General features: G+C 69.7%; 59 protein-coding genes and 1 tRNA gene (2 of these 60 running past the window's edge). 26 read left to right on the forward strand and 34 right to left on the reverse strand.

Annotated features, from left to right (window positions below; translation table 11 throughout):
• Window positions 1-156 carry the end of a 50S ribosomal protein L17 gene (rplQ, locus tag A9977_RS29270; protein ID WP_183028322.1) on the forward strand. 243 nt of this gene lie to the left of the window's left edge, so only the last 156 of its 399 coding nucleotides appear in the window; its start codon lies beyond the left edge, outside the window; its stop codon occupies window positions 154-156.
• 18 nt (window positions 157-174) lie between these two features.
• A tRNA-Met gene (locus A9977_RS29275) sits at window positions 175-251 on the forward strand.
• Window positions 252-402: 151 nt separating this feature from the next.
• Here the strand turns inward: A9977_RS29275 and A9977_RS29280 are convergent.
• Genes A9977_RS29280 through flgB form a run of 12 tightly spaced genes read right to left on the reverse strand, consistent with a single transcriptional unit; the run spans window position 403 to window position 11823 of the window.
• Window positions 403-1632, reverse strand: coding sequence for an HDOD domain-containing protein (locus A9977_RS29280; RefSeq protein ID WP_183028323.1), 1230 nt, complete (start codon window positions 1630-1632; stop codon window positions 403-405).
• A gap of 23 nt (window positions 1633-1655) precedes the next feature.
• Window positions 1656-2852 carry a flagellar hook-associated protein FlgL gene (flgL, locus tag A9977_RS29285; protein WP_183028324.1) on the reverse strand — a complete coding sequence of 399 codons (1197 nt, stop codon included), beginning with the start codon at window positions 2850-2852 and terminating at the stop codon, window positions 1656-1658.
• Window positions 2853-2890: 38 nt separating this feature from the next.
• On the reverse strand, window positions 2891-4777 hold the full coding sequence (gene flgK / locus A9977_RS29290) for a flagellar hook-associated protein FlgK (protein WP_183028325.1): 1887 nt from the start codon (window positions 4775-4777) through the stop codon (window positions 2891-2893).
• Window positions 4778-4792: 15 nt separating this feature from the next.
• Complete coding sequence (gene flgJ / locus A9977_RS29295; protein WP_183028326.1) at window positions 4793-5653, reverse strand: flagellar assembly peptidoglycan hydrolase FlgJ; 861 nt, start codon at window positions 5651-5653, stop codon at window positions 4793-4795.
• A gap of 4 nt (window positions 5654-5657) precedes the next feature.
• Window positions 5658-6776: a flagellar basal body P-ring protein FlgI gene (locus A9977_RS29300; protein WP_310936223.1), complete on the reverse strand. Its 1119-nt coding sequence runs from the start codon at window positions 6774-6776 to the stop codon at window positions 5658-5660.
• 2 nt (window positions 6777-6778) lie between these two features.
• Complete coding sequence (locus A9977_RS29305; protein ID WP_183028327.1) at window positions 6779-7471, reverse strand: flagellar basal body L-ring protein FlgH; 693 nt, start codon at window positions 7469-7471, stop codon at window positions 6779-6781.
• Complete coding sequence (flgG, locus tag A9977_RS29310) at window positions 7471-8253, reverse strand: flagellar basal-body rod protein FlgG (RefSeq protein WP_183028328.1); 783 nt, start codon at window positions 8251-8253, stop codon at window positions 7471-7473. The genes A9977_RS29305 and flgG overlap by 1 nt, the downstream gene beginning before the upstream one ends.
• Before the next feature lie 28 nt (window positions 8254-8281).
• Window positions 8282-9019, reverse strand: coding sequence for a flagellar basal-body rod protein FlgF (flgF, locus tag A9977_RS29315; protein ID WP_183028329.1), 738 nt, complete (start codon window positions 9017-9019; stop codon window positions 8282-8284).
• A 25-nt stretch (window positions 9020-9044) separates the two neighbouring features.
• Complete coding sequence (flgE, locus tag A9977_RS29320) at window positions 9045-10262, reverse strand: flagellar hook protein FlgE (protein ID WP_183028330.1); 1218 nt, start codon at window positions 10260-10262, stop codon at window positions 9045-9047.
• A 31-nt stretch (window positions 10263-10293) separates the two neighbouring features.
• Window positions 10294-10971, reverse strand: a complete 678-nt coding sequence (locus A9977_RS29325) for a flagellar hook assembly protein FlgD (protein WP_183028331.1) — start codon at window positions 10969-10971, stop codon at window positions 10294-10296.
• Between the two features lie 7 nt (window positions 10972-10978).
• Complete coding sequence (flgC, locus tag A9977_RS29330) at window positions 10979-11383, reverse strand: flagellar basal body rod protein FlgC (RefSeq protein ID WP_183028332.1); 405 nt, start codon at window positions 11381-11383, stop codon at window positions 10979-10981.
• Between the two features lie 2 nt (window positions 11384-11385).
• Window positions 11386-11823 carry a flagellar basal body rod protein FlgB gene (gene flgB / locus A9977_RS29335; protein ID WP_183028333.1) on the reverse strand — a complete coding sequence of 146 codons (438 nt, stop codon included), beginning with the start codon at window positions 11821-11823 and terminating at the stop codon, window positions 11386-11388.
• A gap of 210 nt (window positions 11824-12033) precedes the next feature.
• On the opposite strand from flgB, the gene flgA reads away from it, so the two are divergent.
• From flgA to A9977_RS29350, 3 genes are all read left to right on the forward strand, one after another.
• Window positions 12034-12795 (forward strand): flagellar basal body P-ring formation chaperone FlgA, encoded by a 762-nt coding sequence (gene flgA / locus A9977_RS29340; protein ID WP_183028334.1) that lies wholly within the window; start codon window positions 12034-12036, stop codon window positions 12793-12795.
• A 102-nt stretch (window positions 12796-12897) separates the two neighbouring features.
• Window positions 12898-13197 (forward strand): flagellar biosynthesis anti-sigma factor FlgM, encoded by a 300-nt coding sequence (flgM, locus tag A9977_RS29345; protein ID WP_183028335.1) that lies wholly within the window; start codon window positions 12898-12900, stop codon window positions 13195-13197.
• Window positions 13198-13199: 2 nt separating this feature from the next.
• Window positions 13200-13556, forward strand: coding sequence for a hypothetical protein (locus A9977_RS29350; protein ID WP_183028336.1), 357 nt, complete (start codon window positions 13200-13202; stop codon window positions 13554-13556).
• 50 nt (window positions 13557-13606) lie between these two features.
• Here the strand turns inward: A9977_RS29350 and A9977_RS29355 are convergent, their stop codons facing one another.
• The 8 genes from A9977_RS29355 to flhD all read right to left on the reverse strand — a co-directional run bounded on the left by A9977_RS29355 (window position 13607) and on the right by flhD (window position 22009).
• Window positions 13607-14332, reverse strand: a complete 726-nt coding sequence (locus A9977_RS29355) for an RNA polymerase sigma factor FliA (RefSeq protein ID WP_183028382.1) — start codon at window positions 14330-14332, stop codon at window positions 13607-13609.
• 54 nt (window positions 14333-14386) lie between these two features.
• Entirely contained in the window at window positions 14387-15772 is a 1386-nt protein-coding gene (gene flhF, locus A9977_RS29360; RefSeq protein WP_183028383.1) for a flagellar biosynthesis protein FlhF, read from the reverse strand.
• A 95-nt stretch (window positions 15773-15867) separates the two neighbouring features.
• Window positions 15868-17949: a flagellar biosynthesis protein FlhA gene (flhA, locus tag A9977_RS29365; RefSeq protein WP_183028337.1), complete on the reverse strand. Its 2082-nt coding sequence runs from the start codon at window positions 17947-17949 to the stop codon at window positions 15868-15870.
• Entirely contained in the window at window positions 17946-19094 is a 1149-nt protein-coding gene (locus A9977_RS29370) for a flagellar biosynthesis protein FlhB (RefSeq protein ID WP_183028338.1), read from the reverse strand. Before A9977_RS29370 ends, flhA begins: the two co-directional genes overlap by 4 nt.
• An 83-nt stretch (window positions 19095-19177) precedes the next feature.
• Window positions 19178-20134: a flagellar motor protein MotB gene (motB, locus tag A9977_RS29375; RefSeq protein WP_183028339.1), complete on the reverse strand. Its 957-nt coding sequence runs from the start codon at window positions 20132-20134 to the stop codon at window positions 19178-19180.
• Between the two features lie 9 nt (window positions 20135-20143).
• Entirely contained in the window at window positions 20144-21001 is an 858-nt protein-coding gene (gene motA / locus A9977_RS29380) for a flagellar motor stator protein MotA (RefSeq protein WP_183028340.1), read from the reverse strand.
• Window positions 21002-21105: 104 nt separating this feature from the next.
• The gene (flhC, locus tag A9977_RS29385) at window positions 21106-21645 is read right to left on the reverse strand and encodes a flagellar transcriptional regulator FlhC (protein ID WP_183028341.1); all 540 of its coding nucleotides are present in this window, start codon (window positions 21643-21645) and stop codon (window positions 21106-21108) included.
• Between the two features lie 31 nt (window positions 21646-21676).
• Window positions 21677-22009, reverse strand: coding sequence for a flagellar transcriptional regulator FlhD (flhD, locus tag A9977_RS29390; RefSeq protein ID WP_183028342.1), 333 nt, complete (start codon window positions 22007-22009; stop codon window positions 21677-21679).
• 559 nt (window positions 22010-22568) lie between these two features.
• Between flhD and A9977_RS29395 the strand changes: the two genes are divergently transcribed.
• From A9977_RS29395 to A9977_RS29410, 4 genes are all read left to right on the forward strand, one after another.
• Window positions 22569-23729: a flagellin gene (locus tag A9977_RS29395; protein WP_183028343.1), complete on the forward strand. Its 1161-nt coding sequence runs from the start codon at window positions 22569-22571 to the stop codon at window positions 23727-23729.
• A gap of 119 nt (window positions 23730-23848) precedes the next feature.
• The gene (gene fliD, locus A9977_RS29400) at window positions 23849-25279 is read left to right on the forward strand and encodes a flagellar filament capping protein FliD (RefSeq protein ID WP_183028344.1); all 1431 of its coding nucleotides are present in this window, start codon (window positions 23849-23851) and stop codon (window positions 25277-25279) included.
• A gap of 83 nt (window positions 25280-25362) precedes the next feature.
• A complete protein-coding gene (gene fliS / locus A9977_RS29405) occupies window positions 25363-25776 on the forward strand; it encodes a flagellar export chaperone FliS (RefSeq protein ID WP_183028345.1) in 414 nt (137 codons plus the stop codon).
• Between the two features lie 32 nt (window positions 25777-25808).
• Window positions 25809-26108, forward strand: a complete 300-nt coding sequence (locus A9977_RS29410; protein ID WP_183028346.1) for a flagellar protein FliT — start codon at window positions 25809-25811, stop codon at window positions 26106-26108.
• 160 nt (window positions 26109-26268) lie between these two features.
• On the opposite strand, the gene fliE is transcribed toward A9977_RS29410, so the two are convergent.
• Window positions 26269-26574 carry a flagellar hook-basal body complex protein FliE gene (gene fliE / locus A9977_RS29415; protein ID WP_183028347.1) on the reverse strand — a complete coding sequence of 102 codons (306 nt, stop codon included), beginning with the start codon at window positions 26572-26574 and terminating at the stop codon, window positions 26269-26271.
• A 150-nt stretch (window positions 26575-26724) separates the two neighbouring features.
• Between fliE and fliF the strand changes: the two genes are divergently transcribed.
• The 13 genes from fliF to fliR all read left to right on the forward strand — a co-directional run bounded on the left by fliF (window position 26725) and on the right by fliR (window position 37422).
• On the forward strand, window positions 26725-28470 hold the full coding sequence (fliF, locus tag A9977_RS29420) for a flagellar basal-body MS-ring/collar protein FliF (protein ID WP_183028348.1): 1746 nt from the start codon (window positions 26725-26727) through the stop codon (window positions 28468-28470).
• A gap of 9 nt (window positions 28471-28479) precedes the next feature.
• Window positions 28480-29475, forward strand: a complete 996-nt coding sequence (fliG, locus tag A9977_RS29425) for a flagellar motor switch protein FliG (RefSeq protein WP_183028349.1) — start codon at window positions 28480-28482, stop codon at window positions 29473-29475.
• Between the two features lie 12 nt (window positions 29476-29487).
• Entirely contained in the window at window positions 29488-30156 is a 669-nt protein-coding gene (locus A9977_RS29430; RefSeq protein ID WP_183028350.1) for a FliH/SctL family protein, read from the forward strand.
• Window positions 30146-31537 carry a flagellar protein export ATPase FliI gene (gene fliI, locus A9977_RS29435; protein ID WP_183028351.1) on the forward strand — a complete coding sequence of 464 codons (1392 nt, stop codon included), beginning with the start codon at window positions 30146-30148 and terminating at the stop codon, window positions 31535-31537. Before A9977_RS29430 ends, fliI begins: the two co-directional genes overlap by 11 nt.
• 34 nt (window positions 31538-31571) lie before the next feature.
• Entirely contained in the window at window positions 31572-32033 is a 462-nt protein-coding gene (locus tag A9977_RS29440) for a flagellar export protein FliJ (RefSeq protein ID WP_183028352.1), read from the forward strand.
• The gene (locus tag A9977_RS29445; RefSeq protein WP_183028353.1) at window positions 32033-33253 is read left to right on the forward strand and encodes a flagellar hook-length control protein FliK; all 1221 of its coding nucleotides are present in this window, start codon (window positions 32033-32035) and stop codon (window positions 33251-33253) included. Before A9977_RS29440 ends, A9977_RS29445 begins: the two co-directional genes overlap by 1 nt.
• Before the next feature lie 152 nt (window positions 33254-33405).
• A complete protein-coding gene (gene fliL / locus A9977_RS29450) occupies window positions 33406-33972 on the forward strand; it encodes a flagellar basal body-associated FliL family protein (protein WP_183028354.1) in 567 nt (188 codons plus the stop codon).
• Window positions 33969-34952, forward strand: coding sequence for a flagellar motor switch protein FliM (fliM, locus tag A9977_RS29455; protein ID WP_183028355.1), 984 nt, complete (start codon window positions 33969-33971; stop codon window positions 34950-34952). The genes fliL and fliM overlap by 4 nt, the downstream gene beginning before the upstream one ends.
• Window positions 34942-35316, forward strand: a complete 375-nt coding sequence (gene fliN, locus A9977_RS29460; protein WP_183028356.1) for a flagellar motor switch protein FliN — start codon at window positions 34942-34944, stop codon at window positions 35314-35316. Before fliM ends, fliN begins: the two co-directional genes overlap by 11 nt.
• Window positions 35317-35332: 16 nt before the next feature.
• Window positions 35333-35617 (forward strand): flagellar biosynthetic protein FliO, encoded by a 285-nt coding sequence (locus A9977_RS29465; protein WP_183028357.1) that lies wholly within the window; start codon window positions 35333-35335, stop codon window positions 35615-35617.
• The gene (fliP, locus tag A9977_RS29470) at window positions 35610-36353 is read left to right on the forward strand and encodes a flagellar type III secretion system pore protein FliP (protein ID WP_183028358.1); all 744 of its coding nucleotides are present in this window, start codon (window positions 35610-35612) and stop codon (window positions 36351-36353) included. Before A9977_RS29465 ends, fliP begins: the two co-directional genes overlap by 8 nt.
• 13 nt (window positions 36354-36366) lie before the next feature.
• The gene (gene fliQ, locus A9977_RS29475) at window positions 36367-36636 is read left to right on the forward strand and encodes a flagellar biosynthesis protein FliQ (protein WP_183028359.1); all 270 of its coding nucleotides are present in this window, start codon (window positions 36367-36369) and stop codon (window positions 36634-36636) included.
• Between the two features lie 15 nt (window positions 36637-36651).
• Window positions 36652-37422 carry a flagellar biosynthetic protein FliR gene (gene fliR, locus A9977_RS29480; protein WP_183028360.1) on the forward strand — a complete coding sequence of 257 codons (771 nt, stop codon included), beginning with the start codon at window positions 36652-36654 and terminating at the stop codon, window positions 37420-37422.
• 6 nt (window positions 37423-37428) lie between these two features.
• Here fliR and A9977_RS29485 read toward each other — a convergent pair whose 3' ends face one another.
• The 3 genes from A9977_RS29485 to A9977_RS29495 all read right to left on the reverse strand — a co-directional run bounded on the left by A9977_RS29485 (window position 37429) and on the right by A9977_RS29495 (window position 39534).
• The gene (locus tag A9977_RS29485; RefSeq protein ID WP_183028361.1) at window positions 37429-38067 is read right to left on the reverse strand and encodes a response regulator transcription factor; all 639 of its coding nucleotides are present in this window, start codon (window positions 38065-38067) and stop codon (window positions 37429-37431) included.
• Entirely contained in the window at window positions 38064-38771 is a 708-nt protein-coding gene (locus A9977_RS29490; RefSeq protein ID WP_183028362.1) for a sensor histidine kinase, read from the reverse strand. The genes A9977_RS29485 and A9977_RS29490 overlap by 4 nt, the downstream gene beginning before the upstream one ends.
• A gap of 115 nt (window positions 38772-38886) precedes the next feature.
• Window positions 38887-39534 (reverse strand): HD domain-containing protein, encoded by a 648-nt coding sequence (locus A9977_RS29495; RefSeq protein ID WP_183028363.1) that lies wholly within the window; start codon window positions 39532-39534, stop codon window positions 38887-38889.
• 108 nt (window positions 39535-39642) lie between these two features.
• On the opposite strand from A9977_RS29495, the gene A9977_RS29500 reads away from it, so the two are divergent.
• Window positions 39643-40623: a helix-turn-helix domain-containing protein gene (locus A9977_RS29500; protein ID WP_183028364.1), complete on the forward strand. Its 981-nt coding sequence runs from the start codon at window positions 39643-39645 to the stop codon at window positions 40621-40623.
• A gap of 4 nt (window positions 40624-40627) precedes the next feature.
• Here A9977_RS29500 and A9977_RS29505 read toward each other — a convergent pair whose 3' ends face one another.
• Genes A9977_RS29505 through A9977_RS29530 form a run of 6 tightly spaced genes read right to left on the reverse strand, consistent with a single transcriptional unit; the run spans window position 40628 to window position 47518 of the window.
• Window positions 40628-41026, reverse strand: coding sequence for a RidA family protein (locus tag A9977_RS29505; RefSeq protein ID WP_183028365.1), 399 nt, complete (start codon window positions 41024-41026; stop codon window positions 40628-40630).
• Window positions 41023-42633 carry an AMP-binding protein gene (locus A9977_RS29510; RefSeq protein ID WP_183028366.1) on the reverse strand — a complete coding sequence of 537 codons (1611 nt, stop codon included), beginning with the start codon at window positions 42631-42633 and terminating at the stop codon, window positions 41023-41025. The genes A9977_RS29505 and A9977_RS29510 overlap by 4 nt, the downstream gene beginning before the upstream one ends.
• 5 nt (window positions 42634-42638) lie before the next feature.
• On the reverse strand, window positions 42639-43826 hold the full coding sequence (locus A9977_RS29515; RefSeq protein ID WP_183028367.1) for an acyl-CoA dehydrogenase family protein: 1188 nt from the start codon (window positions 43824-43826) through the stop codon (window positions 42639-42641).
• A 3-nt stretch (window positions 43827-43829) separates the two neighbouring features.
• On the reverse strand, window positions 43830-44684 hold the full coding sequence (locus A9977_RS29520; protein WP_183028368.1) for an enoyl-CoA hydratase family protein: 855 nt from the start codon (window positions 44682-44684) through the stop codon (window positions 43830-43832).
• Complete coding sequence (locus A9977_RS29525; protein ID WP_183028369.1) at window positions 44681-45166, reverse strand: MarR family winged helix-turn-helix transcriptional regulator; 486 nt, start codon at window positions 45164-45166, stop codon at window positions 44681-44683. The genes A9977_RS29520 and A9977_RS29525 overlap by 4 nt, the downstream gene beginning before the upstream one ends.
• Complete coding sequence (locus A9977_RS29530; protein WP_183028370.1) at window positions 45167-47518, reverse strand: bifunctional salicylyl-CoA 5-hydroxylase/oxidoreductase; 2352 nt, start codon at window positions 47516-47518, stop codon at window positions 45167-45169. It lies immediately after the preceding gene.
• A gap of 100 nt (window positions 47519-47618) precedes the next feature.
• On the opposite strand from A9977_RS29530, the gene A9977_RS29535 reads away from it, so the two are divergent.
• On the forward strand, window positions 47619-48884 hold the full coding sequence (locus tag A9977_RS29535) for a class I SAM-dependent methyltransferase (RefSeq protein WP_183028371.1): 1266 nt from the start codon (window positions 47619-47621) through the stop codon (window positions 48882-48884).
• A gap of 5 nt (window positions 48885-48889) precedes the next feature.
• Window positions 48890-49216 carry a DUF1840 domain-containing protein gene (locus A9977_RS29540; protein WP_183028372.1) on the forward strand — a complete coding sequence of 109 codons (327 nt, stop codon included), beginning with the start codon at window positions 48890-48892 and terminating at the stop codon, window positions 49214-49216.
• 122 nt (window positions 49217-49338) lie between these two features.
• Here A9977_RS29540 and A9977_RS29545 read toward each other — a convergent pair whose 3' ends face one another.
• Complete coding sequence (locus A9977_RS29545; protein WP_183028373.1) at window positions 49339-50355, reverse strand: tripartite tricarboxylate transporter substrate binding protein; 1017 nt, start codon at window positions 50353-50355, stop codon at window positions 49339-49341.
• 61 nt (window positions 50356-50416) lie between these two features.
• Window positions 50417-51346 (reverse strand): LysR family transcriptional regulator, encoded by a 930-nt coding sequence (locus A9977_RS29550; RefSeq protein WP_183028374.1) that lies wholly within the window; start codon window positions 51344-51346, stop codon window positions 50417-50419.
• Between the two features lie 136 nt (window positions 51347-51482).
• Between A9977_RS29550 and A9977_RS29555 the strand changes: the two genes are divergently transcribed.
• Complete coding sequence (locus A9977_RS29555) at window positions 51483-52250, forward strand: SDR family oxidoreductase (RefSeq protein WP_183028375.1); 768 nt, start codon at window positions 51483-51485, stop codon at window positions 52248-52250.
• 3 nt (window positions 52251-52253) lie between these two features.
• Here A9977_RS29555 and A9977_RS29560 read toward each other — a convergent pair whose 3' ends face one another.
• On the reverse strand, window positions 52254-53231 hold the full coding sequence (locus A9977_RS29560) for an alpha-ketoacid dehydrogenase subunit beta (RefSeq protein ID WP_183028376.1): 978 nt from the start codon (window positions 53229-53231) through the stop codon (window positions 52254-52256).
• Window positions 53222-53604, reverse strand: partial view of a thiamine pyrophosphate-dependent dehydrogenase E1 component subunit alpha gene (locus A9977_RS29565; protein WP_259652209.1) — the 3' end only. The gene runs 640 nt beyond the window's last position; the window shows 383 of its 1023 coding nt (coding positions 641-1023); its start codon lies beyond the right edge, outside the window — the gene reads right to left on this strand; it ends in the stop codon at window positions 53222-53224. Before A9977_RS29565 ends, A9977_RS29560 begins: the two co-directional genes overlap by 10 nt.

The following is a 53604-nucleotide window of genomic DNA, read 5'->3' on the forward strand; positions in this document are numbered from 1 at the left end:
GATCTGGGCCCGCGTTTCGCGGCACGTCCGGGCGGCTACACGCGCATCCTGAAGATGGGTTTCCGCGTGGGCGACAACGCGCCGATGGCACTGGTCGAACTGGTCGACCGTCCCGAAATTAAAGAAGCTTCTGACGAGCAAAGCGCCGCAGAATAAGGTATACTTCTAGCTTGCCGCGCGATGGAGCAGCCTGGTAGCTCGTTGGGCTCATAACCCAAAGGTCGCAAGTTCAAATCTTGCTCGCGCAACCAACATATCAGCCTACCAGCTGATACCCAAAACACCCACTTCTCAGTGGGTGTTTTGCTTTGTGCGTTCGATGTTGGCGAGGCATCGGACGTGGCCTCGACAGGCGAAAAAAAGCCAGGTCCGCGCCTGGCCCTGGGTGGTTGGTGCGGCGCTTCAGCGAGGCAATGCCGCCAGCGTGCGCAGCAGCGCCCGGTTGATCTCCTCCGTTCCCATCTCGTAGGCCTGTCGCAGCGCGCGCAGCGGCTGCGGATCCTCCGATTCGAGCGCGAACGCGACCTGCAGCGAGGGCGCATAGGGACCGGTGCCCGAGATCGCCGCGGTCACGATGCGGTCGGCCAGCGGGATGCGCGCGAAGCTCGCGCGCAAGGGTTCGTCGAGCACCAGGTCGAGCTGCGCGAACAGGCCGCACAGGTAGACCTCGCGCCGCAGGTCGTCCTCGATGCCGGCGTCCATCAGGTGCTCCATCAGATGGCCGCGCATCACCATGGTCGCGTTCACGGGACGCAGGTTGGGGTCTTCGCTGGCGTGCGGCAGCTGCTCGGCCAGCCAAGTGTTGAGCGCGCGGAAACCCAGCATCATGAAGCCGTGGCGCAGCGAGGACACGCCGTTGCGCAGCCCCAGTCCGGCCGAGTTGAGGTACAGGAACAGCCGGTAGGCCAGGCTGGGTTCCTGCCCAAAGGCCTGTTCGATGCGGTCGAGCGACTGCTCGCTGTCCAGCGCGTTCATCGCCTGCACGATGGTGCGGCGCGTGGGCGGCAGCGGCTGGCCGGCGTAGCGGTGCAGCACGTCCTCGGTGGGCCAGCCGGCCACGGCCCAGGCGCCCTGCTGGTCCAGCGCATGCTCGGCCAGCGCGCGGCTGGCCACGCCCTCGACCAGCGCGTTGGCCTGGACCGGGCTGTCGGCCGCGCGGCCCAGCATGCGGCCGGCGGCACCGGCCTGGCGTGATTTCAGGGCGGCCTGCAGCGCGCCGGCGGCGTCGGCCGGGGCCAGGCGCAGGGCGCGCTGCTTGGCCCAGCGCTCCGCGCCGGCATCGGCCAGCGCGGCCGGTGCACCGCTGGCGAGCAGGTGCACGCCGCGTTGATGGGCCAGCCGCAGCGCATCGCGCACGCCGCCGCGGTCGAGCCAGGCCTGGGGCACCACGATCGCCGGGCCGCCGGCTGTGGCATGGGCCAGCAGGCCGGCGAGCAGGTCGGGGGCGCTGGGCGACAGCAGCAGCAGCGGCGACTCGGCCGACCATTGCTCGGCCAGCGTGCGCAGCAGGTGCTGCCCGTCGATGCCCTGGTCGTCGGCATGCACGAAGAGTTGCACGCCGGCGAGCGCGCGGGCCTTGTTCCAGAGAGGGCGATAGCCGAGGGTGAGACTGCCGAGAACCGATTGCGCCATGGAAGAGGGGAGAGGTGCGGCCGTCAGCCGAGGAAGTTGAACAGGGACAGTTTCTGGATCTGCGCGTACGAGCCCAGCGCGGCCGAGTACGCGGTTTCCTTGGCCTTGAATTCCGACAGCGCCTTGACCACGTCCAGGTCTTCCGCGCGCGAGCGGTCGGCTTCGAGCAGCAGGCTGCGGGTGGCCTGCCGGTCGGTGATGTTGTCGACCCGGTTGAGCAGGTCGCCCGCGCGGCCGCGCGTGGCCGACAGCCGCGCGCTGGCCGCATCGATCTGCGACAGCGCCTGGGCCACGGTCTGCGCGACGGCGCTGCTGCTGGTGGCGTCGCGCAGGCCCGCGATCGCCTGGTCGAGCACGCCGAACAGGCTGGTGCGGGTGCTGGGTGCGATCTCGAGCGAATCGCCCGCGGCCGGCGTGCCGCTGGCCACCAGCGACAGGCCGTCGAAGCCGATCGCCTGGCCGCTCTTGTAGGGCTGGGCGGACTGCACGGCGGTGTTGGTCGTGGTGTCGATCACGTCGTAATGGGTCACGCCCGCGTTCACGCTGAATTCGATCCGGTAGCCGTGGCCGGTGAGCGCCGTGGGGTCGGTGACCTTGCCGGCATCGCTCGACACCTTGGAGGTGCCCGCGCCCAGCGCGACGGTGAACACGCCGTTGCCGGTCGGCACGTCCATCCAGGTCGCGTGGCCGTCGAGCGAGGCCGGCACCGCCAGCTCGCCCGCGGCGGCCTGGCCCGCGATGCCCTGGTAGCTCACGCCCGCGGCGCCGCCGTCGACGAAGGGCGCGTCGGTGCTGCCCAGGCCGCCGAACAGGGGCTGGCCGTTGCTGTCCTTGGTGTTCGCATAGCCCAGCAACTGGTCACGCAGGGTGCTCAGCTGCTGCGCGATGCTGGCGCGGTCGGTGGCCGAGAGGCCGGGGTTGCCGGCCTGCACGACCAGCGTGCGGAAGCTCTGCACCGCCGTGACCGCATCGCCCAGCGTGGATTCGGCCGTGGCCACCGCGTTGCGCTGCACCTCGAGCGCGCGCTGGTCGGCGGCCACGCGGGCCATGCGGGTCTGGGCGCGCTCGGCCTGCGCCGCGCCGGTCGGGTCGTCGCTCGGGCGCAGCACCCGCTTGCTCGCGGTCATCTGCTCCTGCAGGCGCGAGAGCTGCGATTGCCGCGTCATCAGCTGGTTGAGCGCGTTGTCGTAGGTGTTGCCGGTCGCGAGGCGTGTGCTCATGGCGTTCTTTTCCAGGGTGCGGGAGGTGGGGCGCGGCCTCAGGCCATGCCATGCAGCAGCGAGTCGAAGACGGTCTGCGCGATCTGGATCATCTTGGCCGAGGCCTGGTAGGCCTGCTGGTACTGCAGCAGCTTGGCGGCCTCTTCGTCGAGGTTCACGCCGGCGCCGTTGGCGCGCTCGGTCTCGAGGTTGGCGGCGATGCTGCCCGACACGTCGGCCGCGTACTGCGCGCTCTGCGAGCGCACGCCGATCTGCGCCATCAGCCCGGCGTAGCCGTCGACCATCGAGGCGCCGTCGAACATCGCCTTGTCGCGCAGCCCGGCCAGCGCACCCGCGTTGCCCGCGCCGAGCTTGCTGTAGCCCGGCGTCGCGGCCTGCACGGTGATTACGTCGCCGGCCTTGGGCGTGCCGCTCAGGGTCAGCGACCAGCCGTTGAAGGCGATCGGCTGGCCGGCCACGTAGGGCTGGCCCGTCGGGTTGCCGGTGCCCGTGCCCGACACGCTGTAGCTGCCGTCGGCCGCGAAGGTCAGGGTCACGGTGGCGCCCTGGTTGGCGTGGTTCGACGTCGCGGCCAGCGAGGCCACGCTCACGCTGCCGGTGTTGGCCGCGGCGGGCCGGGCCTCGACCGGGCTGGCGGCCGCGATCTCGCGCGGCGAGGTCATCGCCATCGCCATGCTGCCCGCGGCGTTGGCATAGGGCTTGATCACGAAGCTGTCGCCGGCCGCGGGCGTGCCCGCGTTGAGCTCGAAGGTCAGGCCGTCGATCTGCAGCGGCAGCGGGCCGCTGAAGCTGCTGCGCTTGCCGTCGGACAGGCGCGTCACCTCGATCGCGCCGGCGCTGCCGAAGCTCACCTGGTAGGACGAGGGCACCAGCGCGCTGGCGTTGCTCACGCTCGCGCCGAGCGTCGCGTTGCCGGTGTTGGCCGTGCTGGCCGATGCATCGGGAATGGCGATGGCGCGGAAGATGGCCGCGCCGGCATGGCCGTCGAGGTCCAGCCCGAGCTGGTTCTGTGCGTTGAGCTCGCTGCTGATCGCCAGCGCCATGCGCCCGAGGCTGTCACGCGCGGCCACCAGGTCCGAATTCTGGAAGCGCAGCAGGCCCGCCACTTCGCCGCCGCCCAGCGTGGCCTCGTCCAGCGGCGTGGTGAGCGTGCCGCGCGTCATCGCCAGCTGGCGCGTGCCGTTGTCGCCGATGGTGAGCGACATCGTGGCGGCCGTGGTGCCCAGCACCAGCGCCTGGCTGCCGACGAACACGCTGAGCGTGCCGTCGCCGGCATCGACGGTCGTCACCTGCACCTGCTGGCCGAGCTGGCGCATCAGCTGGTCGCGCTGGTCGAGCAGGTCGTTGGGGCTCTGGCCGCCGCCGGTGGTGCGCGCGATCTGCAGGTTCAGCGCGGCCACGCGCTGGGCCATGCTGTTGATCGAGGTCACGGCGTCGCCCAGCTGGGCGTTCACGCCGCGCTGCAGGTCGTCGAGCTGCGACTGGGCGTTGCGGAAGCGCGAGGCCATCTCGTCGGCGCGCGTCAGCACCACGTTGCGGGCGCTGATATCGCCGGGCGCGCTCGCCACGTCGGTGAAGGCGTTGAGCATGTCGCTGACCGAGGCGCCGAGGCCGCTGGCACCGCCCTTGAAGATGTCCTCCAGCGCGGCCAGGCGGTCGGCGCGCGTGCTGTCCATGGCCGACACCGACTGGGCGAGCCCGGCCTGGCGCGTGAGGAACTCGTTGTGCGCGCGCTCGATGGTGCTCACCGTCACGCCGCTGCCGATGTAGCCGCCGCCGGTGTACTGGCCCGGGACCTGCTGCAGCACCGCGCTCTGGCGCGAGTAGCCGACCGTGTTGGCGTTGGCTACGTTGTGGCCGGTGGTGGACAGCGCGACCTGGTTGGCGAGCAGGGCCCGCGTGCCGATGTTGAGCAGGGAACTCATGGGAAGGGATGGGCCTCAGGCCTGTTGGGAGCGCTGGATCAGCAGTGTCGAATTGATGGCGCGGCTCAACTTGGCCGCATAGGCCGGGTCGGTCGCATAGCCCGCGCGCTGCAGCTCGGTCGCGTAGGCCGCGGCCGAGCCGGTGCTGGCGCGCGCCTGCGCATAGCGCGGGCTCTCGCCGATCAGCCGCGCGTAGTCGCGAAACGACGCCTCGTAGGAGTCGTAGGCGCGGAACTTCGCCGACACCTTGCGCGGCTCGCCGTCGATGTACTCGGTGGTGGTGATGGTCGCCACCTTGCCGGTCCAGCCCGGGCCGGCCTTGATGCCGAAGAGGTTGAAGGAGTTGCTGCCGTCGGCGTTGCGGATCTCGCTGCGGCCCCAGCCGGTCTCGTGCCCGGCCTGGCCGATCATGAAGCTCGACGGGATGCCCGTGGCCTGCGCCACGCGCTCGGCCGCGGCGCCGTGTTGCGACACGAAGCCGCTCTGCGAGGCCGTCGGATTGATGCGCGTCGCGGCGGGAGGCAGCGACACGGTCGGCACATTGCCGCGCGCGTTGCCCGTCATCTGCTGCGTGAGCTGGCGCGCGATCGCGTCGCTCAGCCCGCCGGGCATGCCCGACAGCTGCACCGCGAACTGCTGGTCGAGCAGGTCGGTGCCCAGCTTCTCGCCGTCGCTGTCCATCAGGCCCGACTTCATCGTCGCTTCGCGCATGCTCTTGAGCAGCTCGCGCATGAACAGCGACTCGAACTGCTTGGCCGCTTCCTTGATCGCCTTGGGATCGTTGGCGCCCGCGGCGAGCTTGAGCGAATCCAGCGAACGTGCGTCGGCCGCGAGGCTGTTGCTGTTCATCGCCGGGATCGAGTTCGAGATCGCCATGGCTTCAAATGACTTCGAGTTCGGCGTTCATCGCGCCCGAGGCCTTGATGGCCTGCAGGATCGCCAGCAGGTCCTGCGGCGTCGCGCCCAGCGCGTTCAATGCGCGCACCACGTCCGACAGCTGCGGCGAGTTCGGCACCTGGATCAGGATGCCCGGCTCCTGCTTGATCTGGATGCTGGCCTGCTCGGCCACCACCGTGCGGCCGCCCGACAGCGGCGCGGGCTGGCTGATCACCGGCGTCGAACTGATCGTGACCGACAGGTTGCCGTGCGCGATCGCGCAGGGGCCCAGGGTCACGGCCTGGTTCAGCACGATCGAGCCGGTGCGGGCGTTGATCACCACCTTGGCGGCCGGCGCGGCCTGCTCCAGCGTGATCTCCTCGAGTTCGGCGATGAAGTTCACGCGGGCGTTGGCTTCGGTGGGGGCGCGCACCTCGACCGAGCGGCCGTCCAGGGCGCGTGCGGTGCCCAGGCCCATCCTGCGGTCGATGGCCTGCGCCACGCGGCGCGCGGTCTGGAAGTCGGCCGCGTTGAGGCCCAGCGTCACGCTGTCGCCCTCGTGCAGCGGCGAGGGCACGCTGCGCTCCACCTGCGCGCCGTTGGGCACGCGGCCCGCGCTCAGGTGGTTGATCTGCACCTTGCTGCCGCCGGCCGACGCGCCCGCGCCGCCGACCACCAGGTTGCCCTGCGCCAGCGCGTAGATCTCGCCGTCGGCACCGCGCAGCGGCGTCGCCACCAGCATGCCGCCCTTGAGCGACTTGGCATTGCCCATCGAGGAGACGTTGATGTCCAGGGTCTGGCCGGGCTGCGCGAAGGCCGGCAGTTGCGCGGTCACGATCACCGCCGCCACGTTCTTCAGTTGCAGCTGCGCCGCGCGGTTGTCGGGCAGCGTGATGCCCAGCTGCTGCAGGTAGTTGGCCACGCTCTGCGTGGTGTAGGGCATCTGCGTGGTCTGGTCGCCGGTGCCGTCCAACCCCACCACCAGGCCGTAGCCGGTCAGCTGGTTGCTTCGCACGCCCTGCACGGCGGCCAGTTCCTTGATGCGCACCGCGTGGGCGGCGGGCAGCAGCAGCACGATCAGTGCGAGCGACGCCAGCAGCCGGCGAAGAAGAAGGCTGTGCATGGTCAAAACGGCAGCACGTTCATGAAGAAGCGGCCGAGCCAGGGCATGACCTGCGACTCCTGCTGCGCGCCGCGCCCGCGCGATTCGATGCGCACGTTGGCCACCTGCAGCGAGTTCACCACGCTGCCGGCCTGGATCGAGCGCGGGTCGACCGTGCCCGAGAAGCGCAGCACGTCCACGTTCTGGTTCACGCCGATCTGCTTCTCGCCCGTCACCACCAGGTGGCCGTTGGGCTGCACGTCGACCACCGTGGCGGTGATCGAACCCTGGAAGGTGTTGGCGCTCTCGGTGCCGCCCTTGCCGGCGAAGTTGTTGGCCGAGTCGGCGTTCACGCTGGCGCGCTTGAAGGAGTTGGCCGAGAGCAGCGGGAAGGCGCTGATGCCCGCGTCGATGCCGCTCTTCTTGTCGATGGTCGAGGTCGACTTCTGGCTCGCGCTGACGTTCTCGACGATCAGGATCGTCACCGTGTCGCCCTGCATGCGCGCGCGGCGGTCCTCGAACAGCGGGCGGTAGCGCACCGACTGGAACAGGCTGCCGGTGGGCGCGCGGCTCACGGCCGCGGCCGGCGCCTGCGGCGCGAGTGCGGGCGCGACGGTCGGCGGCATGTCGACCTGCGGCGTCTGGGCCAGCGTGGAGCAGCCGGCGACGAAGGCGCAGGCCAGCGCGGTCGATGCGAGGCGGAGAAGGGCCGACATCAGAGCTGCCCTAATTTCTGCAGCATCTGGTCGCTGGTCTGGATCGCCTTCGAGTTCATCTCGTAGGCGCGCTGGGTCTGGATCATCGACACCAGCTCCTGCACCACGTTCACGTTCGAGGTCTCGAGGAAGCCCTGCATGATCGTGCCCAGGCCGTTGGTGCCGGCCGTGCCGCCGTTGGGCTGGCCCGAGGCCGCGGTCTCGGCGTAGAGGTTCTCGCCGCGCGGCTCCAGTCCGGCCGGATTCACGAAGTTGGCCAGCGCCAGCGTGCCGATGTTCTGCGGCGCCGCGCTGCCCGAGAGCGTGGCCGAGACCGTGCCGTCGTTGGCGATGCTCACGCTGACCGCGTTGGGCGGCACCGTGATGCCGTTGGCCACCGGCAGGCCGGACGAGGTGACCAGCCGGCCCTGCGCATCGACCTGGAACGAGCCGTCGCGCGTGTAGCCGATGGTGCCGTCGGGCTGCGTGACCTGGAAGAAGCCGTTGCCCTTGACCGCCACGTCGAGCTGGTTGTTGGTCTGCTGCATGCTGCCCTGCGTGAACGAGCGGCTGGTGGCCACCGTGCGCACGCCCAGGCCCAGCTGCAGGCCGGTGGGCAGCTGCGACTGCTCGGTGCTGTTGGCGCCGACCTGGCGCAGGTTCTGGTACATCAGGTCCTCGAACACCGCATTGGCGCGCTTGAAGCCGGTGGTCGAGACGTTGGCCAGGTTGTGCGAGATGACGTCCAGCTGGGTCTGCTGGGCTTCCATGCCGGTCTTGGAGATCCAGAGCGAATTGATCATGGCGTAGGGGTCCTGGGTGCGCGGGCGGTCAGCCCACGTTGAGCAATTGGGCGGCCGACTTGTCGGAGGTCTCGGCGGTCTGCAGCAGGCGCATCTGCTGCTCGAACTGGCGGGCCGCGGCGATCATCCCGACCATGGTCTCGATCGGGTTCACGTTCGAGCCCTCGAGCGCGCCGGTCTCCAGGCGCGCGGTGGCGTCGGTGGCCAGCGGGTTGAGCGAGGCGGTGCGGAACAGGCCGTCCTCGCTGCGCACGAGCCGGTCTTCGGCGGTGGCGCTGGCGAGCTTGATGCGGCCGATGGTGGAGGAGGGCGTGCCCGGCGTCTGCGCGCTCACCGTGCCGTCGCTGCCCACCGAGATGTCGGCGCCCGGCGGCACGTCGATCGGCGCGCCGCCGTCGGACAGCACCATCAGGCCGCCGGTGGTGGTCAGCGTGCCCTCGGGCGAGATCTGGAAGGCGCCGGCGCGGGTGTAGGCCTCGGTGCCGTCGAGGCCCTGCACCGCGAACCAGGCGCTGCCCTGCGCCGCCATGTCGAGCGTGCGGCCGGTGCGCTGGATGGCGCCGGGCTTCTCGTCGTGGCCCGAGGTGGCTTCCAGCGCGAACACGCGCGTGGTCGCGCCGTCGCCGCGCAGCGGCACCGCGCGGAAGGTCGACAGCTCCGCGCGGAAACCCTGGGTCGATGCGTTCGCCAGGTTGTTGGCGAGCACGCTCTGCCGCTGGGCGGCCGCGCTGGCGCCGCTCATGGCGGTGTAGATCAGGTGGTCCATCGCGCGCTGTCCGTCTCGGCTGTGCTCAGCGCAGGTTCACCAGCGTGGACATCACCTGGTCCTGGGTCTTGATGGTCTGGGCGTTGGCCTGGTAGGCGCGCTGCGTGGTCATCATGTTGACCAGTTCGGCGGTGAGGTCGACGTTCGACTCTTCCAGCGCGCCGGAGCGCAGGTGGCCGAAGGTGCCTTCGCCCGGCGCGCCGCGCACCGGCTGGCCCGAGGCGAAGGTCTCGCTCCAGTAGCCCGAGCCCGTGGGCGCCAGGCCCTGGTCGTTGCGGAAGTTCACCAGCGCGAGCTGGCCGGCGGCCTGCGTCTGGCCGTTGGAGTAGGTGGCGGTGACGACGCCGTTGTCCTCGATCTTCATGCCCACCAGCTGGCCCGCGGTGTAGCCGTTCTGCTGCAGGTCGGCCACCGAGAAGCGCGCGTTCACCTGCGTCATCTTGCTCAGGTCGAGCGAAGCGGTGAAGGTCTGCGACGGGTCGTTGGGCGAGACCAGCGTGAGGTTGGGGATGGTCGAGTTCGCGAGGTCCAGGCTGCCATCGGTCTTGAACTTGAGCTGGAAGGGCGTCGATGCCGAAGGCGCGCTGCCGTTGATGCTGGTGTAGACGTTCCACTCGTTGTTGGCCGTCTTCTGGAAGTACAGGCCCACCGGCACTTCCAGGCCTTGCGAATCGAAGGCCGTGAGCGAGGTGCCGTAGGTGGTGAGCGGCGTCGGCGGCGTGGCGGTGGAGGCGACCACGGCCGCGGCGTCGAGCGTGATCTCGGCCATCATCGAACTCGTCTGCTTGGCCGGGATCGGCGTGCCGGTGGGCAGGCGTAGCGGCTGCACGTCGAAGCTCTGGCGCACGCCGTTGGCGTTGGTCGGGTAGCCCATCAGCGCGGCGCCGCTGTTGGTGATGATGTTGCCTTCCTTGTCCAGCTTGAAGTTGCCGGCGCGGGTATAGGCGGTGGTGCCGTCGTTGTTGCGCACCTGGAAGAAGCCGCCGCCGTTGATGGCCACGTCGAGGTCGTTGCCCGTGATGCTCAGAGTGCCCTGCGAGAACTGCTGCGTCACCGCGCCCACCGACACGCCGAGGCCGACGTTGGTGCCGCCCAGGCTGCCGGCCGAGCTCGCGTAGATCTCGGAGAACTCGGCGCGCGAGGACTTCATGCCCGTGGTGCCGGCGTTGGCGATGTTGTGCCCGATCACGTCGAGGCTGCGGCTGGCCGCGTTCAGACCGGAAAGCGCTTGCTGAAAGCTCATGAGGAATGCTCCTGGAAATGAAGGGGCGCGTTCAGAGGACCGAACGCACGCTGGCGTACGGCTTGACGCCAGCCGCGAGCAGGGTGAGGGTGAGGCCGTCGGTGCCGCTGCCGACCGCGACCACCTTGTCGTGCATCAGCGGGGTGGCCTCGACGGTGGCCGAGCCGTTGGTGGCCACGACCTTGAAGTTGAGCTCGGTGTCTTCGGGGTACTTGCTGGCATCGACGCTGAAGCCGTGCTGGCCGGCCTCGAGCGCGCCCAGCGAGAGCGTGTCGATCACCTTGCCGCCCGGCGTGAGCACCTGCACCTCGACCTTGCTGGCCTTGCCCGCGAGTTCGATGGCGCCGATGCCGGTCTTGCCTTCGCTGTCGAAGGCCAGCTTGTTGCCTTCGATGAGCACGCCGTGGCCGACCAGGTTGCCGGCCTGCAGCACCTGCATCGCGCCCATCTGCGTGGACATGCTCTTCATCGTGTCGTTGAGCTGCTGAATGCCGGTGACCGTGTTGATCTGCGCGATCTGCGAGGTCATCTGCGCGTTGTCCATCGGGTTCATCGGGTCCTGGTTGCTCAGCTGCGCGACCAGCAGCTTGAGGAAACGGTCCTGGGCCTCGGTCGAGCCGGTGGTGGTCAGCGACGAACCGTCGGCGCTGCTCGTGGGCTTGTAGGTGGCGGTGCCGGCGAGGCCGGAAGTGGCGGTGGTGGCGGTCATGGGGTGCTCACTGGCCGATCTGCAGCGTCTTGAGCAGCAGCGTCTTCGCCGTGTTCATGACTTCGACGTTGTTCTGGTACGAGCGCGAGGCGGAGATCATGTTGACCATCTCCTCCACCGCGTTCACGTTGGAGTGCGTCACGTAGCCCTGGGCATCGGCCATCGGATTGACCGGGTCGTGCACCTTGCGCCCCGGGGCCTGGTTCTCGGTGACCGCGTCGACGCGCACGCCGGGGGCGTTGTCCGCGCCCATGGCCACGGTCTGGAACACCACCTGGCGCGCCTTGTAGGGCTGGCCGTCGGGGCCGGCCACCGCATCGGCGTTGGCCAGGTTGCTGGCCACCACGTTGAGGCGCTGCGATTGCGCGCTCACCGCGCTGCCCGAAATTCCGAAGATGGAGAACATCGACATGGTCATTGGCCCTGGATGGCCGCGAGCATCGTCTTGCCGTGGCCGTTGATGAAGCGCAGCGTGGCTTCGTAGCGCACCGCGTTGTCGGCGAAGGCGGCGCGTTCGCGGTCGAGGTCCACGCTGTTGCCGTCCATCGTGGGCTGGGTCTGCACCGTGTAGTCGCGCGGCAGGCTGCTGCCGCCGAGCGCGGCGCTGCTGCCCGGGTTGGCGCCCAGCGGGATGTGGCGCGCGTCGCTGCGGCCGCTGGCCAGGGCCGGGCCGGCCACACCGGCCGTGCTGCCGGTGGCGTCCTTGAGCGCATCCGCAAAGGCGAAGTCGCGTGCCGCGTAGCCGGGCGTGTCGGCGTTGGCGATGTTGCCGGCGATGGCACGCTGGCGTTCGGCGCGCAGCACCAGGGCCTTCGAATGGAAGTCCAGCGTGTTCGTCAGTTTGTCCAGCATGTGTGGGTCCTCGCAATCGCACAGGGCCCAGTCCGGGCCGTGCGGAAATTGTGAAAGCGCGGGCCGTGCGGGAAGGGCCGAGAAAAGGGGGGATTCGCGGCCTGTTCCCGGCTTAGTCCGGCGCCGCTCTGCCTACAGTTGCCTGCACCTTCGATCCACCGTTGCCTGTCCATCGTCTTCCCTGACGACGGCCGTGCCGGGAGCCCTTCCATGCCTTTGTCCTCGCCTTCCATTTCCTCGCTGCGCGCGCGCGTGCAGTGCGGCCTGCTGGCGGCCGCGCTGTGCATCGCGCTGCCCGCCGCGGCCCAGCAGGCGCCCTCGGACGGCGCGCTCGTCGGCCCCGAGTTCGTGGCCAGCACCCAGCACTGGCTGGACGAGGCCGTGGCCAAGGCGCAGGCCGGCAACCCTGCGCCGCTGCGCATGGAAGTGAGCATTGGCTCGCTCGATTCACGGCTGCGGCTCGCGCCGTGCTCGCGCGTCGAGCCCTATGTGCCGGTGGGCGTGCGGCTCTGGGGCCGCGGCCGGTTGGGCCTGCGCTGCGTCGAGGGCGGCGGCCGCTGGAACGTGTTCCTGCCGCTGACCGTCAAGGCCTTCGGCCCGGCCTGGGTGCTGCGCGACAACGTGCTGGCCGGCGCGGTGCTGACCGAGGCCGATGCCGTCGAGGAGGAAGTCGACTGGGCCGCCGAGCTCTCGCCCGTGGTGGCCGATCCGGCCCAGTGGGTCGGCACGGTCGCCAGCCGCGCGCTGGTCGCGGGCCAGCCGATCCGCCAGTCGATGGTCAAGGCCGCGCAGGCCTTCCAGGCCGGCTCCCAGGTGCGGGTGGTGGCGCAGGGGCCCGGTTTCGAGATCAGTTCCGACGCCCAGGCGCTGGCCGCCGGCGTGGTCGGCCAGCCGGTGCGCGTGCGCATGGAGAATGGCCGCATCACGCAGGGCGTGGTGCTGGACACGCGCACCGTGCGGCTGGCCATGTAGGGCCATCTTTACAAAAGACCGCCGCAAAAAGAATTCAAGTTTCCATCCGCCCCGCCGAAACCCATGGAACGACCCCGACGAATGGGGTCACTGGAGTCAGCGATGAAGATCAATCCACTGAACGATGCCGCGCTGGCGGCAGCCGCCCTCGGCGCCGCCCGGCCCGAGCGCTCGGCCGCAGGCGTGGGCACCCAGGGCGCCACCGGCGCGGGCGTGCCCGTCACCGTGTCGGCCGCCGCGCGTTCGCTGGAAGTGACTTCCGCCGGCAGCGGGATCGACGAAGCCAAGGTGGCGGCCGTCAAGGCGGCCATCGCCAACGGCAGCTTCACCGTGAACCCCGGTGCCATCGCCGACAAGCTCCTGGCCAATGCCCAGGAAGTCCTGAGCCGCACCCGGAACTGAACATGCCCGACACCCGTGAATCCGTGGAACTGCTGCTGAGCGACGTCGAGCAGCAGCTCGACGCCGTCGATGCCGCGCTGCTCGACAGCGATCCTTCGCGCATGGGCGAGCTCTGCGCCGGCGTGCGCCGCGCGGCGATCGCCTTCTCGGGCGCGCTGCAGGCCGCGCTCTCGGCCGAGGCCTTCGACACCGGCTTCCGCGGCCGCATCGAGGCCGTGGCCCGCCGCCTGGCGCTGCAGCGCGAGGGCCTGGCCCGGCGCAGCGCGTCGGTCGATCGCCTGTTGGCCTCGCTGGTGCGTCCGGCGCCCAGCCCCACCTATTCGATGCCCAACGCGCGAGGCATGGCACTGGGCCACTGAACGCAGCGACGATCTTCCGATCGTCGTCCGAAGGCCTCGCCCCAGTGCTTTCAGTGTGATCGCATCTTGGCGCGCAGCCGTGCGATCGACTGGCTGTGCAGCTGGCACACGCGTGATTCGGTCACGCCCAGCACCGCCGCGATCTCCTTGAGGTTCATGTCCTGCTCGTAGTACATGCCCATGATGAAGCGCTCGCGCTCGGGCAGGGCCTCGATGGCCGCCACCAGCGCGGCGCGCAGGCGCTGGTCCTTGAGCAGGCTCAGCGGATCGGCCTCGGCGTCGGCCACGTTGGCGTGGCGTTCGAGAAAGCCTTCGTCGTCGCCGTCGGTGCCGCCGCCCATGTCCTCCAGGTACACCAGCTGCGTGCCGCGCACCCGCCCCAGCAGCGACTGGTAGTCGGCCAGCGGCATCTTGAGTTCGGCCGCGATCTCGGACTCGACCGGCGCGCGGCCCAGCCGGTGTTCGAGCCGGTGCACCGCCTTCTCGATGTCCTTCTGGCTCTTGCGCGAGCCGCGTGAGAGCCAGTCGCCTTCGCGCAGCTCATCGAGCATCGCACCGCGGATACGCTGCGTGGCGAAGGTCTCGAACTGCACGCCCTGGCTGGCCTCGTAGCGCGAGAGCGCATCGGCCAGCCCGATCATGCCGACCTGGATCAGGTCGTCGACCTCCACGTTGGGTGGCAGCTTGGCGATCATGTGATGCGCCAGCCGCTGCACCAGCGGCACGTATTGCTTGATCAGCGCATCCCGGTCGAGATGGCCGCGTGGTGTGTACATCTGTGCAGAGAAAGTGGCTGCATGCATGGTCGGTTCAGCTCCGGGCCGCGGGCCTCACACGGCGCATGCGGCAGGCGAGAAGAAGAAGTCCATGTCGGCGGTGCGCGGGTCGAAGGGCGAGCGCTGCGCCGCGCGCATCGAGCTGCGCACCAGCGCCTCGGCGTCGGGCGCCTGCCAGTCCTCGGGAATGCGCTGGCCGTCGCCCACGCCGCGCAGCTGGAACTGGTGGCGGATCAGCACGTCGAGTGCCGGGCCGAGCTTGGAGGCCTCGTCGATCTTGGTCAGCACGGCCTGCTGCGTGCCGCCCGGCTTGAAGGCGGTCGCGATGTCGTCGAGCGTGTCGCCGTGCGCGCCGGCGTTGAGCACCAGCACGCGCTGGATCGCGGGCAGGTCCAGCAGGTCGAGCAGCTCGCGGCGGCGCAGGTCGCGCGGCGCGATGCCGGCCGTGTCGATCAGCACCAGGCGCTTGCCCGACAACAGGCCCAGCATCTCCTGCAGTGCGGCGCGGTCGTGCGCGAGGTGCGCCACCACGCCCAGGCCGCGGCCATAGGCGCGCAACTGTTCGTGCGCGCCGGCGCGGTGGGTGTCGAGCGTGATCAGGCCCACGCTGCTGGTGCCGTGCTGGCGTGCGCACTGCGCCGCCAGCTTGGCGATGGTGGTGGTCTTGCCGACGCCGGTGGCGCCGATCAGCGCGAACACGCCGCCTTCCTCGGGAATCGTCGGCGCATCGGCCACGATGGGCAGCATGCGCTGCAGCGCGTCCATCACCGCGCGCACCGTGTCGCCGACGTCGATGCCGCAGGCAATGGGCTCGAGCACCGAGCGGGCGAGCGTGGGCGAGTAGCCCGCGCGCACCAGCTTGAGCATCAGGTTGGAGTGGATCGGGTCCTGCCGCGCCTGGCCCAGCCAGGCCAGCGTATTGAAGCGCTCCTCCATCAGACGCTTGAGGCTGTCGAGCTCGTCGAGCACGACACGCGACGTGTCGGGGGCCGCCGGTGCGGCGACGGGCGCGGCGGGCGCTTCGATCGGTGCCGGCACCGCAACGGCCAGCGGCGCGGCGACGGCGGCACGCGGCGCGGGCAAGGGCCTGTCTTCGCGCGGCACGGCGGCCGGCGCCGGCTGGCCGTGCTGGCGGCGCAGCATGCGCTCGCGCACATAGTCCTGGAAGGACAGCGTGCTCATCGCCAGCTGTTCGACGTCGGCCTGCACGCCGTCTTCCGCCACCGGCGTCGGCGCGGCCTCGGCCGTGGCCGCGGCTTCGGCCACCGGGGCCTCGATGGGCGTCTCCAGCGGTGCCAGCGCCTCTTCGGTCGCGGCCATCACCTCGACGCCGGTCGGCACCTGGCGGTTCGACAGGATCAGCGTCGCGTCGCCGAAGGCGGCGCGTGCCAGGGCCAGGGCCTCGCGGGCGGTCGGGGCGTGGAAGCGCTGGATGTTCATGCGGCTCATGGATGGGTCCTCCGTGCGGCGTGTTGCGGCGCCAGCGGTCTGCAAAGGTGGGGTGTCGGTGCGATCGGGTGTGGTGTCCATGGCGGTCATGCGCCAGCGCCACGCAGGATCGGCCCGATGCGGATCGTGTGGGTTTCAGGGATCTCGCTGTGCGCCAGCACCTGCAGCCGCGGCGCCGCGCGCTTGACCAGGCGCGCGATGGTGCTGCGGATCGCGTCGGGCACCAGCAGGCAGGCGGGCACGCCTTTCTCTTCCTGCTTGAGCGCGACCTCGGCCGCGGTGCGCGTGAAGACCTCGGCCACGCCCGGGTCGAGCGAGGGCGCCTGCGCATTGCCCAGTGCCTGCATCAGCAGTCGTTCGAAGCCGGGTTCGATGGCGATCACGTCGAGCTCCTTCACCGGGCCGTATATCTGCTGCACGATGGCCGGCGCCAGCGCGGTGCGCACGCGGCGCGCGAGTTCCTGCGGGTCGGTGGTGCTGCCTGCGTGCTCGGCCAGCGTCTCGACGATGGTGCGGATGTCGCGGATGTTCACGGATTCGTCCAGCAGCAGCTGCAGCACCTTCTGGAAGGTGGCGATCGGCACCAGCTTGGGCACGACTTCCTCGATCAGTTTGGGCGCCAGCTTGCTCACGTGTTCCACCAGTTGTTGTGTCTCGGTGCGGCTCAGCAGTTTTGCGGCCTGCACCTGCATCAAATGTGACAGGTGGGTCGCCATCACGGTCTCCGAATCAACGACCGTGAAACCGCCCATTTGTGCGGCTTCCTTCTGGCGTTCCTCGATCCAGTGCGCGGGCAGGCCGAAGGCCGGGTCGGTGGTCGGCGTGCCGATCAGCGGCGTGGTCAGGCCACCCGGATTGATCGCCAGGTACATGCCCGGAAAGGCCTCGCCCTCGGCCACCACCACGCCGCGCAGGGTCACGCGGTAGCCGCTGGGCTTGAGCTCGAGGTTGTCGCGCACGTGCACGGCCGGAGGCAGGAAGCCCACCTCTTGCGCGAACTTGCGGCGCACGCCCTTGATGCGCGTGAGCAGGTCGCCCTGGCGGTTCTTGTCGACCAGCGCGATCAGGCGGTAGCCCAGCTCCAGGCCCAGCAGGTCGACCGGCTGCAGGTCGTCCCAGGTGGCTTCGGCATCGGGCGCGGGGGCCGCGTGGACCGCCGCGGCCTCGACCGGCGCGGGCCGCCGGTGGATGCTCCAGGCGCCATAGCCCAGCAGCGCGGCCATGCCCAGGAACACCACGTGCGGCATGCCCGGCACGATGCCCAGCAGGCCGAGGATGCCGGCCGTCAGGCCCAGCACGCGCGGCGAGGTCAGCAGCTGCTGCACGATCTGCTTGCCCACGTCCTCCTCGCGGCCCACGCGCGAGATCACCATCGCCGCGGCCACCGAGATCAGCAGCCCGGGGATCTGCGCCACCAGGGCATCGCCCACGGCCAGCAGCACGTAGGTGTCGGCGGCCTTGCCGGGCGACAGGCCGTGCTGCAGCACGCCGATGGCGAAGCCGCCCACGATGCTGATGACCAGGATCAGGATGCCGGCGATGGCGTCGCCGCGCACGAACTTCGAGGCGCCGTCCATCGAGCCGAAGAAGTTGGCTTCTTCCGCGACTTCGGCGCGCCGGCGGCGGGCTTCCTTCTCGTCGATGTTGCCCGAGTTGAGGTCGGCATCGACCGCCATCTGCTTGCCCGGCATCGCGTCGAGCGTGAAGCGCGCCGACACTTCGGCGATGCGCTCCGAGCCCTTGGTCACGACCACGAAGTTGATCACCACCAGGATCGCGAACACGATCAGGCCCACCGCGAAGTTGCCGCCGATCAGGAAGTGGCCGAAGGCCTCGATCACCGCGCCGGCCGCGCCCGGGCCGGTGTGGCCCTCGAGCAGCACCACGCGGGTGGAGGCCACGTTGAGCGACAGCCGCATCAGCGTGGTCAGCAGCAGCACGCTGGGGAAGGCGGCGAAGTCCAGCGGCCGCACCATGTAGGCCGCGACCATCATCACCATCAGCGCGACCGCGATGTTGAGCGTGAAGAAGCCGTCGAGCAGCCAGGGCGGAATCGGCAGCACCATCAGCGCCAGGATCGCGATCACCAGCAGCGGTGCGGCGGCGCGCTGGAACACGCCGCCGTTCGTGCCCAGCCAGTGGCGGGCGGAGGCGAGGGTCGGGGTCATGGGGCGGGCTTCTTCTTGTTCAGCGGATCGAGTTCGGGCGGCACCTCGGGATCGGGCACGGCCTTGGGCATCGGGCCTTCACCGCGCAGCGCGGCCTTGAGGCGGTAGACATAGGCCAGCACCTGCGCCACCGCGGTGAACAGGCTGGCCGGAATGGCCTGGTCGATCTCGGCATGCGCGTACAGCGCGCGCGCCAGCATGGGCGACTGCACCACCGGGATCCTGTGTTCGTTGGCGATCTCGCGGATCTTCATGGCCAGCACGTCGGCGCCCTTGGAGATCACCTGCGGCGCGCTCATCGTCGCCTCGTCGTAGCGCAGCGCCACCGCGAAGTGGGTCGGGTTCATCAGGATGAAGTCGGCGCGCGGCACGGCCGTGATGCTGGCGCGCTGCGAGATCTCGCGCGCGGTGCTGCGCTGGCGGCCCTTGGTGTGCGGGTCGCCGTCGGATTCCTTGTGCTCCTGCTTGATCTCCTGGTGCGACATCTTGAGCTTGGCGCGGTGGAAGAAGGCCTGCAGCGGCACGTCGACCACGGCGGTCGCGAACACCACTAGCAGCACCAGGCTCAGGCCCGAGACCAGCCAGTCGCCCAGCGCGCGCAGCGCCGAGGGCGAGGGCTGCAGCACCAGCCGCGCGATGGTGTCGAGCGAGTGGCTGATGAACAGCCAGCCCACGAAGGCCATCAGCGCCGAAAGAAACACCAGCTTGGCGACGTTGAACAGCTGCTGCTTGGTGAACAGGTTGGACAGGCCCGAGAGCGGATTCAGCCGGTTGAAGTCCGGCGTGATCGATTTGGTGCTGGCCACCCAGCCGCCCGCGGCGATCGCGCTCACCACCGCGGCCGTGACCACGATGGCCGCGAAGGCGGTGCACAGCAGCAGGCCCAGGCCGGCGAAGCTGCCCAGGCGCTGGAGCATCGCGCCGGGCTCGGTCAGCGTCGCGTGGTCGAACACCAGCGCCAGCGCCAGCGCCGCGCGCAGCTGCTCGAAGCCCGTGGGCGCCAGCAGCAGCAGGGCCACCGCGCCGGTGCCCACCACCGCCAGGTGCGAGAGGTCGCGCGAGCGCGCGGCCTCGCCGTCCTTGCGCGCCTGGTCCAGCTTGCGCTGGGTGGCGGGGAGTTGGCGGTCCTGGCTGCTGGATTCCATGGCGGTGCGTCGTGCGTTGCCAAGGATTGTCCGCAGCGCAGGCGGAATCTAAAGCGCGATAAGGCGGGGGAAAGCGGCGTGTTTCACTGCGCCGCGGGCGTCTTCGCGTCGCGCGCGATCTGTTCCTGGATCGCCTTCACCGCGTCGTTGCCTTCGATGCGCCCGCCGCCGAACAGCCGCGACTCGGCCTCGCGCGTGAGCACCGTCACGCTGATGCGGCGGTTGATGGGCGCGAGCCTGTTGTCCTTGTCGAGCAGGTCGCTGGCCGCGAGGCCGACCACGCGCACCAGCTTGTCGTCGGGCATGCCCGCGCCCACCAGCTCGCGCCGCGAGGCGTTGGCGCGGTCGGCCGAGAGCTCCCAGTTGCCGTAGCCGCGGTCGCCGTTGCCGTAGGGCGCGGCGTCGGTGTGGCCGGCCAGGCTCACGCGGTTCTCGATGCCGTTGAGCGCGGTGCCGATCTCGTGGAGGATGTCGCGCATGTAGGGCTTCACCAGCGCGCTGCCGCTGTCGAACATCGGGCGGTTCTGCTCGTCGACGATCTGGATCTCCAGCCCGTCGACCGTGACCTGCAGCCGGATCTGCGAGCGGTAGTCGCGCAGCTTGGGGTTGGCCTCGATCAGCGCCTCGATCTTGGCGCGCAGCGCCGACATGCGGCGCGCGTCCTGGCGCGCCTGCTCGATCTTCTGGCTGTCCTGCGCCAGGGTGGAGGTCTGCTTGCCCGGCGCGTCCGACTGCTTGACCTGGCCGTTGGTGCGCGTCAGGTCCTTGCCGCCGCCGGTCACGATGCTCGCGCTGCTGCCCGAACCGGGACCGCCCGCCATCTCGACCTTGAGCGGCGAATGGAAGTACGAGGCGATGCCCTGCAGGTCGCCCTTGGCGGTCGAGCCCAGCAGCCACATCAGCAGGAAGAAGGCCATCATGGCCGTCACGAAGTCCGCGTACGCGATCTTCCAGGCGCCGCCATGGTGGCCGTGCGAGACCTTCTTGACCCGCTTGATGATGATGGGCTGCAGCTTCTTGCTGCCTTGCGACGTCGCCATGTCAGGTCATCACTTCTTTTTGACGTACGTTTCCAGCTCGGTGAAGCTGGGGCGCTCCGTCGTGAACAGCACCTTGCGCCCGAACTCGATCGCGGTCGTCGGGTTGTAGCCCTGCATGCTCGCGAGCAGCGTGCTCTTGATGCACTGCAGTTCCTTGGTGCCGTCCTCGGCCTTCTGCTCGAGCAGGCCGCCCAGCGGCTCGACGATGCCGTAGGCCAGCAGGATGCCCAGGAAGGTGCCGACCAGCGCCGAGCCGATCATCGCGCCCAGCACCGCGGGCGGCTGGCCCACCGAACCCATGGTGTTGACCACGCCCAGCACGGCCGCCACGATGCCGAAGGCCGGCAGGCCGCCGGCCAGGCGCGCGATGGCGGCCACCGGCGCATGCGATTCGGCGTGGTGGGTCTCGATCTCGCTTTCCATCAGCGACTCGATCTCGTGCGCGTTGAGGTTGCCCGACACCATCATGCGCAGGTAGTCGGTCATGAACTCGACGATGTGGTGGTCGCTGCCCAGCTTCGGGTACTTCTGGAACAGCGGCGATTCGGCCGGCGACTCGACGTCCTTCTCGATCGACATCAGGCCGTCCTTGCGCGCCTTCTGCAGGATGTCGTAGAGCAGCGCCATCAGCTCGAGGTAGCGCGCCTTGGTGTACTTCGAACCCTTGAAGGCCTGCGGCAGCATCTTCAGCGTGCCCTTGAGCACCTTGGGCTGGTTGTTCACCACGAAGGCGCCGAGGGCGCCGCCGCCGATCACCATCAGCTCGATCGGCAGGGCGTGCAGCACCACGTCGATGTTGCCCCCGTGGATGATGTATCCACCGAAGATGCAGCCGAGGGCGACGAGGTAACCGATGATGACGAACATGGCGCGGTCTGGGATTCAATGGCCCCCATTGGGCCTGGGGAAGCGGGTGGACGGTCCATGAATAAGGGCCCTCGAAGGGCCCTTATTCCTTTCTTAGCGGCGCCTCACTGAAGCGGCGCGCTGGCGGCGGCGGCGCCCTTGCCGGCGCGTGCCGGCGGCTCGCACAGGCCGCACACGAAGTGGCGCGTGTTCTCGTAGGGCTCGGTCACGAAATGGCCGCCGCACTTGGAGCAGGGCGTCATCGCGAGCATCTTGTTCTCCATGAAGCGGACCAGGCGCCAGGCGCGCGTGATCGACAACTGCGGTTCGAGCCCGCAGGTCTGGATCTGCTCGGTGTAGAGCTGGAAGGCCTTGATCAGCGCGTCGATGGGCTCGAGCGGGCTGGTCTTCATCAGGTGCGTGTAGATGTTCTGGAACAGCGAGGCATGGATGTTCGGCTGCCAGGTCAGGAACCAGTCGGTCGAGAAGGGCAGCTGGCCCTTCGACGGCGACTTGCCCGCGACTTCCTTGTAGAGGCGCAGCAGGCGTTCGTAGGAAAGCTCGGTCTCGCTTTCCAGCACCTGCAGGCGGGCGCCCATCTCGATCAGGCTGACGGCGCGCTCGATCTGGCGCGACTCGTTGCGAATGCTTTTTTGCGTGGCCATGTGCGCGGCGTCTTGCTTTCGGTGGCGGTGGTCAGAACGCCGTCTCGGCGAAGCGGCTCGACATCAGGATGCTGGCGTGCAGCCGCGTGGTCGATTCGTTGACCGTGCGCGTGGCCACGGTCTGGTTGGTGAGCAGGTTCCACACCATGTCGTCGCCGGCGCGGAAGCGGCACAGCAGCATGGTGTCGGAGGCCAGCTTCATGACCTGCGCCGGCGACAGCATCTCGATCAGCTCGGCGGATTCTTCCGAGATGCCGAGCCGGAACAGGGCCTGGGCCTTGTCCTGCCGGATCAGGTTCTGCGCCAGCATCAGGTAGGTGAGGTTGGCTTCCTTGATCTCCGCCAGCATCTGTTCGCTCGTCATCTGCATCCCTTTTCAGGCCCGGGGCCCAGTCATTCGATGGGCTCGATTCTGGAGGGAGTAACAAAATCTTTAATAGGTAAATTTCTGTAAACAGATGTTTTTTCGCTGACAGCCTTGCAAGGGAAATTCCTACGTCAGAAGTATGCATTTCAGTCTTTTAAACGCTAAAGAACTACTTTTTCTTCGGCGATGAAAAAGTGAAAGCAATCCTAGGTATTCACTATTTTCCGGGTCGACAGGGCATGCCTGCGAGGCTGTAGGGCGGCGATCCCTGCGTTGCGAGGTCGGTTTTCGTGACTTTGTTACAGCCCTGTCGCAGCCTGTTGCGAGCCGCCAACGCGCACGACCCGGCGGCGAGCCGATGACGTTGAGCGCCCCCGATACCGCACCGCCGATTTCTTGAGGGTGGAATGCAAAAAATAAAAGCCTCAAGCGCAGGCCTCAAGCACCCGAAAACCACCCATCGGGCCACACAACGCGGTTCGACCGGCGGCCAGTGTCATCGACTGGCATTGGCAGCGATGCCGCAACTCAACGTTCTTCTTCAGGAGTTTCCATCATGGCTTCGATCATCAACACCAACATCAGCTCCCTCAACGCCCAGCGCAACCTGATGAGCAGCCAGAACTCGCTGGCCACCTCGATGCAGCGCCTGTCGTCGGGCCTGCGCATCAACAGCGCCAAGGACGACGCCGCCGGCCTCGCCATCTCGGAACGCATGACCGCGCAGATCAAGGGCCTGACCCAGGCCGGCCGCAATGCCAACGACGGCATCTCGCTGGCGCAGACCGCTGAAGGCGCACTGGGCACCATCGGCAACAACCTGCAGCGCATCCGCGAACTGGCGGTGCAGTCGCGCAATGCCACGAACTCGACCGACGACCGGGCCGCGCTGCAGAAGGAAGTGATCCAGCTCAAGAGCGAAATCGACCGCGTGGCAACGCAAACCTCGTTCAACGGCACCAAGCTGCTGGATGGCAGCTTCACGGCACAGAGCTTCCAGGTCGGCGCGAACCAGGGCGAGACCATTTCCATCGCCGGCATCGCCAACTCGACCACGGCCAGCCTCGGCAGCTGGACCTCGGGTGCCACAACCACCTATACGCAAACCACTGCTTCGGCGGTCGCCACCGCGCCTGGCAGCTCGTTCTCGATGTCGATCAACGGCGTGAACATCGCTGCCCCGGGCCAGGCCGATGCGGCCGGTGCGGCCACCGCGCTGAAGACCTACTTCGATGCGGCCAAGGCGGCCAACCCCAGCGCATTGGCCAACGTGTCGATGGCCGCCGACGGCAAGATCACCTCGACCGATGCGACGCTGACGATCTCCAACCTCGTCAACGTCGGCGGCGTGACCGCCGGCACGACGAACGGCGCGGCCACCGTGGTGGCCGGCACCCCGCAGACCGGCATCGGCGGCGTGGACATTTCTACCCAAGCCGGTGCCGACAATGCGCTGCTGGCCATGGACGCCGCACTGAAGTCGGTGAACTCCTCGCGCGCCGACCTCGGTGCCATCCAGAACCGTTTCGAATCGGTGGTGTCGAACCTCGCGACCACGGCTGAAAACCTGACCGCCTCGCGCAGCCGCATCCAGGACGCGGACTTCGCGGCCGAAACCGCCAACCTGTCGCGCTCGCAGATCCTGCAGCAGGCCGGCACCGCGATGGTGGCCCAGGCCAACCAGCTGCCGCAGACCGTGATGTCGCTGCTGCGCTGATCGCCGATAAGGCGTGAACAGGGGGCTCTTCGCGGGCTTCCTGAGCGTTTCACTCCAGGGCGGCGAACGGACAATTCCGTTCGCCGCCTTTTCGCTTGGCGCGTACACGGAGAACACCAATGGCAATCACATCGACAGGCCTGGGCAGCGGGCTCGAGGTCGAGAACATCATCACGCAGCTGATGGCGCTCGAGAAGAAGCCGCTGACTTCGCTGCAGACCAAGGCCAGCACGATCGACAGCAAGATCTCGGCCTTCGGCACGGTGAAGTCGCAGCTCTCGACCCTGTCCGATGCGGTGACGGCCTTGTCGAAGGCCTCGACCTGGAACGCCAAGACGGTCAGCTCCAGCAACGCCGCGGCGGTGTCGGCCACGGTGGCCAATGGCACCAATGCGTCGGTGAGCTCGTTCAGCGTGACCGTCTCGCAGCTGGCGCGCACCCAATCCATCTCCTCGGCCCCCGTGGCCAACGGCGCGACCGTGGGCAGCGGTACGCTGACCTTCTCGCTGGGCACCTGGAGCGCCGGCGCCACGCCGGCCTTCGCGCAGGGTGCAACCACCGCCGTGTCGGTCGACATCGCCGCCACGGACACGATGGCCGACATCGCCTCCAAGATCAACAAGGCCGGTGCCGGCGTGACCGCCACCGTGCTCAAGGACGTCTCGGGGGACCGGCTCATGATGCGTTCGAGCGTCACCGGCGAGGCCACGGGCTTTCGCGTGACGGCGAGCGACGACAGCGTCGGCCTGGATGCGCTGACCTTCGACAATCCTGCGGCCGCTGCCGGGATGGCGGCCAACCCCGTCCAGTACGGCCAGAACGCCAAGGCCGCGATCAATGGCGTCGAGATCGAGTCGGCGAGCAACACGCTGGCCGAGACCCTGCCGGGCCTGACGCTCACGCTGTCGCAGGTCACGACCGGGCCGGTGGAGATCACGGCGACGACCGACACCAGCGGCATGCGCACCGCGATCAACACCTTCGTGACCGCCTACAACGCGATGAACCAGATGCTCAACAGCGCGACCAAGTACGACGCGGCGACCAAGACCGCCGCGCTGCTGCAGGGCGACGCCACCACCACCGGCCTGCAGGCCGCGCTGCGCAGCCTGGTCGGCTCGCCCTCGGGCGGCGGCGCGCTGCAGTACCTGTCGGATGTGGGCGTGTCCATCGCGCGTGACGGTGCGGGCAACCTCTCGGTCGACACCGTCAAGCTCGACAAGGCGCTCAAGAACCCCGATGCGGTGAAGCAGTTCTTCTCGGCCGAAGCCGGTGCCGACCCGAGCGCCACGGGTTTCGCCACGCGCTTCGCGGCCTTCACCCAGGCTGCCATCGGTGCCGACGGCACGCTGACCGTCAAGACCGATGCGCTCGACGTGCAGAAGAAGGCCAACACCAAGGACCAGGAGCGCGTGAGTGACCGGCTGAGCCTCACCGAGACCCGGCTGCGCAAGCAGTACACCGCGCTCGACACGCAGATGAGCAAGCTCACCGCACTCAACACCTACGTGGCGCAGCAGATCGCGCAATGGAACAAATCCACGAGCTGAAAGCCCTGAAAAGGACAAAAGGCCGTTGATTTTCCTCGCCCGATGCCGATAACAAAGACAAGAACCGCAAAGGACACATCGCCATGTACACCCCTCCCCACCTCCGCGCAGCCTCGGCCTACAAGACGGTCGGCGCCCAGTCCAGCGTCGACGGTGCCGATGCGCACCAGCTCATCGTGCTGGTGTTCGATGGCCTGCTGCAGGCCGTCAATGCGGCACGCGGTGCGTTGACGCGCGGCGAGGTGGCGTTGAAGGGCGAGCAGATCCAGCGCGCGGTGCGCCTGCTCGAGGAAGGCCTCAAGGGCGGCCTGGACATGGCGCGCGGCGGCGCGCTGGCCAGCCAGCTGCGCGCGCTGTACGACTACTGCATCGAGCGGCTGACCCATGCCAACCTGCGCAACGACGGCGAGGCATTGGCCGAAGTCGTGCGCCTTGTCACGCCGGTCGCCGAAGGCTGGAAGGAAATGGGTCGTCAGCGCAGCGTCCAGCCGGCATGATGCGGCTGCAGCTTCGCACGGAGTCTTTTGTCATGCAGGACCGCTTGCTCAACTACTACACGGCCATCGAGGAAGCGAGCCGCCAGATGCTCGAGGCCGCGCGCCGCGAGGACTGGGATGCGGTCGTGCGCTGCGAAGGTGTTTGTGCGGTGCTGATCGAGCAGTTGCGCTTCAAGGCCCGCACCGAAGAACTCCCCCGCGAAGACCGCGCCGAGAAGATGCGCGTGATGCAGCGCATCCTGCGCCACGACGCCGAGATCCGCACCCTGGCCGAACCCTGGCTGTCGCAGTTCGACCAGCTGCTCGACGGCAAGCTGCAGGTCATTCACTGAGCACAGGCTGAAGACACCAACGACAAGGGCGCCAGAAGGCGCCCTTGTCGTTTCCAGCAGCGCTTCCAGCGCGCTCCCATTCCAGAGACACCGCAGAACCGGCTTCGCCGGGCTGCTGGTGTCGCCCCCTGGGGGGAGGCGCCGAAGGCGCTTCGGGGGGTCAGACCTGCATATTCATGATGTCGGAATAAGCCTGCACCATCCGGTTGCGCACATGCAGCGTGGCCTGGAAGCCGATCTGGGCCTTCTGGATCGCGACCATGGTCTCTTCCAGGCTGACGGCCGGGTTCTCCATCTGCACCTCGCGCTGCAGCCGCGTGGCCTCGTTCTGCGAGGCGCTGACGGCGTTGAGCGCGCCCGACAGCGCACCGGCGAAGCCGCTGTCCTGCGGGGACTGCGCGGCGCGGGCCGGGCCGGCCGGGCGGGCGGTGATCGGGGCGGTGACGGGAGAGAGGCGGAGGTCCATGGCCTGAATGCTAGGGCGGCGCGGCGCGGGCGATCGCCGGGAAATGGGTGGGAAAGCAGCGCTTTATCGGCCTTATGTTTCGGGGGGTGGCCCGAATAATCGGCAGCGGGAAGCCACCGGGCTTCCGCCTGTCGCCTACCGATCGAGCCCATGTCCGCTGTTGCCGAACTTCCTGCCGCCGCTCTCTCCGCGCCGCCCGCACCCTGGGCCGGCCGGCTCGCCGCGCTCGATCGCCGCCAGCGCATGCGCCTGGCCGTGGGGGCGGTGGTGCTGGTGGCCATCGCCATCGCCGCGATCGTGCTGGGCCGCCAGCCCGATTGGCGCGTGCTCTACGCCAACCTGAGCGACAAGGACGGCGGCGCGGTGGTGGCGCAGCTCGCGACCATGAACGTGCCCTACAAGTATTCCGAAGGCGGCGGCGCGGTGATGGTGCCCTCCGACAAGGTGCACGACGTGCGCCTGCGCCTGGCCTCGCAGGGCCTGCCCAAGGGCTCGGTGGCGGGCTTCGAGCTGATGGAGAACAACCGCTTCGGCATGACGCAGTTCCAGGAGAAGCTGAGCTTCCAGCGCGGCCTCGAAGGCGAGCTGACGCGCTCGATCCAGGCCCTGGGCTCGGTGCAGAGCGCGCGCGTGCACCTGGCGCTGCCCAACCAGAACGGCTTCTTCCGCGAGCAGCAGAAGCCCTCGGCTTCGGTGCTGCTGAGCCTCTACCCCGGCCGCGTGCTCGAGCGCAGCCAGATCGCGGGCATCGTGCACCTGGTGGCCTCCAGCGTGCCCGAGCTCAGCCCCGGTGCGGTGAGCGTGCTAGACGACAGCGGCAAGCTGCTGTCCAACACCGGCGACGGCCCTGGCGGCGCGGCGGGCGCGGTCGACGGCCAGCAGCTGGCCTACGTGCAGCAGCTCGAACAGCAGTACACGCGCCGCATCCTCGACATCCTCGAGCCGGTGGTCGGACGCCAGAACGTGAAGGCCCAGGTCACGGCCGACGTCGATTTCTCGCAGACCGAAGCCACCTCGGAAGAACACCGGCCCAACCTCGCGGCCGACGCCAGCGCGGTGCGCAGCCAGCAGACCGTCGAGAGCCATGGCGCCGCGGCGGCCGGCGCGGCGGCCGCCACGGGCGTGCCCGGCGCGACCTCCAACCAGCCGCCCGCGCCGCCGTCGGCACCGATCAACGGCGCGGCCGCGCCGCTGGCCCCGACCGGCACCGCGGCCGCCACGCCCGATGCCGCCAAGGCGCCGGGCAAGCGCGAGTCGATCATCAACTACGAGGTCGACAAAACGGTGAAGACCGTGCGTGGCGCGACCGGCCAGATCCGCCGCCTGAGCGCCGCGGTGGTGGTCAACTACCAGAGCATCGCCGACGCCCAGGGCAAGGCCAGCGCCACCGCGCTCACGCCGCAGCAGATCGAGCAGATGACCGCGCTGATCCGCGAGACCATCGGCTTCAACAAGGAACGCGGCGACTCGGTCAACCTGATGAACACGCCCTTCCTGGTCGATGCGAGCACGCCGGTCGACCTGCCGCTGTGGAAGCGCCCCGAGGTGCTGGACCTGGTGCGCAGCTTCGCCTGGCCCGTGGGCCTGGCGGTGATCGGCCTGATCGTGCTCTTCGGCCTGGTGCGCCCGGGCATGAAGGCGATCGCGGTCGCGGCACCGGTGGCGCCCGCGCTGGTGCCGCTGCCCGGCGCGCAGCTCAACGCGATGGTGGCCGAGACGCCGCTGCGGCCCGCGCTCGCCTCGCCCGAAGCGGCACAGGCGCTGCCCTCGCCCTCGCAGGAAGTGCCCGAGCAGGCGCGGCTGGAAGGCGCGCGCCAGATGGCGCGGCAGAACCCGGTGGCGGTGGCCAACATCGTGAAGAGCTGGGTCAACGGCGATGCCGCCGCGGGAGCCTGACGCGTGGCCATGGACGAACAAGGACTCAACGACGCGGCGGTCCTGCTGATGTCGCTCGGCGAAGAGGAGGCCGGCCAGGTGCTGCGCCATCTCTCGCCGCGCGAGGTGCAGAAGATCGGCGAGACCATCGCCAAGACCCGCGCCGTCTCGCGCGAACGCCTGGGCGAGGTGGCCGACCGCTTCATCGCCGCGACCGCAGGCCAGAGCCTGTTCGCGGCCGACACCGGCGACTACGTGCGCTCGATCATGCAGCGCGCGCTGGGCGACGAGAAGGCCACCATCCTGGTCGACCGCATCCTGCAGGCGCCCGACCTGAGCGGCATCGAGAACCTCAAGTGGATGGACGCGCCCTCGGTGGCCGAGGTGCTCAAGGTCGAGCACCCGCAGATCGTCGCCGCCATCCTGGTGCACCTCGAGCCCGAGCATGCCTCGGCCATCCTGGTGCAGCTGCCCGAGTCGCAGCGCGCCGAGGTGCTGCTGCGCGTGGCCACGCTGGAAGGCATCCAGCCCGCGGCGCTGGAAGACCTCAACGAGGTGATGTTCCGCGTGCTGCAGGGCGGCGCCAAGATCCGCAAGGCCTCGCTGGGCGGCGCCAAGACCGCCGCCGGCATGATCAACATGCTGGGTGCGGGCATCGACACCCAGGCCATCGACGCGATCCGCGTGCACGACCCCGAGCTGGCGCAGCAGATCGCCGACCTGATGTTCGTCTTCGACGACGTGATGAAGCTGGACAACAAGTCGCTGCAGCTGGTGCTCAAGGAAGTGGCGTCGGAAACGCTGATCGTCGCGCTCAAGGGCGCGGCCCCGGCGCTGCGCGAGAAGTTCCTGGCCAACATGTCCTCGCGCGCGGCCGAGGCGCTGCGCGAAGACCTCGAATCGCGCGGCCCGCTGCGGCTGTCGGAAGTCGAGGCGCAGCAGAAGGAAATCCTCAAGGCGGTGCGGCGCCTGGCCGACGAAGGCCAGATCGTGCTGGGCGGCGGCGCCGACGGCGGCTTCGTCTAAGGAAGGCAGGCGATGCGCGGCACCTTCATCCCCAGCGAGGACATCGCCGGCTTCTCGCGCTGGCAGTTCGCCACCGTCGGCCCCACGGGCGAGCCGCAGGGCGGCATCGCCGACCCGGCCGCGCTGCAGGAGGCGCAGGACCAGGGCTTCGCCGAAGGTCATGCGGCCGGCCGGGCCGAGGCGCTGGCGCAGGCACGTGCCGAGATGGACGCCTACATCGCCACCCAGGGCCGCGACACCGCGCAGCGCCTGGCGGCGTTGCTGGCCGCGGCCGAGGCCGGCCTGGCCGAGGCGCAACAGGACATCGCGCGCGGCACCCTGGAGATCGCCTGCGCGCTCGCGCGCCAGGTGCTGCGCCACGAACTCGCGACGCAGCCGCTGGCGCTGGAGCCCGTGGTGCGCGAGGCCATCGAACTGCTGCGCGCCGACGGCAGGAGCGCCTGCGTGCGCTTGGCGCCGGCCGACTTCGAGGCGCTCGATGCGCACCTGCGCGCCGAGTTCGCGGGCCAGGCCATGAGTGTGGTCTCCGACGCCTCGGTGGCGCCCGGCGACTGCCGCGTCGAATCCGCGGGCGCGGTTGTCGACGGCGGTGTGGCCACGCGCTGGTCGCGCGCGGTCGCGAGCCTGGGGCTGGCGATGCCGTGGCAGGACACACCGGAGGACGGCCCGCATGCCGCCTGAACGCGCCGCGTGGCAACGTTTCATGGGCGACGCGCGTGCGCGCGTCGAGCAGGCGCCCGGGCTCGAGGTGCAGGGCACGCTCACGCGGCTGGCCGGCCTGGTGCTGGAGGCCACGGGCATCCGCTCGCCGGTCGGCTCGCAGTGCCTGGTGCGCATGGGCGCGCAGCCGCCGGTGCTGGCCGAGGTGGTGGGCTTCGCCAGCGACCGCGCCTTCCTGATGCCCGCGGGCGACGTGCACGGCCTGTCGAGCGGCGCCAGCGTGACGCCGGCCGCGCCCTATGTGCCGGTGCCGCGCCTGGGCGAGCCCGAACGCGAGGTCTCGATGCGCATGGGCGCGCTGCGGCTGCCGCTGGGCCCGGGGCTGCTGGGCCGGGTGGTCGACCCGCAGGGCCGCCCGCTCGACCACCAGGGCCCGATGAACGACGTGACGGCCGAGCCGCTGGACCGCCAACCGATCAACGCGATGGACCGCGACCCGGTGCGCGAGCCGCTGGACACCGGCGTGCGCGCCATCAACGCGCTGCTCACCGTGGGTCGCGGCCAGCGCATCGGCCTGTTCGCGGGCTCGGGCGTGGGCAAGAGCGTGCTGCTGGGCATGATGGCGCGCTACACCGAGGCCGACGTGATCGTGGTCGGCCTGATCGGCGAGCGCGGCCGCGAGGTCAAGGAATTCATCGAGGACATCCTGGGCGAGGAGGGCCGCGCGCGCTCGGTGGTGGTGGCGGCGCCGGCCGATGCGCCGCCGCTGCTGCGCATGCAGGGCGCGGCCTATGCGACCGCCATCGCCGAGCACTTCCGCGACCAGGGGCGGCATGTGCTGCTGCTGATGGACTCGCTCACGCGTTACGCGATGGCGCAGCGCGAGATCGCGCTGGCCATCGGCGAGCCGCCGGCCACCAAGGGCTACCCGCCCTCGTGCTTCGCCAAGCTGCCGCAGCTGGTGGAACGCAGCGGCAACGGCCTGCACGGCGTGGGCTCGATCACCGCCTTCTACACCGTGCTGTCCGAAGGCGACGACCAGCAGGACCCGATCGCCGACGCGGCGCGCGCGATCCTCGACGGCCACATCGTGCTGTCGCGCGGGCTGGCCGAGGAGGCGCATTTCCCTGCCATCGACATCGAGCAGTCGGCCTCGCGCGTGATGCACAACGTGGTCGCGCCCGCGCACCTCGATGCGGCCCGGCAGTTCCGCGCCATCTATTCGCGCTACCGCAAGAGCCGCGACCTGGTGCGCCTGGGCGTCTACGTGCCCGGCAGCGATCCGGCGCTCGACGAGGCGATCCGGCTGCAGCCGGCGATGAGCGCCTTCCTGCAACAGAACATGCACGAGGGCGCGGCCTTCGCGCAGAGCATCGACGGCATGGCCTGGGCGCTGACATGACACCCGCCTGCCCGATGCACACCAAGGAGTCCGCATGTCCGGAATGAATGGATTGGAGCTTGCGCTGTCGCAGGCGCGCGACCGGCGCGACGCCGCGGCCCAGGTGGTGGCGCAGGCGCTGCAGGGCTGGACCGCCGCCAAGCAGCAGCTCGACCAGCTCGAGAGCTACGCCACCGAGTGCACCGAGCGCTGGGCGCGCCAGCAGGCGAACTGCATGCCCGAGATCATGCGGCACCACTACCAGTTCATGGCGCGGCTCACGCATGCGATCGGGCTGCAGACCGGCATCGTGGCCGACCACGGGCGCCAGGTCGAGCGCGCGTCGGTCGGTTCGCGCGCGGCCGAGGCGCGGCTCGAGAGCCTGCGCCAGCTGCTGGCGGCACGGCGCCACGACGAGCAGCTCACGCTGGAGCGGCGCGAGCAGAAGCAGTCCGACGAGCGCGCGGCGCTGCAGTACAGCCGGCGCCAGGGCAACCCGCTGGGCGGCTTCCTCTGATGGCGGTCGAAGGGCTTCGCACCGCCACGCCGGCGGCCGCGCCGGCGCCCGCCCGCGCAAAGCCATCGGCCGAGGCGGCCGACGGTACGGGTTTCGGTGCCGCGCTGGCGGCCTGCGAGCGCGTGGACGCGGCCACGGTGGAGAAGGAGGTCGACACGGCGACCGACACCGCTGCCGACACCACTGCGCCCGCCAAGGACAAGGAGACCGAAACCGGGACGGCCCCCGCGGTCGCCGTGGCGGTGGAAGCGCCGACCGGCGACGCGGCATGGCTGGCCCAGAGCGGTGGCGTGCCGCGCCTGCCGACCCTCGCGCCGTCGGCCACGCCGGGACCGACCGCGGCGCACGGTGTCGGGTCCGTGGGGACGGTCGACCGCAGCGTGAGCGCGCGCACGGCGTCGCCGGCGCAGCCCCTGGCGGCGAACGATGCCCCGACGCCGCCCGTGCATCCCGCACCTGCCACCGGGGTCCCCGCAGCCGACGTGCCCACGGCCGCCCCCGCCACCGCGCTGCTGTTGCAGCAGCAACGCATGGCACAGCGCGACGCGGCAGCGGCCACCGAGCCTTCCGCGCGCCAGACGCTCACGGCGCTGGTACAGCACCCGGGCGCCGAACTGCAGGCCCTGCCCGGCATGGGCCCGGGCCTGCTGTCGCCCGAGGCCCAGGGCCTGCCGCGCCGCTGGGAGCGCGCCACCGCATCGGCCGGCCCGGTCGCGGGCACCGGGCCGTCGCCGCTGGCCGGCGCCGATGCCTCGAACCCGTCGCCCTTCATGGCACCGGTCGATGCCGCGGCCGCCGGCGCGTCGCTGGGCCATCCGGGCCTGGCCGAGCGCATGACCGAGCAGGTGAGCTGGTGGATGGCGCAGAAGACCCAGGGCGCGGAGCTCAGCATGGCCCTCGACGGCCGGCCGGTGTCGGTGAGCGTGAAGCTGCAGGGCAACGAGGCGCAGGTGGTGTTCCGCAGCGACCAGCCCGAGGCGCGCCAGATGCTCGCGCAGGCCCTGCCCGAGCTCAAGCAGATGTTCGGCAACGAGGGCCTGCTGCTGTCGCAGGCCTCGGTCGGCAGCCAGGCCCGCGACCCGCAGGGGCAGGGCGGCCATCCCGCGCGGCCGCCGGGCAAGGGCCAGGCTTCGGTCGGCGCGGTCGATGCAGTCGACGTGCGGCCTCGGGTCATGGCGCTGCGCGCCGACGGCAGCCGTCCGCTCGACCTCTACGTTTGAGACCAAGCCGCCATAAGCGCGGCTTTTGCGCCGCTTTTCCCGGGCTTCGCTTCACCCTGCCAATCGAATAATCGACCGCATGCACAGCGCCTCCGGTGCGCCGGACGCCGTGCCTGTGATCCGATTCCCAACGAACGACCCAAGGAAAGCCCGTGTCCGCCAAAGCTGCCGAATCCGCGCCGGCCACCGACAAGCCCAAGGGCAAGCTCAAGCCCCTGCTGCTCGGGCTGGCCGGCGTGCTGCTGCTCGTCAGCGGCGCCGGCGGTACCTGGTTCTTCCTCAACAACAACAAGAAGGCCCACGCGCCGGCCCATGAGGAAGAGGCCGTGGCCGAGACGCCCAAGGCCGCCACGCCGAGCTACCTGGCGCTGGACAACATGGTGTTCAACCTGGCCGACGGCGGCGGCGACCGCGTGGCGCAGGTCGGCATCACGCTCGAACTGCAGAACGACAAGGCGGCCGAGCAGATCAAGCAGCTGATGCCCAAGATCCGCAACGGCGTGCTGATGATGGTCTCGCAGCGCACCTCCGAGGAACTGCTCAAGCGCGACGGCAAGGAAAAGCTCGCCACCGACATCCAGGTCGAGGTCTCGCGCCTGCTGGGCTACGACATCGAGCCGCCCAAGCCGGCCAAGGGCGACGAGGACGCGCCGGTGCGCCGCAAGAAAAGCCAGGGCCCGGTGCAGGCCGTGCTGTTCTCCAGCTTCATCGTGCAATGAGCACCGACCCCGCCACGGACGATGCGTTCACCGGCGCCGCGCCGGCCGACCCGGTGGCGCGCATGGCCGAGGCCGCCGCGCGCGCCTACGACCTGGCCGCGGCCGACCGGCTGGTGCGCCGCCCGATGCCCACGCTGGACATCGTGAACGAGCGCTTCCTGCGCCACCTGCGCGTGGGCGTGTTCCAGCTGGTGCGCCGCGGCGCCGAGATCGCCATCGCGCCGGTCGAGGTGCAGGGCTACGCCGACTTCCTGGCCTCGCTGGCGCCGCCGACCAACTTCAACGTGGTCGCGCTGCAGCCGCTGCGCGGCCATGGCCTGGTGGTGTGCGACGCCACGCTGATCTCGGTGCTGGTCGATGCGCTCTACGGCGGCGCCTGTACGCTGCAGGCACCGATGGAAGGCCGCGACTTCTCGCCCACCGAGCAGCGCGTGATCCAGCGCCTGCTGGGCATCGTCTGCACCGAATACAACAAGGCCTGGAAAGAGATCTACCCGCTCGAGCTCGCGCATGTGCGCAGCGAGACGCACCCGCAGTTCGTCAACGTGGCGGCGCCGGCCGACAAGGTGGTGGTGACCACGCTGAAGATCGCCATCGGCGACTTCGAGGGTTCGGTGCGCATCTGCCTGCCCTACGGCGCGCTGGACCCGATCCGCGACGTGCTCTACGGCGCGCAGCAGGCGCAGGCGATGGCCGAGGACCGGCGCTGGGTCACGGCGCTCACGCGCGAGATCCAGTCGGCCGAGGTCACGCTGGTGGCCGAGTTCGCGCAGGCCGAGCTCACCGTCGCCCAGTTGCTGGCCATGAAGGCCGGCGACTTCATCCAGTTCGACCGGCCGGCGCGCGTGGTCGCCGCGGTCGACGGCACGCCCGTCTTCGCCTGCCACTACGGCACCCACAGCACGCGCTATGCGCTGCGCATCGATGAATGCCTGCGCGGGGACGACCCGCATTGGCTTGGAGGTTCCCATGACCGTTGAACAACAGAGCATCCCTTCTTCTTCCGACGGCGCCGGCTGGGCCGAGGCGCTGGACGGCGCGGCCGTCGGCGCGAGCGCGGCCGATGCGCAGGCGCCGTTGCAGGACATCCAGCGCGTGCTCGACATCCCGGTGCAGCTGACCGTGGAGCTGGGCCGCAAGAAGGTGTCGATCAAGCACGTGCTGCAGCTGGGCCAGGGCTCGATCGTCGAGCTCGACACGCTGGCCGGCGAGCCGATGGACGTGCTGGTCAACGGCTACCTGGTCGCGCAGGGCGAGGTGGTGGTGGTCAACAACAAGTTCGGCATCCGCCTGACCGACGTCGTCACGCCGTCGGAGCGGCTGCGACGCGTGCACCGCGCTTGAGATCGCACAGGCTTCCATGACCCAGAGTCTCGTCACCGTCGTCCTGTTCGTCGCGGCCATCCTCTCGATCCCCTTCCTGCTCAGGCGCTACCAGCAGCGCCGCGGCCTGCAGCCCGGCGGCCTGCCCGGCGGCGGCTCGAAGCTGGTGTCGGCGGTCGCGGTGGGGCCCCAGCAGCGCGTCGTCACGGTCGAGGTCGGCCCCGAGGACGCGCGCACCTGGCTCGTGCTGGGCGTGACCGGCCAGACCATCACCTGCCTGCACACGCTGCCGGCCAAGGCCGCGGTGGCGCCCCATGCTTAAGCGCACGGGAGCCGCGCTGCTGGCGCTGGCCGCCGTGGCGGCGCAGGCGCAGGAAGCCGCGGGCGGCCAGCTGCCGCTGCTGATCGGCCAGGGCGCGGGCGGCACCAGCTTCTCGGTGCCGGTGCAGACGCTGCTGTTCTTCACCGCGCTGTCCTTCCTGCCGGCGATCCTGCTGATGATGACCGGCTTCACGCGCATCGTGATCGTGCTGTCGCTGCTGCGCCAGGCGCTGGGCACGCAGTCGGCGCCGCCCAACCAGGTGGTGATCGGGCTGTCGCTGTTCCTCACGCTGTTCGTCATGGGGCCCACGCTCGACCGTGTCTACAACGAGGCCTACAAGCCCTACACCGAGAACACGCTGGGCTTCGAGGCCGCGGTGGCCAAGGCCGAGGTGCCGATGCGCCAGTTCATGCTGAAGCAGACGCGCCAGTCGGACTTCGCGCTGTTCGCGCGCCTGGCCCGGCTGCCCGCCGAGGTGACGGCCGAGACCGCGCCGATGCGCGTGCTGATCCCGGCCTTCGCCACCAGCGAGCTCAAGTCGGCCTTCCAGATCGGCTTCATGATCTTCATCCCCTTCCTGGTGATCGACATCGTGGTGTCGAGCGTCCTGATGTCGCTGGGCATGATGATGCTGTCGCCGGTGCTGGTGGCGCTGCCGTTCAAGCTCATGCTGTTCGTGCTGGCCGACGGCTGGAACCTGCTGATCGGCTCGCTGGCCGCCAGCTTCGCGATCTGAGGAGGCTGCGGCCATGAATGCAGAGATGGTTCTGACGATGGGGCGCGACGCGCTCGTCATTTTGTTGATGGTCTCGATGCCGGTGCTGCTGGCCGTGCTCGCGGTGGGCCTGGTGGTGAGCATCTTCCAGGCGATCACGCAGATCAACGAGGCCACGCTGGCCTTCGTGCCCAAGCTGGTCGCGGCGGTGGTGGTGTTCGCCATCGCCGGGCCGTGGATGCTGGGCACCTTGGTCGACTACATCCGCCGCACCATCGAATCCATTCCGCAGATGGTGCTGTAGGCCGGGTCCGCCGCCGTGCTCACCTTCACCGAGGCGCAGCTCATGGCCTGGGTCACGCCAGTGCTGTGGCCCTTCCTGCGGGTGCTGGGCGTGTTCACCACCGCGCCGATCTTCAACTCGCGCGCCTTCCCGGTGCGCGCGCGCGTGGGCCTGGCCTTCATGGTGGCGCTGTGCGCGCAGGCCACGCTGGGCACGCAGCCGACGGTGCCGCTCGACGCGAGCGCGGGCCTGGGCGCGCTGGTGCAGCAGGTCGCCATCGGCATGACCATCGGTTTCGCGGTGCGGCTGGTGTTCGCCACGGTCGAGCTCGCGGGCGAACTGGTGGGGCTGCAGATGGGGCTCAACTTCGCGGCCTTCTTCGACCCGATGAGCAACGCGCAGACCAGCGCGGTCTCGCGCTTCCTGGGCAACATCGCGGTGCTGCTGTTCATCGCGATCAACGGCCACCTCACCGTGCTGATGGCGGTGATCAAGAGCTTCGACACCTTCCCGGTGGGCGGCAGCGTGCTGGACGCACTCGCGCGGCTGCGCATGCACGAGCTGGGCACCGACCTGTTCGCCAGCGCGCTGTGGATCGCGCTGCCCATGATCGGCCTGCTGCTGTTCGTGAACCTGGTGCTGGGCGTGATCTCGCGCGTGGCGCCGCAGATGAACATCTACGCCATCGGTTTCCCGGTCACGCTGACCACCGGGCTGGCCGGCATCGCGCTGGTGCTGCCGATGATGGAGCAGCCCTTGCTGCAGCTGATGGAGCGGATGATCTCGTTGTTCGCGGGCGGGCGCTGAGGCGCCTCACACCAGGTTGTTGCGGATCGCGTAGACCGTGATGGCCGCGTTGTTCGCCAGGTTGAGCTTTTCCAGCACGCGCGAACGGTAGACGCTCACGGTCTTGGGGCTCAGCATCAGCTCTTCGGCGATGCTCGACAAGCGCTTGCCCGAGGCGATCATCACCAGCGTCTGCAGCTCGCGGTCGGACAGCACCGTGTGCGGGGCGGCCGCCTCGGTGGGGCGCGAGACGCTGTCGGCCAGCATCTGCGCGAGTTCGGGCGTGACGTGCTTGCGGCCGTAGGCCACGGTGCGGGTCGCGGCGATCAGCTCGGCCGGGTCGCCGGCCTTGCTCACGAAGCCCTGGGCGCCGGCCTTGAGGCAGCGGATCGCGTACTGTTCCTCGGTGAACATCGACACCACCAGCACGCGGATCGGCGTCTCGCCGTCGGCCAGCACCGCGCTCAGCACCTCGAGCCCGCTGCGCCCGGGCAGGCCCAGGTCGAGCAGCAGCACGTCGCAGGGCGTGTTGTTGCGCAGCAGCTCGCGCACCTCGGCATAGCTCGCGGCCTCGGCCGTCACACGGATGTCGACCGCCTCGCTGAGCGTCTGGCGGATGCCGCGGCGCACCAGCGCGTGGTCGTCGCAGATCACCACGTTGATCATGCCGGCGCTCCCTGCGCGAGCGGTGCCACCAGCGTCACCGTGGTGCCGGTGCCCAGCGCGCTGTCGATGTGTAAACAGCCGCCGACGGACTGCGCGCGCCCGGCCAGGCCGCGCAGGCCGAACGACGGTCGGTCGTCGGGCGCGGCCTCGGGCGTGATGCCGCGGCCGTCGTCCTGCACGGCCACGCGCAGGGTGCTGTCGGACGTGTCGAGCGCGATATCCACGCGACGGCCTTGCGCATGGCGCGCGACATTGCTCAGCGCCTCCTGCACCGTGCGGTAGGCGGCCAGTTGCAGCGCGGCCGGCAGCACCGCGTCGCCGATCGATCCGGTGACGGCGGTGGCGAGGCCGGTGCGCCGGCGAAAGCGCTCGGCCAGGCCGCGCAGCGCGGCGTCCAGGCCGTCGTCGAGGTCGGGCGGGTAGAGATCGTGCACCACGCGCTGGGTTGCGTCGATCGCCTGGCGCAAGGCTTCCTGCGCCGAGCGCAGGCGCTCCGGGGCCTCGGCGGCATCGGGATGGCGGAGGACTTGCGAGAGGTCGAAGTGCAGGGCGGTCAGCGCGCCGCCGATGTCGTCGTGGACCTCGCGGGCCAGCGCGAGGCGCTGGGCCTCGAGCAGTGCTTGCAGCGTTTCGGTTTCCGGATGGCCCACCTGTCGCTCGGGGACATCGGTGAGTCGGCAGGTGGTGGCAGGGGCCCTCGGCATGGGGCGCAATGATATTTGACAATTGTCATCAAGGCGGTCGCCGAGGCTCGGAAGTTTGAACTTTCTTCGCAGTTTTTCATCGGTACGGCGCCGTCGCCCCGAGGCCGCAAAGCGCTCAGCCGTGCCAGGCCGAGCAGCGGATCAGGCTGCAGAAGTTGCCGCGATGGAAGTGCGGCTCGTTGTCGGCGATCACGTCCGCCTTGACGTTGCCGAAAGTCGTGTCGGGCTTGTGGCGGATGCCGTCGTAGAAGGCCTGGAGGATGTCCTCCTTGAAGTGTTCGGTGCGCGGGTGCGCCTGCACGACTTGGGTGCGCTGCGCCTCGCTGAAAGCCGGGTAGTCCAGGCCCAGCACGTCCATCTCGACGCCGGCCGTGACCAGCGCCACCACCGGGTGCATGTGCTGCGGGATGCCGGGCGTGGTGTGCAGCGCGATCGCGTTCCAGACCAGGGCGACGTCGTGCGGCGCGATGCCGTGGCCGCGCAGGAAGTCGCGCGCCACGTTGGCGCCGTCGACCTCGAAGCGCTCGTTCGCGCTGCTGTGCTTCGGCACCAGGCCCATGTCGTGGAACATCGCGCCGGCGTAGAGCAGCTCGGGGTCGAAGGTGAGCCCGCGGCGCCTGCCGGCCAGCGCGCCGAAGTAGTAGACCCGGCTCGAGTGATGGAACAGCAGCGGCGGCACGGTGTCGCGCACCTGCTCGGTGATCTCGCGGGCCAGCTGGCTGTCGGGGATGCGCACCCCGTCGAGGGTGGTCGTCGATGTCATGTGGATTGCTCCTGTGAAGGTGGCTTCCACTCTAGGATTCGGCGATGATGTCCGGCATCGTCTTGATGCGACGAATCAAGACATTGCCCGTACAAAGAGGACACCCCCGTGCGCACCCCCAAGACCATCGCGATCCTGGCCCTGCCCGGCGTGCAGCTGCTCGACGTCTCGGGGCCGCTCGACGTCTTCGCCGAGGCCAACCTGCAGGCCGGCGCCGAGGCCTACCGGCTGCGCGTGGTGGCGAGCCGGCCCGGCGCGATCCGCAGTTCCTCGGGCGTGCGGCTGATGCCCGATGCGGTGATCGGCCGCGACGACGAGACCGACGAACCGATCCACACGCTGCTGGTGGCCGGCTCGCCGCATGCGGCCGGCGCGGTCGCCGATGCGGACGTCGCGGCATGGTTGCGCGCGCGCATCCCGGCGGTGCGGCGCTACGGCTCGGTCTGCAGCGGTGCCTTCGTGCTCGCGCAGGCCGGGCTGCTGAACGGCAGGCGCGTGACCACGCACTGGGCCGTGGCCGAGCAGCTGGCGCGCGACTTCCCCGCGGTCACGGTCGATGCCGATGCGATCCATGTGCGCGACGGCCGGCTGCGCACGGCCGCCGGCGTCACGGCCGGCCTCGACCTGGCGCTGGCGCTGGTCGAGGAGGACCTGGGCCGCGCGGTCGCGATGCAGGTCGCGGCGCAGCTGGTGATGTTCTTCAAGCGGCCTGGCGGCCAGATGCAGTTCAGCCGCAAGGGCGACGCCGTGCCGGCGGGCCGCTCCGCCTTGCAGGAGGTGCAGCGCTGGGCCACGGCGAATCCGGCGGCCGAGCTGGGCATCGCGCAGCTCGCGGCCCGCATGGGATTGAGCGCACGCCACTTCGCACGGCTGTTCGCGCAGGAGGTCGGCGTCACGCCCGCGGCCTGGGTCGAGGGCGTGCGCGTGGCGGCTGCGCGTGCGCTGCTCGAGGCCGGCGAGGCCGCGCCCAAGCAGGTCGCGGCGGCCTGCGGCTTCAGCGATGTCGACACGCTGCGCCGCGCGTTCCAGCGCCGCCTGGGCATCACGCCTGCGGAGTACCGCAGGCGGCATGGGCATGCGCGGGGCTGAAGCCTCAGTCCGGCAGCACCGCCGTCACTTCGATCTCCACCTTGGCGCGCGTCTCCACCAGCGCCGCCACCTGCACGCAGGTCATCGCGGGAAAGTTGCGGCCCATCGCGTCGCGGTAGACCGGGCCCAGCTCGGCCAGGCGGCGGTTGTATTCGTCGCGGTCGGTGATGTACCAGGTCATGCGCACCATGTGCTCGGGCCCGGCGCCGGCCTCGCGCAGCACCTCGACGATGTTGCGCAGCGCCTGGCCGGTCTGCGCGATGAAGTCGTCGGTCTCGAAGACCTGTTGCGCGTTCCAGCCGATCTGGCCGCCGACGAAGATCTGGGTGCCGCGCGCGGCGATGCCGTTGGCGTAGCCCTTGGGTGGCAGCCAGCCCGGTGGTTGCAGTAGCTTGTTCATCATGTGTTCTGTCTCAGTTTGAAGCGTTGGAGCTTGCCGGTCTCGGTGCGGGGCAGCACCTCGACGAATTCGATCTCGCGCGGGTACTTGTAGGGCGCGATGGCCGCCTTGACGTGGTCCTGCAGCGCCTTGCACAGCGCGGCGTCGCCGGTGATGCCGGGCTTGAGCACGCAGAAGGCCTTGACGATCATGCCGCGGTCCTCGTCGGGCTTGCCGACCACGCCGCACTCGGCCACGGCCGGGTGCTGCAGCAGCGCGTCCTCGACCTCGGGGCCGCCGACGTTGTAGCCGGCGGTGATGATCATGTCGTCGTCGCGCGCCTGGTAGAAGAAGTAGCCGTCTTCGTCCTGGCGGAAGGCATCGCCCGGGTAGTTCCAGCCGTTCTTGACGTACTTGGCCTGGCGCGGGTCGTCGAAGTAGCGGCAGCCCACCGGCCCCTGGATGGCCAGCTTGCCGACGGTGCCGCGCGGCACTTCATGGCCTTCGTCGTCGACCACCTTGGCGGTGAAACCGGGCACGGCCTTGCCCACGGCACCGCGCCGCACATCGGCGCCGGCCGCCGAGATGTAGATGTGGAACACCTCGGTGCCGCCGATGCCGTCGAGCATCTCGATGCCGGTCGCATCCTTCCACAGTTGGCGCGTGGCGTCGGGCAGGGCCTCGCCCGCGCTCACCGTGATGCGCAGCGTGGGCGTCCCGAGCTGCTTGGCGAAGGGCGCCATCTGCCGGTAGAAGGTGGGCGCGGTGTAGACGATGGTGGCGCCGGTCTCGTTGATCAGCTTGACCATGCCCTCGGGCGTGTACGGGATGTCGGGGTAGTAGACCGAGGAGCCGGCCCACATCGGATAGACCAGCAGGCCACCCAGGCCGAAGGTGAAGGCCAGCGGCGGCGAGCCCATCACGATGTCATCGGGCCGGGCCTTGAGCACATGGCGCGGCCAGGTCTCGCACATCGCGAGCACGTCGCGGTGCGTGGTGGCCGGTGCCTTGGGCTTGCCCGTGGTGCCCGAGGTGAAGGCCAGCAGCGCGATGTCGTCGGCGGCCGTGGGGCAGGCGGTGAACACGCCGCGCTTCTTCGCGGCCAGCGCCTCGAGCGCATCGGGGGCGTCCGACTTGAAGGCCACGATGGTCTTCAACACCGGATTCGCCTTCTGCGCGACCTGCATGTCGTCGAGCAGTCGGGCTTCGCACAGCGCGACCGTGGGCCTGGCCTTGTCGAGGATGTCGCCGAGCTCGCGTGCGCGCAGCAGCGGCATGGTGGCGACCGCGATCAGGCCGGCCTTGACCACCGCGAGCCAGGCCAGCGCCATCGGAATCGAGTTGCCGCCACGCAGCAGCACGCGGTTGCCGGGCACCAGGCCCAGGTCCTCGGTCAGCACCTGCGCGATGCGGTTGACTTCGACGGCCGCCTGCGCGTAGCTCAAGGTGCGGGTGGGAGAACGCAGCATCGGCCGGTCGGCGAAGCCCTTGGCCCCCGCCTTGTCCAGCAGTTCCTCGACCAGGTTCAACTGGTCGGGCAGTTGCAGTTCCGGCAGGTCGTACCGGAAGACCGGCAATTGATCCGCAGGCGGAAGTCCATCGTGGACGAAACGGTCGATTTGTGCGCTCAAGGTGTCTACTCCCGCAGGACGGATTTGCCGATGATCAGTTGCTGGACCTCCGTCGCGCCTTCGTAGATGCGCAGCGCGCGGATGTCACGGTAGAGACTCTCAACTTTCGTGCCCACTTGCACGCCGCTGCCGCCGTGCATCTGCAGCGCCATGTCGATCACGCGCTGCGCGTTCTCGGTGGCGCACATCTTGGCCATCGCCGCGGCCGCGGTGTAGTCGGCGAAGGGCTTGCCGGTGCGCTCGCCTTCGTCGCGCATCCAGGCCGCGCGGTAGGTGAGCAATGCGGCGCTGTCGACCAGCGCGGCCATGTCGCCGAGCTTGGCCTGCGTGAGCTGGAAGTCGGCCAGGGTCTGGCCGAACATGCGGCGCGACTTGGCATGCGCGATGGCTTCGCTCAGCGCGCGGCGCGCCATGCCCAGTGCGGCCGCGGCCACCGAAGCACGGAAGATGTCGAGCGTGCGCATCGCGAGCTTGAAACCGCCATGCACATCGCCCAGCTGCGCACCGTGCGGCACCTCGCAGGCACCAAAGCGCAGCGTGGCGAGCGGATGTGGTGCCATCACCTGGATGTGTTCGCTGGTGTCGAGGCCCCTGGCATCGGCATCGACGATGAAGGCCGTGATGCCGCGCGTGCCGCCGGCGGGGTCGGTCTTGGCGAACACCACGTAGAAGTCGGCGATGCCGCCGTTGCTGATCCAGGTCTTGACGCCGTCGAGTCGCCAGCCGCTGCCGGTGTCGACGGCCTGCATCGCCATCGCGCCCACGTCGGAGCCGGCCTCGGGTTCGCTCAAGGCGAAGGCCGCGATCCTGTCGCCGCGCGCGACCGCGCTCAGGTAGTCCGACTGCTGCGCGGCGTTGCCCGCGAGCGTGATCGCGCCGCTGCCCAGGCCCTGCATCGCGAAGGCGAAGTCGGCCAGCGGCGAATGGAAGGCCAGCGTCTCGCGCAGCAGCACCAGCGCGCGCGAGTCGAGGCGCTCGAGCGCACCGCCGAAGGCCGCCGGCACGCAGTAGCGCAGCCAGCCGCCATCGCCCAGGCGCCGGACCCAGTCGCGGCAGGCCGCGCGGTCGTCGCGCTCGTCCACGTCCTGTGCGGCGGTCCAGGGCAGCAGGCCGCGCGCGAGTTCGCGGTGCGCTTCATCGAAGAAGGGCAGCGCCAGGTGCGCCGTCGAGGGATCGACCTTGGAGACGGACATGGTTCAGTCTCCGCCGAAGACCGGCTTCTGCTTGGCGGCGAAGGCCTCGTAGGCGCGCGTGAAGTCGGCCGTCTGCATGCAGATGGCCTGGGCCTGCGCTTCGGCTTCGATCGCCTGCTCGATGGTCATCGACCATTCCTGCGACAGCATGGTCTTGGTCATGCCGTGCGCGAAGGTCGGGCCGGCCGCGAGATCGCGTGCCATCTTCGTGGCCGCGGCCAGCACCGCGTCGCTCGCATGCAGCGCGTTGAAGAAGCCCCAGGCCAGGCCTTCGTCGGCGGTCATCGCGCGGCCGCTGAACAGCAGCTCCGATGCGCGGCCCTGACCGATCATGCGCGGCAGCAGCGCGCAGGCGCCCATGTCCGCGCCGGCCAGGCCGACGCGCGTGAACAGGAAGGCGGTGCGCGTGGCGGGCGTGCCGTAGCGGATGTCGCAGGCCAGCGCGATCATCGCGCCGGCACCGGCGCAGATGCCGTCGATGGCGCCGATGATGGGTTGCGGGCACTGGCGGATCGCCTTCACCAGGTCGCCGGTCATGCGCGTGAACTCGAGCATCTCGGGCATGCTCATCTGGGTGAGCGGGCCGATGATCTCGTGCACGTCGCCGCCCGAGCAGAAGTTGCCGCCGGCGCCGGTCACGACGATGGCCTTGACGTCGGTCGCGTAGTGCAGCGCGCGGAACAGGTCGCGCAGTTCGGCGTACGACTGGAAGGTCAGCGGGTTCTTGCGCTCGGGCCGGTTGAGCGTGACGGTGCCCACGCCGTCTTCATAGCGCCACTGGAAGTGCGTGGCCTGGTAGCCGGCCTTGGCCTCGAATTGCGCATGCATGGGATTGCCCGCGCCGATGTAGTGCTTCATTCGGTCTCCGTCTCTGTGTTCGTCTGGGGGTGGGTGTGCTGCTTGACCTTGCCGAGCAGCTTGTGCAGCTGGGTGATCTCCTTGGGCGCGAGGCCGGCGAAGGCCTCGACGATCCAGGCTTCATGCTGGTGCGCCATCTCGTTGAACAGCGCGCGGCCGCGTGTCGTGAGGCGCACGCGCCAGGCGCGACGGTCGCCCTCGACGTTGACACGCTCGACCAGCTCCTCGGCCACCAGCTGGTCGGTGATGCCGGTCACGTTGCCGCCCGTGACCATCATGCGGCGCGACAGCTCGTTCATCTTCAGCCCCTCGGGCGAGCGTTCGAGCTGTGACATCAGGTCGAAGCGCGGCAGCGTGGTGGCGAACTGCTCGCGCAGGCCGTTGCGCACTTCCTTCTCGATCAGCTGGGTGCAGGTCAAAAGCCGCAGCCAGAGCCGCAGCTCGTCGGGGTGTTCGCTGTGGGCGCGGGCTTCGAGGTCCATTCAGCGCTCCTCTTCGGCCGGCAGCGCGGCCGGGCCGGCGGCCAGGGCCTGCTGCTTGGCGATCTCGCGGTACATCTGGTCGCGGCCCGCGGTGTATTGCTTCGGCCACTCGACATGGCGGCTCTGCAGCTTGGCCGCCTCGTGCAGCGTCCAGGCCGGGTCGGCCAGGTGCGGGCGCGCGACGGCGCAGAGGTCGGCGCGGCCGGCCGCGATGATGCTGTTGGCCTGGTCGGCGTCGGTGATCGCGCCCACCGCGATGGTCGCGATGCCGACCTCGTTGCGGATGCGGTCCGCGAAAGGTGTCTGGTACATGCGGCCGTAGACGGGCTGGGCGTCGCGCGTGGTCTGGCCCGAGGACACGTCGATGAAGTCGCAGCCCGCGGCCTTGAACAGCCGCGCGATCGCGACCGCGTCGTCGTCGGTGTTGCCGCCGGGCGCCCAGTCGTGGGCCGAGATGCGCACGCTCATCGGGCGCTCGGCCGGCCAGGCCGCGCGCATGGCCTCGAACACCTCCAACGGATAACGCGCACGGTGCGCGATGTCGCCGCCGTAGTCGTCGGTGCGCCGGTTGGTGAGCGGGCTCAGGAAGGAGGCCAGCACATAGCCGTGCGCGCAGTGCAGCTCGAGCCAGTCGAAGCCGGCCTCGGCCGCGCGGCGCGTGGCGGCGACGAACTGCTCGCGCAGCGTGTCCATGTCGACGCGCGTCATTTCAGCCGGCGTCTGGTTCTGCGCGCCGTAGGCCTGCGCGCTGGCGGCGATCAGCGGCCAGTTGCCCGCGGGCAGCGGCTCGTCGGTGCCTTCCCAGCCCACCTGCGTCGAGCCCTTGGGGCCGCTGTGGCCCAGCTGCATGCCGATCTTGGCGCTGGTCTGCGTGTGGACGAAGTCGACGATGCGCTTGAACGCAGCGCCTTGCTCGTCGGTGTAGAGGCCGGGGCAGGCCGGCGTGATGCGGCCTTCGGGCGTGGGGCTGGTCATCTCGACGAAGACCAGCGCCGCGCCGCCCATGGCGCGCGCGCCCAGGTGCACCAGGTGGAAGTCCTGCGGCAGGCCATCGACCGCGCTGTAGGTGGCCATCGGCGAGACCACGATGCGGTTCTTGAGCTCGAGCCCGCGCACCTTGAGCGGCGTGAGCATGGGCGCGATCTTCTTCCCGCCGGCCAGCCATTTCTCGTAGCCGCCCAGCCAGGCCGCATCGCGCAGCCGCAGGTTCTCGTGGCTGATGCGCTGGCTGCGCGTGAGCATCGAGTAGGCGAACTGCTCGATCTGCATGCCGGTGTAGCGCGAGACGTTCTCGAACCACTCGGTGGAGTTGCGCGCGGCGTTCTGGATCTTCAGCACCTCGACGCTGCGGCGGGCCTCGTAGCCCACCAGCACCTCGTCGATGCTGCCGCCATGGCCGAACTCGTCGGCCAGGTCGATCGCGTCTTCCAGTGCCAGCTTGGTGCCCGAGCCGATCGAGAAGTGGGCGGTGTGGGCGGCGTCGCCCATCAGCACCACGGGCACGGTCCTGCCGTCGACTTCGACGCGGTGCGTCCAGTGCTTGCAGATCACGCGCGGGAAGCGGATCCAGTTGGCCGAGCCGCGCAGGTGCGAGGCGTTGCTGATCAGCGCATGGCCGCCCAGGTACTTGGCGAACAGCTTCTCGCAGAAGGCGATGGCCTCGGGCTGCTCCATTTGATCGAGGCCGTGTGCCTTCCACACCTCTTCGGGCGTCTCGACGATGAAGGTCGAGGTCTCGTCGTCGAACTGGTAGGCATGGGCCTGGAACCAGCCGTGCTCGGTCTCTTCGAAGGCGAAGGTGAAGGCGTCGAAGGTCTGGTGCGTGCCCAGCCAGACGAAGCGGCACTTGCGGTTGTCGATGTCGGGCTGGAACACCTCGGCATAGCGCGTGCGGATGCGGCTGTTGAGGCCGTCGCTGGCGATCACCAGGTCGGCGCGGTACTGCGCGGCCAGCGCCTGGTCATCGGTGGCGTCGGTCTCGAACACCAGGTCCACGCCCAGCGCGAGGCAGCGCTCCTGCAGGATGTTGAGCAGGCGCTTGCGCCCGATGCCGCAGAAGCCGTGGCCGCCCGAGCGCACCTGGCGGTCCTTGAAGAAGACCTGGATGTCGTCCCAGTGGTGGAAGGACTGGCCGATGAGCGCGGCCGTCTCGGCTTCGGCGGCCGCCAGGTTGGCCAGCGTCTGGTCGCTGAGCACCACGCCCCAGCCGAAGGTGTCGAAGGGGCGGTTGCGCTCCACCACGGTGATCTCGAGGCGCGGATGGCGCGCCTTCATCAGCAGGGCGAAGTACAGGCCCGCGGGCCCGCCACCGATACACAGAATGCGTTGGAGGGAGGGCGCAAGGATGTTCATGGATAAATAGTTTAGGCATAAACATTTGGGTGTCAATGGGGGAAGGGTCTTAGACGGGGGTCGGTTGACGTGTAACGAGCTGCTGGGAAAAATCATCGGCATGCCAAGCCTGATACCGAAGATCGAGTCTCAACTTGCCAGCCTGCCGGTGCCCATCGCGCTGCAGCTGCCCGACGGCCGGACCGTCGCCCAGCCCGGTTCCCGGGTCACGCTCGCCTTCACCGACTGGGCCTCGCTGGCCAAGCTGGCGGCGCGCCAGATTGGTGCGATCGGCGAGGCCTACGTCGAGGGCCGCGTCCAGATCGACGGCGCGATGCGCGACCTGACCGACGCGGCCGCCGGCCTGCTGCCGGGCAACCCGGCCGAGACCGACACCGGCTGGTGGTCGCGCCTGCTGCGGCGCGCCAAGTCGCGCGGCTCGCACACGCTGGGCAAGGACGCGGCGCAGATCGAGTTCCACTACGACGTCTCCGACGACTTCTACGCGCTGTGGCTGGACCCGCGCCGGGTCTACTCCTGCGCCTACTACCGCAGCGAGGACCTGACGCTGGCCCAGGCCCAGGAAGCCAAGCTCGACCACATCTGCCGCAAGCTGATGCTCAAGCCGGGCGAGCGTTATCTGGACGTGGGCTCGGGCTGGGGCGGCCTGCTGCTGTGGGCCGCCGAGCACTACGGCGTGGACGCCACCGGCATCACGCTGTCGAAGAACCAGCATGCGCACGTGCAGCGGCTGATCGAGGAAAAGGGGCTGCAGGGCCGTGTGCGCGTCGAGCTGCGCGACTACCGGCTGCTCGACACCGCCAAGCCCTTCGACAAGATTTCGTCGGTGGGCATGTTCGAGCACGTGGGGCGCGCCAACATGCCGACCTACTTCAAGCACATCCACGACCTGCTGGCGCCGGGCGGCCTGGTGATGAACCACGGCATCACCTCGGGCCGGCTCGACTACCAGCAGCTGGGCGCGGGCATGGGCGACTTCATCGAGAAGTACATCTTCCCGGGCGGCGAGCTGCTGCACGTGACGCAGGTGCTGCGCGACATGGCGGGCGCGGGCCTGGAGATGGTCGACACCGAGAACCTGCGGCCGCACTACGCGCGCACGCTGTGGGCCTGGTCCGATGCGCTGGAGGCGCAGCTCGAGGACGCCCGCGCCGTGCTGTGCCGCACCAGCACCCAGCCCGAGCGTGCCGAGCGCATCCTGCGTGCCTACCGCCTCTACCTGGCGGGCTCGGCGATGAGTTTCGAGCGCGGCTGGATCTCGCTGCACCAGATGCTGGCGACGCGGCCCGACGGCAAGGTCGAAGGCGGCCCGATGCGCGGTGCGCAATCGGTGTACCCTTTCACCCGGGACTTCCTCTACAAGTAAAGAACATGCTCTACCGTTTCAAATCTCAGGCCACCGCCGACGTCGTGATGCTCGAACCCAATGCACGCCAGTTGCTCGAGGTCATCGGCAAGGCACCCGGTGCGCAAGGCATCATCACCAGCGACCAGATCCCCGGCGCCATCTCCGCGCTCGAAGCCGCCATCGCCCACGAGCATGCGCAGCACCGCAACAACGACGACGCCTTCGCGTCCGAGAAGCACGAGGAGCCCGCCGAGCGCGAGCACGTGGCGCTGCACCAGCGCGCCGCGCCGCTGATCGACATGCTCAAGCGCTCCGTCGCTGAGGGCAAGGACGTCGTCTGGGGAGTTTAGGCTCGCCCCCAGTCTGCGGCGCACTGCGTGTCGCCTCCGCCAACCCCCTACCGGGGGCAACACCAGCAGCCCGGCATAGCCGGTTCTGCGGTGTTCCTGGAATAAGGCGAAACCGGCGCGCGTCAGTCGACCTTTGCGCCTGAGTCCTTCACGACCTTCGCCCACTTGGTGTGCTCGCGGTCGATGTGCTTCGCGAAGTCGGCGGGTGAATTGCCGCTGGGGATTGCGCCCTGCGCGAGCAGCTTCTCCTTCATGGCCGGCGTGCCCAGCGACTTCGCGACCTCCTGCTGGATGCGGTTCACGATCTCGGGCGGCGTGCCCGCGGGCGCGAGCAGGCCGAACCAGGAACTGGCCTCGAAGCCCTTGAGCGCCGGGCCGCCGGCTTCCTCCACCGTGGGCACGTCGGGCAAGGCCAGCGAACGCTGCGCGCTGGTCACGGCCAGTGCCAGCAGCTTGCCGGCCTTGATCTGCTGCATCGACGAGGGCAGGTTGTCGAACATCACGTCGGCGCTGCCGCCCACCATGTCGAGCAGCGCGGGTGCCGAGCCGCGGTAGGGGATGTGGGTCATGAAGCTGCCGGTCATGCTCTTGAACAGCTCGCCGGCCAGGTGGATCGAGGTGCCGCTGCCGCTGGAAGCCATGTTGAGCTTGCCCGGGTTGGCCTTGGCGTACTTGATGAAGTCCTGCACGTTGTGGATGTTCAGCGCCTTGGCCTTGTCGGCGTTCATCTCCATCACGTTGGGCACCGCGGCCACCATCGTGACCGGCGCGAAGTCCTTGATCGGGTCGAAGGGCAGCTTGGGGTAGAGCGCGCGGTTGATGCCGTGCGTGCCCACCGTGCCCATCAGCAGCGTGTAGCCGTCGGCCGGCGCCTTGGCCACCATGTCGGTGCCCACGTTGCCGCCCGCGCCGCCGCGGTTGTCGATGATGAAGGGCTGGCCGAAGGCCTTCGACAGTTCGGGCGCCATCGCGCGCGCCAGGATGTCGGTGGTGCCGCCGGCCGCGAAGGGCACGATGATGCGCACCGGCTTGTTCGGCCAGGCGCCCTGGGCCCAGGCAGGGGCGGCCATCACGGCGAGGGCGGCGGCGGCCACGGCCAGCGCGCTGCGGCGATGCGAGAAGAAGAGGGAAGAGGTCATGCGCGTGTTGTACAGGCGCGCACCGCGGGCGTCGCGGGTGGAAACCCCCTGAACCGGTCGCTCAGCCGACCTGCATGCGCTGGGCGAAACGTTCTTCCCTGAAGCGCGCCAGCACGAAGTCGATGAACACCCGGGTCTTCGGCGGCAGCAGCTTCTTGCTCGGGTAGTAGAGCCACACCGCGCCGGCATCCTGGTACCACTCGGGCAGCAGCCGAAGCAGCTCGCCGTTGCGCAAGCCGCGTTCGACGAAGGGCATCGGCAGCATGGCCGCGCCCAGCCCCATGCGCGCGGCCTGCGCGATGGCCTCGGGGTCGTTGAAGATCGCGCGCGGATGCGGCAGCTCGACCGTGACCTCCTCGCCGCGCGCGGCATGTCGCAGCGTCCAGCTGCGCAGCCGGCCGGTGGGCGAGGAACGGCGCAGCAGCGTGTCGAGCGCTGCGAGCTCGGAAGGCTGACGCGGCCGTTTGCGGCCCTCCATGTAGGCCGGCGAGGCCACCGCCACCACATGGATGCGCGACAGCTCGCGCGCCACCAGCCCGGCAGACAACTCGATGCCGCCGCCAATGGCCGCGTCGAAGCCCTCGCCAACCAGGTCGACCTGCTGGTTGTCGAAGTGCCAGTCGGGCAGGATGGCCGGGTAGCGCGCGAGGAAGTCACCCATCAGCGGCAGCACATGCTCGCGCCCGAAGGCCTGGCCCATGCTCAGCTTGAGCGTGCCGGCCGGCTGGCCGTCGTCGGTGTCGATGCCGGCCACCGCCTCCTGCAGCGTGGCCAGCGCGGGGCCGATCTGCGCGAGGAAGCGCTCGCCGCCCTCGGTCAAGGTGAGGCGGCGCGTGCTGCGCTGGAACAGCCGCACCCCCAGCCGGGCTTCGAGCCGCGCCACGTTCTTGCTCACCGCCGCCGGCGTCAGACCCAGGCGCCGGGCCGCGGCCGAGAAGCTGCCGCCTTCGGCGCTCTGCACGAAGGACTCAAGGTGATTGAGCGGTTCCATGGCCGCATTGTCGGCCCGATCTTCAACTGCGGGTTGAAGCTTCTTGCATTGATTGATGGCTACCGGAGAAGGAATGGAATGCCGACACTGAAGGCCTTCCTCCTCCACTCCTGCTTTTCAAGCGATCGGAAAAAACATGACCTCGAACACTGCATCCCTCTCCCCCGTGCTGGCCGGCAAGGTCGCCTTCGTCACCGGCGGCTCGCGCGGCATCGGCGCCGCCATCGTGCGCCGGCTGGCGCGCGACGGCGCGGCCGTGGCCTTCAGCTACAGCAACGCCCAGGCCGCGGCCGACGAACTCGTGCGCGCCCTCGAGGCCGAAGGTGGCCGTGCGCTGGCGCTCAAGATCGACAGCGCCGACGCCGAGGCGCTCAAGGCCGGCATCGACCGGGCCGCGAAGCACTTCGGCGGGCGCATCGACATCCTGGTGAACAGCGCGGGCGTGCTGCACCTGGGCCCGGTCGAACAGTTCAGCCTGGCCGACTTCGACCGCACCCTCGCGGTCAACGTGCGCGCCGTGTTCGTCGCGATCCAGGCCGCGCTGGCGCACATGGGCACGGGCGGGCGCATCGTCAACATCGGCAGCACCAACGCCGAGCGCATGCCCTTCGCGGGCGGCAGCGTCTATGCGATGAGCAAGTCGGCGCTGACCGGCCTGGTGCAGGGCCTGGCACGCGACCTGGGTCCGCGCGGCATCACGGTCAACAACGTGCAGCCCGGCCCGGTCGACACCGAGATGAACCCGGCCGACGGCCCGATGGCCTCGACCATGCACAGCTTCATGGCGCTGGCCCGCCACGGCCATGCCGACGAGATCGCCGGCATGGTGGCCTACCTGGCCAGCCCCGAGGCGGCCTTCGTGACCGGGGCCGGCCTCAACATCGATGGCGGCTTCGCCGCTTGAGCGTCAGCCGGCCAGCTTCCTGGCCGCGGCCACGATCGCTTCGGCCGTGACGCGCGACTGCGTCTCCAGCACCTGCGCATAGCCCACCGGGATGCGCGGTGCGCCCAGGCGCGCGATGCGGCAGTCCGTGGCCTCGGCCGCGGTGGCCGCGATCTCGGCGCCGAAGCCCGCGGCCTGCACCGCCTCGTGCACCACCAGCAGGCGGCCGGTGCGCGCGCAGGAGGACAGCACCGCCTCGCGGTCCCAGGGCCACAGCGTGCGCAGGTCGATCAGCTCGACCGCGAGGCCTTCGGCGGCCAGCGCATCGCAGGCCGCGGCACAAGCCTGCAGCTGCTTGCCCCAGCTCACCAGCGTGAGCGCATCGCCCTCGCGCAGGCAGGCCGCCTGGCCCAGCGGCACGGCCAGCGTCTCGTCGACCGGCCCGCGCGCGCCCCACAGCGCCTTGTGCTCGATGTAGACGACCGGGTCACCGCATTGCAGCGCCGCGCGCAGCAGGCTGTAGTTGTCCTGTGGCGTCGACGGGCTCACCACCACCAGGCCCGGCATGTGGGCGAACCAGGCTTCGAGCGACTGCGAATGCTGCGCGGCCGAGGCGTCCCAGATGCCGCCAGGCATGCGCGCCACCAGCGGCACGCGGCCCTGGCCGCCGAACATGAAGCGGTTCTTCGCCGCCTGGTTGACCAGCTCGTCCATGCCGCACAGCGCGAAGTCGACCACCCGCATCTCGACGACAGGGCGCAGGCCCGCGAGCGCCATGCCCACGCCGGCGCCCATGATCGCGGCCTCGCTGATCGGCGTGTCGATCACGCGCTGGTCGCCGAAGCGCTGCTGCAGCCCCTTGTACTGGCCGAAGATGCCGCCGCGGCCCACGTCCTCGCCCAGCACCACCACCTTCGGGTCGGCCTCCATCTCGCGCTGCACCGCCAGCACCGCGGCCTCGGCGTAGCTCATCTCCATCGTCGTCGTGTCGTTCAGTGCCATTGACCGGCTCCCGTGGTCTGGATGTCGGTAAAGGCGGCGCCGGCCTCGGGCCAGGGCGCGGCGGCCGCGGCCGCGAGCGCGGCCTCGACTTCGGCATGGGCCTCGGCCTCGATGGCGTCGAGCAGCGCGGCGGCCGTGCCCGCCTGCAGGCAACGCGCACGGGCCTGGGCGATCGGATCGGTCTGGAGCGCCGCGGCCAGTTCGGCCGGGTCGCGGTAGGCGGCCGGATCGACCGACACATGGCCCTTCACGCGGTAGGTCAGCGCGTGCAGCAGGCGCGGCCCGCTGCCGCTGCGCACCTGGTCGACCAGCCGGGCCGCGGCCGCATGCACCGCGAACACGTCGTTGCCGTCGACCTGCGTGGCGGCGATGC

Source organism: Variovorax sp. UMC13, assembly GCF_014170375.1.
Lineage (GTDB): Bacteria > Pseudomonadota > Gammaproteobacteria > Burkholderiales > Burkholderiaceae_C > Variovorax.

Excerpts from the sequence above, each read along its gene's own strand:
- flgB (WP_183028333.1), bottom strand. The coding sequence starts at position 11,823 with ATGCTGGACAAACTGACGAACACGCTGGACTTCCATTCGAAGGCCCTG.
- fliM (WP_183028355.1), top strand. The coding sequence starts at position 33,969 with ATGAGCACCGACCCCGCCACGGACGATGCGTTCACCGGCGCCGCGCCG.
- A9977_RS29485 (WP_183028361.1), bottom strand. The coding sequence starts at position 38,067 with ATGATCAACGTGGTGATCTGCGACGACCACGCGCTGGTGCGCCGCGGC.
- A9977_RS29305 (WP_183028327.1), bottom strand. The coding sequence starts at position 7,471 with ATGTCGGCCCTTCTCCGCCTCGCATCGACCGCGCTGGCCTGCGCCTTC.
- A9977_RS29490 (WP_183028362.1), bottom strand. The coding sequence starts at position 38,771 with ATGCCGAGGGCCCCTGCCACCACCTGCCGACTCACCGATGTCCCCGAG.
- motB (WP_183028339.1), bottom strand. The coding sequence starts at position 20,134 with ATGGCGACGTCGCAAGGCAGCAAGAAGCTGCAGCCCATCATCATCAAG.
- fliG (WP_183028349.1), top strand. The coding sequence starts at position 28,480 with ATGGACGAACAAGGACTCAACGACGCGGCGGTCCTGCTGATGTCGCTC.
- fliS (WP_183028345.1), top strand. The coding sequence starts at position 25,363 with ATGTACACCCCTCCCCACCTCCGCGCAGCCTCGGCCTACAAGACGGTC.
- A9977_RS29505 (WP_183028365.1), bottom strand. The coding sequence starts at position 41,026 with ATGATGAACAAGCTACTGCAACCACCGGGCTGGCTGCCACCCAAGGGC.
- flgA (WP_183028334.1), top strand. The coding sequence starts at position 12,034 with ATGCCTTTGTCCTCGCCTTCCATTTCCTCGCTGCGCGCGCGCGTGCAG.
- flgF (WP_183028329.1), bottom strand. The coding sequence starts at position 9,019 with ATGGACCACCTGATCTACACCGCCATGAGCGGCGCCAGCGCGGCCGCC.
- A9977_RS29520 (WP_183028368.1), bottom strand. The coding sequence starts at position 44,684 with ATGAAGCACTACATCGGCGCGGGCAATCCCATGCATGCGCAATTCGAG.
- flhD (WP_183028342.1), bottom strand. The coding sequence starts at position 22,009 with ATGACGAGCGAACAGATGCTGGCGGAGATCAAGGAAGCCAACCTCACC.
- A9977_RS29515 (WP_183028367.1), bottom strand. The coding sequence starts at position 43,826 with ATGTCCGTCTCCAAGGTCGATCCCTCGACGGCGCACCTGGCGCTGCCC.
- flgM (WP_183028335.1), top strand. The coding sequence starts at position 12,898 with ATGAAGATCAATCCACTGAACGATGCCGCGCTGGCGGCAGCCGCCCTC.
- A9977_RS29300 (WP_310936223.1), bottom strand. The coding sequence starts at position 6,776 with ATGCACAGCCTTCTTCTTCGCCGGCTGCTGGCGTCGCTCGCACTGATC.
- A9977_RS29445 (WP_183028353.1), top strand. The coding sequence starts at position 32,033 with ATGGCGGTCGAAGGGCTTCGCACCGCCACGCCGGCGGCCGCGCCGGCG.
- A9977_RS29555 (WP_183028375.1), top strand. The coding sequence starts at position 51,483 with ATGACCTCGAACACTGCATCCCTCTCCCCCGTGCTGGCCGGCAAGGTC.
- A9977_RS29465 (WP_183028357.1), top strand. The coding sequence starts at position 35,333 with ATGACCCAGAGTCTCGTCACCGTCGTCCTGTTCGTCGCGGCCATCCTC.
- flgE (WP_183028330.1), bottom strand. The coding sequence starts at position 10,262 with ATGAGCTTTCAGCAAGCGCTTTCCGGTCTGAACGCGGCCAGCCGCAGC.
- flgJ (WP_183028326.1), bottom strand. The coding sequence starts at position 5,653 with ATGGCGATCTCGAACTCGATCCCGGCGATGAACAGCAACAGCCTCGCG.
- A9977_RS29540 (WP_183028372.1), top strand. The coding sequence starts at position 48,890 with ATGCTCTACCGTTTCAAATCTCAGGCCACCGCCGACGTCGTGATGCTC.
- flgL (WP_183028324.1), bottom strand. The coding sequence starts at position 2,852 with ATGAGCACACGCCTCGCGACCGGCAACACCTACGACAACGCGCTCAAC.
- flgG (WP_183028328.1), bottom strand. The coding sequence starts at position 8,253 with ATGATCAATTCGCTCTGGATCTCCAAGACCGGCATGGAAGCCCAGCAG.
- A9977_RS29530 (WP_183028370.1), bottom strand. The coding sequence starts at position 47,518 with ATGAACATCCTTGCGCCCTCCCTCCAACGCATTCTGTGTATCGGTGGC.
- fliE (WP_183028347.1), bottom strand. The coding sequence starts at position 26,574 with ATGGACCTCCGCCTCTCTCCCGTCACCGCCCCGATCACCGCCCGCCCG.
- flhA (WP_183028337.1), bottom strand. The coding sequence starts at position 17,949 with ATGACCCCGACCCTCGCCTCCGCCCGCCACTGGCTGGGCACGAACGGC.
- flhC (WP_183028341.1), bottom strand. The coding sequence starts at position 21,645 with ATGGCCACGCAAAAAAGCATTCGCAACGAGTCGCGCCAGATCGAGCGC.
- fliP (WP_183028358.1), top strand. The coding sequence starts at position 35,610 with ATGCTTAAGCGCACGGGAGCCGCGCTGCTGGCGCTGGCCGCCGTGGCG.
- A9977_RS29430 (WP_183028350.1), top strand. The coding sequence starts at position 29,488 with ATGCGCGGCACCTTCATCCCCAGCGAGGACATCGCCGGCTTCTCGCGC.
- A9977_RS29535 (WP_183028371.1), top strand. The coding sequence starts at position 47,619 with ATGCCAAGCCTGATACCGAAGATCGAGTCTCAACTTGCCAGCCTGCCG.
- fliI (WP_183028351.1), top strand. The coding sequence starts at position 30,146 with ATGCCGCCTGAACGCGCCGCGTGGCAACGTTTCATGGGCGACGCGCGT.
- flgC (WP_183028332.1), bottom strand. The coding sequence starts at position 11,383 with ATGTCGATGTTCTCCATCTTCGGAATTTCGGGCAGCGCGGTGAGCGCG.
- A9977_RS29550 (WP_183028374.1), bottom strand. The coding sequence starts at position 51,346 with ATGGAACCGCTCAATCACCTTGAGTCCTTCGTGCAGAGCGCCGAAGGC.
- fliD (WP_183028344.1), top strand. The coding sequence starts at position 23,849 with ATGGCAATCACATCGACAGGCCTGGGCAGCGGGCTCGAGGTCGAGAAC.
- A9977_RS29370 (WP_183028338.1), bottom strand. The coding sequence starts at position 19,094 with ATGGAATCCAGCAGCCAGGACCGCCAACTCCCCGCCACCCAGCGCAAG.
- A9977_RS29495 (WP_183028363.1), bottom strand. The coding sequence starts at position 39,534 with ATGACATCGACGACCACCCTCGACGGGGTGCGCATCCCCGACAGCCAG.
- A9977_RS29280 (WP_183028323.1), bottom strand. The coding sequence starts at position 1,632 with ATGGCGCAATCGGTTCTCGGCAGTCTCACCCTCGGCTATCGCCCTCTC.
- A9977_RS29525 (WP_183028369.1), bottom strand. The coding sequence starts at position 45,166 with ATGGACCTCGAAGCCCGCGCCCACAGCGAACACCCCGACGAGCTGCGG.
- motA (WP_183028340.1), bottom strand. The coding sequence starts at position 21,001 with ATGTTCGTCATCATCGGTTACCTCGTCGCCCTCGGCTGCATCTTCGGT.
- A9977_RS29355 (WP_183028382.1), bottom strand. The coding sequence starts at position 14,332 with ATGTACACACCACGCGGCCATCTCGACCGGGATGCGCTGATCAAGCAA.
- fliN (WP_183028356.1), top strand. The coding sequence starts at position 34,942 with ATGACCGTTGAACAACAGAGCATCCCTTCTTCTTCCGACGGCGCCGGC.
- A9977_RS29545 (WP_183028373.1), bottom strand. The coding sequence starts at position 50,355 with ATGACCTCTTCCCTCTTCTTCTCGCATCGCCGCAGCGCGCTGGCCGTG.
- A9977_RS29325 (WP_183028331.1), bottom strand. The coding sequence starts at position 10,971 with ATGACCGCCACCACCGCCACTTCCGGCCTCGCCGGCACCGCCACCTAC.
- flhF (WP_183028383.1), bottom strand. The coding sequence starts at position 15,772 with ATGAACATCCAGCGCTTCCACGCCCCGACCGCCCGCGAGGCCCTGGCC.
- fliQ (WP_183028359.1), top strand. The coding sequence starts at position 36,367 with ATGAATGCAGAGATGGTTCTGACGATGGGGCGCGACGCGCTCGTCATT.
- fliF (WP_183028348.1), top strand. The coding sequence starts at position 26,725 with ATGTCCGCTGTTGCCGAACTTCCTGCCGCCGCTCTCTCCGCGCCGCCC.
- flgK (WP_183028325.1), bottom strand. The coding sequence starts at position 4,777 with ATGAGTTCCCTGCTCAACATCGGCACGCGGGCCCTGCTCGCCAACCAG.
- A9977_RS29410 (WP_183028346.1), top strand. The coding sequence starts at position 25,809 with ATGCAGGACCGCTTGCTCAACTACTACACGGCCATCGAGGAAGCGAGC.
- A9977_RS29395 (WP_183028343.1), top strand. The coding sequence starts at position 22,569 with ATGGCTTCGATCATCAACACCAACATCAGCTCCCTCAACGCCCAGCGC.
- A9977_RS29350 (WP_183028336.1), top strand. The coding sequence starts at position 13,200 with ATGCCCGACACCCGTGAATCCGTGGAACTGCTGCTGAGCGACGTCGAG.
- A9977_RS29440 (WP_183028352.1), top strand. The coding sequence starts at position 31,572 with ATGTCCGGAATGAATGGATTGGAGCTTGCGCTGTCGCAGGCGCGCGAC.
- A9977_RS29560 (WP_183028376.1), bottom strand. The coding sequence starts at position 53,231 with ATGGCACTGAACGACACGACGACGATGGAGATGAGCTACGCCGAGGCC.